54 protein-coding genes and 2 riboswitches are annotated in these 56,652 nt (G+C 72.5%); of the genes, 36 read left to right on the top strand and 18 right to left on the bottom strand.

What is annotated here, in order from left to right:
- Positions 1–33 precede the first annotated feature (33 nt).
- Positions 34–438, bottom strand: a complete 405-nt coding sequence (locus AVW11_RS19680; protein WP_060178190.1) for a DNA-binding transcriptional response regulator — start codon at positions 436–438, stop codon at positions 34–36.
- 199 nt (positions 439–637) lie between these two features.
- Between AVW11_RS19680 and ctaE the strand changes: the two genes are divergently transcribed.
- The 6 genes from ctaE to AVW11_RS19650 all read left to right on the top strand — a co-directional run bounded on the left by ctaE (position 638) and on the right by AVW11_RS19650 (position 7,894).
- On the top strand, positions 638–1,258 hold the full coding sequence (gene ctaE / locus AVW11_RS19675) for an aa3-type cytochrome oxidase subunit III (RefSeq protein ID WP_030849365.1): 621 nt from the start codon (positions 638–640) through the stop codon (positions 1,256–1,258).
- A gap of 76 nt (positions 1,259–1,334) precedes the next feature.
- Positions 1,335–2,144, top strand: a complete 810-nt coding sequence (gene qcrC, locus AVW11_RS19670; protein WP_030036316.1) for a cytochrome bc1 complex diheme cytochrome c subunit — start codon at positions 1,335–1,337, stop codon at positions 2,142–2,144.
- Complete coding sequence (gene qcrA, locus AVW11_RS19665; RefSeq protein ID WP_030849368.1) at positions 2,141–3,199, top strand: cytochrome bc1 complex Rieske iron-sulfur subunit; 1,059 nt, start codon at positions 2,141–2,143, stop codon at positions 3,197–3,199. The genes qcrC and qcrA overlap by 4 nt, the downstream gene beginning before the upstream one ends.
- The gene (qcrB, locus tag AVW11_RS19660) at positions 3,196–4,824 is read left to right on the top strand and encodes a cytochrome bc1 complex cytochrome b subunit (protein WP_060178189.1); all 1,629 of its coding nucleotides are present in this window, start codon (positions 3,196–3,198) and stop codon (positions 4,822–4,824) included. The genes qcrA and qcrB overlap by 4 nt, the downstream gene beginning before the upstream one ends.
- Before the next feature lie 163 nt (positions 4,825–4,987).
- Entirely contained in the window at positions 4,988–6,052 is a 1,065-nt protein-coding gene (gene trpD / locus AVW11_RS19655) for an anthranilate phosphoribosyltransferase (RefSeq protein ID WP_030849374.1), read from the top strand.
- 87 nt (positions 6,053–6,139) lie between these two features.
- Positions 6,140–6,256: riboswitch (SAM riboswitch) on the top strand.
- Positions 6,257–6,478: 222 nt separating this feature from the next.
- The gene (locus AVW11_RS19650; RefSeq protein WP_076044996.1) at positions 6,479–7,894 is read left to right on the top strand and encodes an aminotransferase class V-fold PLP-dependent enzyme; all 1,416 of its coding nucleotides are present in this window, start codon (positions 6,479–6,481) and stop codon (positions 7,892–7,894) included.
- Positions 7,895–8,744: 850 nt separating this feature from the next.
- Here AVW11_RS19650 and AVW11_RS19645 read toward each other — a convergent pair.
- Together AVW11_RS19645 and AVW11_RS19640 are read right to left on the bottom strand one after the other, a co-directional pair.
- Positions 8,745–9,026, bottom strand: a complete 282-nt coding sequence (locus AVW11_RS19645) for an Lrp/AsnC family transcriptional regulator (RefSeq protein WP_030850086.1) — start codon at positions 9,024–9,026, stop codon at positions 8,745–8,747.
- Positions 9,023–9,757, bottom strand: coding sequence for a rhomboid family intramembrane serine protease (locus AVW11_RS19640; protein ID WP_060178187.1), 735 nt, complete (start codon positions 9,755–9,757; stop codon positions 9,023–9,025). Before AVW11_RS19640 ends, AVW11_RS19645 begins: the two co-directional genes overlap by 4 nt.
- A 124-nt stretch (positions 9,758–9,881) precedes the next feature.
- On the opposite strand from AVW11_RS19640, the gene AVW11_RS19635 reads away from it, so the two are divergent.
- The 7 genes from AVW11_RS19635 (at position 9,882) to AVW11_RS19605 (ending at position 18,200) form a co-directional block, all read left to right on the top strand.
- Complete coding sequence (locus AVW11_RS19635; protein WP_008738811.1) at positions 9,882–10,121, top strand: hypothetical protein; 240 nt, start codon at positions 9,882–9,884, stop codon at positions 10,119–10,121.
- Between the two features lie 43 nt (positions 10,122–10,164).
- A complete protein-coding gene (locus AVW11_RS19630) occupies positions 10,165–11,529 on the top strand; it encodes an NYN domain-containing protein (RefSeq protein WP_030850092.1) in 1,365 nt (454 codons plus the stop codon).
- Positions 11,530–11,781: 252 nt separating this feature from the next.
- Positions 11,782–12,810 (top strand): C40 family peptidase, encoded by a 1,029-nt coding sequence (locus tag AVW11_RS19625; protein WP_030850095.1) that lies wholly within the window; start codon positions 11,782–11,784, stop codon positions 12,808–12,810.
- Between the two features lie 221 nt (positions 12,811–13,031).
- Complete coding sequence (locus AVW11_RS19620; protein ID WP_076044994.1) at positions 13,032–14,096, top strand: C40 family peptidase; 1,065 nt, start codon at positions 13,032–13,034, stop codon at positions 14,094–14,096.
- Between the two features lie 67 nt (positions 14,097–14,163).
- Positions 14,164–15,294 (top strand): hypothetical protein, encoded by a 1,131-nt coding sequence (locus AVW11_RS19615; RefSeq protein WP_076044992.1) that lies wholly within the window; start codon positions 14,164–14,166, stop codon positions 15,292–15,294.
- 20 nt (positions 15,295–15,314) lie between these two features.
- Positions 15,315–16,457, top strand: coding sequence for a glycosyltransferase family 4 protein (locus AVW11_RS19610; RefSeq protein WP_060178184.1), 1,143 nt, complete (start codon positions 15,315–15,317; stop codon positions 16,455–16,457).
- A 129-nt stretch (positions 16,458–16,586) separates the two neighbouring features.
- The gene (locus AVW11_RS19605; RefSeq protein WP_076044990.1) at positions 16,587–18,200 is read left to right on the top strand and encodes a GMC oxidoreductase; all 1,614 of its coding nucleotides are present in this window, start codon (positions 16,587–16,589) and stop codon (positions 18,198–18,200) included.
- Between the two features lie 47 nt (positions 18,201–18,247).
- Here AVW11_RS19605 and AVW11_RS19600 read toward each other — a convergent pair whose 3' ends face one another.
- Complete coding sequence (locus AVW11_RS19600) at positions 18,248–20,044, bottom strand: AMP-dependent synthetase/ligase (protein WP_030850108.1); 1,797 nt, start codon at positions 20,042–20,044, stop codon at positions 18,248–18,250.
- Positions 20,045–20,287: 243 nt separating this feature from the next.
- Between AVW11_RS19600 and AVW11_RS19595 the strand changes: the two genes are divergently transcribed.
- The 6 genes from AVW11_RS19595 (at position 20,288) to AVW11_RS19570 (ending at position 25,369) form a co-directional block, all read left to right on the top strand.
- Positions 20,288–21,106, top strand: a complete 819-nt coding sequence (locus AVW11_RS19595; RefSeq protein ID WP_076044988.1) for a metallophosphoesterase family protein — start codon at positions 20,288–20,290, stop codon at positions 21,104–21,106.
- Positions 21,107–21,241: 135 nt separating this feature from the next.
- Complete coding sequence (locus AVW11_RS19590) at positions 21,242–21,682, top strand: SRPBCC family protein (RefSeq protein ID WP_030850114.1); 441 nt, start codon at positions 21,242–21,244, stop codon at positions 21,680–21,682.
- A 157-nt stretch (positions 21,683–21,839) separates the two neighbouring features.
- The gene (locus AVW11_RS19585) at positions 21,840–22,997 is read left to right on the top strand and encodes an ArsA family ATPase (protein WP_076044986.1); all 1,158 of its coding nucleotides are present in this window, start codon (positions 21,840–21,842) and stop codon (positions 22,995–22,997) included.
- A 73-nt stretch (positions 22,998–23,070) separates the two neighbouring features.
- On the top strand, positions 23,071–23,535 hold the full coding sequence (locus AVW11_RS19580) for a DUF5304 domain-containing protein (protein ID WP_060178180.1): 465 nt from the start codon (positions 23,071–23,073) through the stop codon (positions 23,533–23,535).
- A 61-nt stretch (positions 23,536–23,596) separates the two neighbouring features.
- Entirely contained in the window at positions 23,597–24,538 is a 942-nt protein-coding gene (locus AVW11_RS19575; protein WP_030385620.1) for an ROK family glucokinase, read from the top strand.
- A gap of 69 nt (positions 24,539–24,607) precedes the next feature.
- The gene (locus AVW11_RS19570) at positions 24,608–25,369 is read left to right on the top strand and encodes an endonuclease/exonuclease/phosphatase family protein (RefSeq protein ID WP_030850123.1); all 762 of its coding nucleotides are present in this window, start codon (positions 24,608–24,610) and stop codon (positions 25,367–25,369) included.
- A 388-nt stretch (positions 25,370–25,757) separates the two neighbouring features.
- Here AVW11_RS19570 and AVW11_RS19565 read toward each other — a convergent pair whose 3' ends face one another.
- On the bottom strand, positions 25,758–26,336 hold the full coding sequence (locus tag AVW11_RS19565; protein ID WP_060178178.1) for a hypothetical protein: 579 nt from the start codon (positions 26,334–26,336) through the stop codon (positions 25,758–25,760).
- The gene (locus AVW11_RS19560; protein WP_060178305.1) at positions 26,329–27,108 is read right to left on the bottom strand and encodes an alpha/beta hydrolase; all 780 of its coding nucleotides are present in this window, start codon (positions 27,106–27,108) and stop codon (positions 26,329–26,331) included. Before AVW11_RS19560 ends, AVW11_RS19565 begins: the two co-directional genes overlap by 8 nt.
- Before the next feature lie 170 nt (positions 27,109–27,278).
- Here AVW11_RS19560 and AVW11_RS19555 point away from each other — a divergent pair, with 170 nt between their 5' ends.
- The 6 genes from AVW11_RS19555 to AVW11_RS19530 all read left to right on the top strand — a co-directional run bounded on the left by AVW11_RS19555 (position 27,279) and on the right by AVW11_RS19530 (position 32,627).
- A complete protein-coding gene (locus tag AVW11_RS19555; RefSeq protein ID WP_076044984.1) occupies positions 27,279–28,019 on the top strand; it encodes a lysophospholipid acyltransferase family protein in 741 nt (246 codons plus the stop codon).
- 33 nt (positions 28,020–28,052) lie between these two features.
- The gene (macS, locus tag AVW11_RS19550; RefSeq protein WP_060178176.1) at positions 28,053–29,267 is read left to right on the top strand and encodes a MacS family sensor histidine kinase; all 1,215 of its coding nucleotides are present in this window, start codon (positions 28,053–28,055) and stop codon (positions 29,265–29,267) included.
- Between the two features lie 59 nt (positions 29,268–29,326).
- The gene (locus tag AVW11_RS19545) at positions 29,327–29,971 is read left to right on the top strand and encodes a response regulator (RefSeq protein WP_051700497.1); all 645 of its coding nucleotides are present in this window, start codon (positions 29,327–29,329) and stop codon (positions 29,969–29,971) included.
- A 151-nt stretch (positions 29,972–30,122) separates the two neighbouring features.
- A complete protein-coding gene (locus tag AVW11_RS19540; protein ID WP_030850140.1) occupies positions 30,123–31,151 on the top strand; it encodes a 6-phosphofructokinase in 1,029 nt (342 codons plus the stop codon).
- A 71-nt stretch (positions 31,152–31,222) separates the two neighbouring features.
- Complete coding sequence (locus tag AVW11_RS19535) at positions 31,223–32,230, top strand: 2-hydroxyacid dehydrogenase (RefSeq protein WP_076044982.1); 1,008 nt, start codon at positions 31,223–31,225, stop codon at positions 32,228–32,230.
- Between the two features lie 70 nt (positions 32,231–32,300).
- The gene (locus AVW11_RS19530) at positions 32,301–32,627 is read left to right on the top strand and encodes a hypothetical protein (protein WP_076044980.1); all 327 of its coding nucleotides are present in this window, start codon (positions 32,301–32,303) and stop codon (positions 32,625–32,627) included.
- Between the two features lie 36 nt (positions 32,628–32,663).
- On the opposite strand, the gene AVW11_RS19525 is transcribed toward AVW11_RS19530, so the two are convergent.
- The gene (locus AVW11_RS19525; protein WP_060178173.1) at positions 32,664–34,589 is read right to left on the bottom strand and encodes an anthranilate synthase family protein; all 1,926 of its coding nucleotides are present in this window, start codon (positions 34,587–34,589) and stop codon (positions 32,664–32,666) included.
- 334 nt (positions 34,590–34,923) lie between these two features.
- Between AVW11_RS19525 and AVW11_RS19520 the strand changes: the two genes are divergently transcribed.
- Both AVW11_RS19520 and AVW11_RS19515 read left to right on the top strand, forming a co-directional pair.
- Positions 34,924–36,285 carry a class II 3-deoxy-7-phosphoheptulonate synthase gene (locus AVW11_RS19520; protein ID WP_381788290.1) on the top strand — a complete coding sequence of 454 codons (1,362 nt, stop codon included), beginning with the start codon at positions 34,924–34,926 and terminating at the stop codon, positions 36,283–36,285.
- A gap of 163 nt (positions 36,286–36,448) precedes the next feature.
- A complete protein-coding gene (locus AVW11_RS19515) occupies positions 36,449–36,715 on the top strand; it encodes a (2Fe-2S)-binding protein (protein WP_030850153.1) in 267 nt (88 codons plus the stop codon).
- Positions 36,716–36,788: 73 nt separating this feature from the next.
- Here AVW11_RS19515 and bfr read toward each other — a convergent pair whose 3' ends face one another.
- Entirely contained in the window at positions 36,789–37,265 is a 477-nt protein-coding gene (gene bfr / locus AVW11_RS19510) for a bacterioferritin (RefSeq protein WP_030850155.1), read from the bottom strand.
- 173 nt (positions 37,266–37,438) lie between these two features.
- On the opposite strand from bfr, the gene AVW11_RS19505 reads away from it, so the two are divergent.
- A complete protein-coding gene (locus tag AVW11_RS19505; protein WP_030850157.1) occupies positions 37,439–38,071 on the top strand; it encodes a sulfite oxidase-like oxidoreductase in 633 nt (210 codons plus the stop codon).
- Positions 38,072–38,132: 61 nt separating this feature from the next.
- On the opposite strand, the gene AVW11_RS19500 is transcribed toward AVW11_RS19505, so the two are convergent.
- From AVW11_RS19500 to thiO, 5 genes are all read right to left on the bottom strand, one after another.
- Entirely contained in the window at positions 38,133–38,993 is an 861-nt protein-coding gene (locus AVW11_RS19500; protein ID WP_076044978.1) for a deoxyribonuclease IV, read from the bottom strand.
- A 6-nt stretch (positions 38,994–38,999) separates the two neighbouring features.
- Positions 39,000–40,913 carry a Stk1 family PASTA domain-containing Ser/Thr kinase gene (pknB, locus tag AVW11_RS19495; protein ID WP_030850161.1) on the bottom strand — a complete coding sequence of 638 codons (1,914 nt, stop codon included), beginning with the start codon at positions 40,911–40,913 and terminating at the stop codon, positions 39,000–39,002.
- Between the two features lie 208 nt (positions 40,914–41,121).
- Positions 41,122–41,916, bottom strand: coding sequence for a thiazole synthase (locus tag AVW11_RS19490; RefSeq protein ID WP_076044976.1), 795 nt, complete (start codon positions 41,914–41,916; stop codon positions 41,122–41,124).
- Positions 41,917–41,921: 5 nt separating this feature from the next.
- Complete coding sequence (gene thiS / locus AVW11_RS19485) at positions 41,922–42,122, bottom strand: sulfur carrier protein ThiS (RefSeq protein ID WP_030850167.1); 201 nt, start codon at positions 42,120–42,122, stop codon at positions 41,922–41,924.
- Complete coding sequence (gene thiO, locus AVW11_RS19480; protein WP_076044974.1) at positions 42,119–43,300, bottom strand: glycine oxidase ThiO; 1,182 nt, start codon at positions 43,298–43,300, stop codon at positions 42,119–42,121. The genes thiS and thiO overlap by 4 nt, the downstream gene beginning before the upstream one ends.
- A riboswitch (TPP riboswitch) is annotated at positions 43,298–43,409 on the bottom strand. It overlaps the preceding gene by 3 nt.
- A gap of 81 nt (positions 43,410–43,490) precedes the next feature.
- On the opposite strand from thiO, the gene AVW11_RS19475 reads away from it, so the two are divergent.
- The 5 genes from AVW11_RS19475 to AVW11_RS19455 all read left to right on the top strand — a co-directional run bounded on the left by AVW11_RS19475 (position 43,491) and on the right by AVW11_RS19455 (position 47,927).
- Positions 43,491–44,711, top strand: coding sequence for an NAD(P)/FAD-dependent oxidoreductase (locus AVW11_RS19475; RefSeq protein ID WP_076044972.1), 1,221 nt, complete (start codon positions 43,491–43,493; stop codon positions 44,709–44,711).
- Between the two features lie 87 nt (positions 44,712–44,798).
- The gene (locus AVW11_RS19470; RefSeq protein ID WP_030850176.1) at positions 44,799–45,164 is read left to right on the top strand and encodes an Rv2175c family DNA-binding protein; all 366 of its coding nucleotides are present in this window, start codon (positions 44,799–44,801) and stop codon (positions 45,162–45,164) included.
- Between the two features lie 76 nt (positions 45,165–45,240).
- Positions 45,241–45,876 carry a thiamine phosphate synthase gene (thiE, locus tag AVW11_RS19465; RefSeq protein WP_030850178.1) on the top strand — a complete coding sequence of 212 codons (636 nt, stop codon included), beginning with the start codon at positions 45,241–45,243 and terminating at the stop codon, positions 45,874–45,876.
- A 230-nt stretch (positions 45,877–46,106) separates the two neighbouring features.
- Positions 46,107–47,021: a methylenetetrahydrofolate reductase [NAD(P)H] gene (gene metF, locus AVW11_RS19460; protein ID WP_030850181.1), complete on the top strand. Its 915-nt coding sequence runs from the start codon at positions 46,107–46,109 to the stop codon at positions 47,019–47,021.
- A 42-nt stretch (positions 47,022–47,063) separates the two neighbouring features.
- The gene (locus AVW11_RS19455) at positions 47,064–47,927 is read left to right on the top strand and encodes a hypothetical protein (RefSeq protein ID WP_076044970.1); all 864 of its coding nucleotides are present in this window, start codon (positions 47,064–47,066) and stop codon (positions 47,925–47,927) included.
- 22 nt (positions 47,928–47,949) lie between these two features.
- On the opposite strand, the gene AVW11_RS19450 is transcribed toward AVW11_RS19455, so the two are convergent.
- The 5 genes from AVW11_RS19450 to AVW11_RS19430 form a co-directional block, all read right to left on the bottom strand.
- Positions 47,950–49,368 carry a phytoene desaturase family protein gene (locus AVW11_RS19450; RefSeq protein ID WP_076044968.1) on the bottom strand — a complete coding sequence of 473 codons (1,419 nt, stop codon included), beginning with the start codon at positions 49,366–49,368 and terminating at the stop codon, positions 47,950–47,952.
- A gap of 36 nt (positions 49,369–49,404) precedes the next feature.
- Entirely contained in the window at positions 49,405–50,031 is a 627-nt protein-coding gene (locus AVW11_RS19445) for a DUF4126 domain-containing protein (RefSeq protein WP_030850189.1), read from the bottom strand.
- A 107-nt stretch (positions 50,032–50,138) separates the two neighbouring features.
- On the bottom strand, positions 50,139–50,540 hold the full coding sequence (locus AVW11_RS19440) for a DUF3040 domain-containing protein (RefSeq protein ID WP_030663992.1): 402 nt from the start codon (positions 50,538–50,540) through the stop codon (positions 50,139–50,141).
- Positions 50,541–50,833: 293 nt separating this feature from the next.
- Entirely contained in the window at positions 50,834–51,592 is a 759-nt protein-coding gene (locus AVW11_RS19435) for a class I SAM-dependent methyltransferase (RefSeq protein WP_076044966.1), read from the bottom strand.
- 73 nt (positions 51,593–51,665) lie between these two features.
- Positions 51,666–52,196 (bottom strand): SAV_6107 family HEPN domain-containing protein, encoded by a 531-nt coding sequence (locus AVW11_RS19430; protein WP_076044965.1) that lies wholly within the window; start codon positions 52,194–52,196, stop codon positions 51,666–51,668.
- Positions 52,197–52,345: 149 nt separating this feature from the next.
- Between AVW11_RS19430 and AVW11_RS19425 the strand changes: the two genes are divergently transcribed.
- Genes AVW11_RS19425 through AVW11_RS19415 form a run of 3 tightly spaced genes read left to right on the top strand, consistent with a single transcriptional unit; the run spans position 52,346 to position 56,068 of the window.
- Positions 52,346–53,341 carry an ATP-binding cassette domain-containing protein gene (locus AVW11_RS19425; protein ID WP_076044963.1) on the top strand — a complete coding sequence of 332 codons (996 nt, stop codon included), beginning with the start codon at positions 52,346–52,348 and terminating at the stop codon, positions 53,339–53,341.
- Positions 53,313–55,406: a YhgE/Pip domain-containing protein gene (locus AVW11_RS19420; protein WP_060178161.1), complete on the top strand. Its 2,094-nt coding sequence runs from the start codon at positions 53,313–53,315 to the stop codon at positions 55,404–55,406. The genes AVW11_RS19425 and AVW11_RS19420 overlap by 29 nt, the downstream gene beginning before the upstream one ends.
- A 29-nt stretch (positions 55,407–55,435) precedes the next feature.
- Positions 55,436–56,068: a TetR/AcrR family transcriptional regulator gene (locus AVW11_RS19415; protein WP_076044961.1), complete on the top strand. Its 633-nt coding sequence runs from the start codon at positions 55,436–55,438 to the stop codon at positions 56,066–56,068.
- The last annotated feature ends 584 nt before the right edge of the window (positions 56,069–56,652 follow it).

Here is a 56,652-nt window from a genome sequence, read left to right as displayed (position 1 = left end):
GCCCCCGGACCCTGTCCGGGGGCCCCGCCGGTGTCAGGCCGCCGAGGAGGACAGCCGGGAGCGCAGCAGGCCCGCCAGGGTGTCCGCGAACTCCACCGGATCCACCGGAAGGGTCACGGCGGCGTCGGCGCGGCTCCAGGTGGCCAGCCAGGCGTCCTGGGGGCGCCCCATCAGCAGCAGCACCGGGGGGCACCGGAAGATCTCGTCCTTGATCTGCCGGCACACACCCATGCCCCCGGCCGGAACCGCCTCGCCGTCCAGCACGCACACGTCGATGCCGCCCGCGTCCAGCTCCGACAGGACCGCCGGCAGGGTCGCGCACTCCAGGAACTCCACCGGTGGCAGATCCGCGGCGGGACGGCGGCCCGCCGCCAGTCTCACCTGCTCCCGGGTGCCCGCGTCGTCGCTGTAGACCAGAACCCGCGCAGTCGCCCGCATTTCGATCCTCCACGTGTCCCATGAATCACGTTGATGTTGCGCGGGATGCTACTCCTCCCGCCGCCCCCTCGGCATCGGTTCGGACGTGTGCACGAGGCCGTTCGGAGAGGTGATCTGATGGGCCGTTCGGGCCTTGCACACGCCCCTGACACTCCGAACGGCACCCCCCGGGGTGAGGGCGGGATAAGCGACCGACATAATGTCGGTCGTGGCGACAGCAACGACAGTAGATACCGGGCACGCGCACCCGACGGTCAATCGGCCGAACCTCGTCAGCGTCGGAACCATCATCTGGTTGAGTTCCGAGCTGATGTTCTTCGCGGCCCTCTTCGCGATGTACTTCACCCTGCGATCCGTGACGGGTCCCGAGTACTGGACGGAACAGGCGAACACCCTGAACCTTCCCTTCTCGGCGACGAACACGACGATCCTGGTGCTTTCCTCGCTCACCTGCCAGCTCGGCGTATTCGCCGCGGAGCGCGGTGACGTGAAGAAGCTCCGGACGTGGTTCATCATCACGTTCGTCATGGGTGCGATCTTCATTGGCGGCCAGGTGTTCGAGTACACCGAGCTGGTCAAGCACGAGGGCATGAGCCTCTCGTCCGGTCCGTACGGCTCGGTCTTCTACCTGACCACCGGCTTCCACGGTCTGCACGTGACGGGCGGTCTCATCGCCTTCCTGCTGGTCCTCGGCCGGACGTACGCGGCCAAGAGGTTCACCCACGAACAGGCCACGTCGGCCATCGTCGTGTCCTACTACTGGCACTTCGTCGATGTCGTCTGGATCGGCCTCTTCGCCACGATCTACCTGATCAAGTAGCGAACACGTCACCGGGCCCGACCCGGCACTCCATCCAGACACACCGACGCAGAAGATCCTGACACCGGGGTAATCCGTGAAAAAGCTCTCCGCACGACGACGCCATCCGCTGGCGGCGGTCGTCGTTCTACTCCTCGCGCTGGCGGCCACTGGGGGGCTGTACGCCGCCTTTGCTCCCGCGGGCAAGGCGCAGGCCGATGAAACCGCCCAGTCCCTCGCCATCGAGGAGGGCAAGAAGCTCTACGCCGTGGGTTGCGCAAGCTGCCACGGAACCGGCGGTCAGGGTTCCTCTGACGGCCCGAGCCTGGTCGGCGTCGGCTCCGCGGCCGTCGACTTCCAGGTGAGCACGGGCCGCATGCCCGCCCAGCAGCCCGGCGCCCAGGTGCCGAAGAAGCCGGTCATCTACACCCAGGCGCAGATCGACCAGCTGGCCGCGTACATCGCCTCCCTCGGTGCCGGCCCGATCACGCCGACCGAGAAGCAGTACGACCCGGCGGACGCCGACATCGCCAACGGCGGTGAGCTGTTCCGCAACAACTGCGCGCAGTGCCACAACTTCACCGGTGAAGGCGGCGCGCTGACGAACGGCAAGTACGCCCCCAACCTTGAGGACGTCTCGCCCAAGCACATCTACGAGGCCATGCAGACCGGCCCGCAGAACATGCCCTCCTTCCCCGACAGCACCATGCCGGAGAAGCAGAAGAAGGACATCATCGCGTACCTCCAGAACGTGAACGGTGAGAAGTCGACCAACCCCGGTGGTCTCAAGCTCGGCGGCCTCGGCCCCGTCTCCGAGGGTCTGTTCGGCTGGATCTTCGCTCTGGGTGCGCTGATCGCTGTCGCCGTCTGGGTCGCGGCCCACACCGCTAAGGCCAAGAAGTCATGAGTAGCCAAGAGATTCCCGAAGAGAAGCACCTGCCGAGCGAGCAGGGCGACGTCCACCACGGTGGCGTAGCAGTGGCGGACGACCCGTTCGCCGACCCGGGCCTGCCGGTCCACAAGCCGCGCATCCAGGACATCGACGAGCGTGCGGCGAAGCGTTCCGAGCGCACCGTCGCCATGCTGTTCACGCTGTCGATGCTGGCCACGATCGGCTTCATCGCCTCGTACGTGATCTTCCCGGTCGACAAGATCGTCTTCATCTTCCCGCTCGGGAAGGTCAGCGCGCTCAACTTCGCCCTGGGTATGACGCTGGGCACGGCCCTCTTCTGCATCGGCGCGGGCGCGGTCCACTGGGCCCGCACCCTGATGTCCGACGTCGAGGTCGCCGACGACCGCCACGAGATCGCCGCTTCGCCGGAGGTCAAGGCGAAGGTCCTCCAGGACTTCGCCGACGGCGCCAACGAGTCCGGCATCGGCCGCCGCCCGCTGATCCGCAACACGATGCTGGGCGCGCTGGCCATGCTGCCGCTCTCCGCCGTCGTGATCATGCGCGACCTGGGCCCGCTGCCCGAGGACAAGCTGCGCAAGACCCTGTGGGCCAAGGGCAAGCTGCTCATCAACCAGAACACGATGGAGCCGCTGCGTCCCGAGGACGTGCTCGTCGGTTCGCTGACGTTCGCCATGCCCGAGGGCCTGGACGAGCACCAGCACGACTTCCAGGTCCAGATCGCCAAGGCCGCCCTGATGATCGTCCGTATCCAGCCGGAGGACATCAAGGACAAGAAGGAACTCGAGTGGTCCCACGACGGGATCGTGGCCTACTCGAAGATCTGCACCCACGTCGGCTGCCCCATCAGCCTGTACGAGCAGCAGACGCACCACGTGCTCTGCCCGTGCCACCAGTCCACCTTCGACCTCTCCGACGGCGCCCGTGTCATCTTCGGCCCGGCCGGTCACGCCCTTCCGCAGCTGCGGATCGGCGTGAATGACGAAGGCTTCCTCGAAGCGCTCGGCGACTTCGAAGAGCCCGTCGGCCCTGCATTCTGGGAGCGCGGATGAGCACCGCCACTGACAACAAGGCGCGCAAAGCGCCGGCCGGCGAGCGGGTAGCGGACTGGGCGGACGGCCGCCTGGGCATCTACAGCCTGGCCAAGGCCAACATGCGCAAGATCTTCCCGGACCACTGGTCCTTCATGCTGGGTGAGATCTGCCTCTACAGCTTCATCATCATCATCCTCACGGGTGTGTACCTGACGCTGTTCTTCCACCCGAGCATGAACGAGGTGGAATACCACGGCTCCTACGTCCCGATGCAGGGCGTGCTGATGTCCGAGGCCTTCGCCTCGACGCTCGACATCAGCTTCGACGTCCGCGGTGGCCTGCTGATCCGCCAGATCCACCACTGGGCGGCGCTGATCTTCGTCGCGGCGATGATCGTGCACATGATGCGCGTCTTCTTCACCGGCGCGTTCCGCAAGCCGCGCGAGGTCAACTGGATCTTCGGCTTCCTGCTGCTGGTCCTCGGCATGTTCACCGGCTTCACCGGTTACTCGCTGCCCGACGACCTGCTCTCGGGTACCGGTGTCCGCTTCATGCAGGGCGCCATCCTGTCCGTCCCGGTCGTCGGCACCTACCTGTCGATGTTCCTGTTCGGCGGGGAGTTCCCGGGCGGCGACTTCGTCGCGCGCTTCTACTCGGTGCACATCCTGCTGCTGCCCGGCATCATGATGGGCCTCCTCGTGGCCCACCTGATCCTGGTCTTCTACCACAAGCACACCCAGTACGCGGGCCCCGGCAAGACGAACAACAACGTCGTCGGCATGCCGCTGCTGCCGGTCTACATGGCCAAGGCCGGAGGCTTCTTCTTCCTGGTCTTCGGTGTCATCTCGGTCGTCGCCGCGGTCGCCTCGATCAACCCGATCTGGGCCCTCGGCCCGTACCGCCCGGACCACGTGTCCACCGGTGCGCAGCCCGACTGGTACATGGGTATGCCGGAAGGCCTGATCCGTGCCATGCCCGGCTGGGAGATCAACCTGTGGGGCCACACGCTCGTCCTGGGCGTGTTCATCCCGCTGGTGCTCTTCCCGCTGGTGCTCGGCGCGATCGCCGTCTGGCCGTTCATCGAGTCCTGGGTCACCGGCGACAAGCGCGAGCACCACATCCTGGACCGCCCGCGCAACGTCCCGACCCGTACGGCCTTCGGTGTCGCCTGGATCGCGGAGTACATCGTGCTCCTCATCGGCGGCGGCAACGACATGTTCGCCCAGTACTTCCACCTGTCGATCAACTCGATCACCTGGTTCGTCCGGATCGGCTTCTTCGCCGTCCCGGTCATCGCCTTCATCGTCACCAAGCGGATCTGCCTCGGCCTGCAGCGCCGGGACCGCGACAAGGTGCTGCACGGTCGCGAGACCGGCATCATCAAGCGTCTGCCGCACGGTGAGTTCGTCGAGGTCCACGAGCCGCTCCCGCAGGGCAAGCTGCACACCCTCACCGCGCACGAGCAGTACAAGCCGATCGAGATCGGCCCGACGGTCGACGAGAACGGTGTCGAGCGCAAGGTGAAGGCCACCGAGAAGCTGCGCGCGAAGCTCAGCAAGGGCTTCTACGCCGAGGGCAACCAGATCCCGAAGCCCACGGTGGAGGAGTACAAGGAGATCCAGTCCGGCCACGGCCACCACTGATCCCCTGCACCACCGCATGAGGGACTGATTTCGGTCAGTCCTGGTGTCGCCACGGCGAGAGCCCCGTCCAGTGTCCGGACGGGGCTCTTTGCCGTAACCGGGGCTGGATAGGCTGATCTCCGACCCCTTCGACGGGGAACCCCTACAGCAGCAGGAGCTGACCATGAACGTTGCGACCCCGGCAGGCGGCGACAGCGTGGCGGCCCGTGGCTGGCCGGGCGTCCTCGACGCCCTGCTCACCGGCCAGGACCTGCGCGCCGACGACACCGCCTGGGCCATGGACCGGATCATGCGCGGGGAGGCCACCGACGCCCAGATCGCCGGCTTCGTGGTCGCCCTGCGCGCCAAGGGGGAGACGGTCGCCGAGATCAACGGCCTGGTACAGGCCATGTACGGGCACGCCAACCTCATCGAGGTGCCCGGCCGCACCGTCGACATCGTCGGCACCGGCGGCGACGGCGCCAAGACGGTGAACATCTCCACCATGTCGGCGATCGTCGTCGCCGGGACCGGCGCCAAGGTCGTCAAGCACGGCAACCGGGCGGCGTCCTCCGCGAGCGGCTCCTCGGACGTCCTGGAGAAGCTCGGCGTCAACCTCGACCTGAGCACCGCGCGGGTCGTCGAGGTCGCCGAGGAGGCCGGCATCACCTTCTGCTTCGCGGTGAAGTTCCACCCGGCCCTGCGGCACGTCGCCGGGGCCCGCCGGGAACTGGGCATCCGCACCACCTTCAACATCCTCGGCCCGCTCACCAACCCGGCCCGCGTCCGGTCCCAGGCCACCGGCGTGGCGGACCCCCGGATGGCCCCCATCGTGGCGGGCGTACTCGCCGAGCGAGGCTCCTCCGCGCTGGTCTTCCGCGGCGACGACGGCCTGGACGAACTGACCACCACGGCGACCTCCCGGGTCTGGTGGGTCCGCGACGGGAAGGTCGCCGAACAGTCCTTCGACCCGCGCGACGTCGGCATCCCCCTCGTCGACGTCTCCGCCCTGGCCGGCGGGGACCCCTCGTACAACGCGGACGTGGCCCGCCGCCTGCTGGCCGGCGAGACCGGACCGGTACGCGACGCCGTGCTGCTGAACTCGGCGGCCGCACTGGTGGCCCTCGACCCCGGCACGGGCACCCTGGAGGAGCAGATCGCGGCCGGCATCACCCGCGCGGCCGAGTCCATCGACTCCGGTGCCGCCAGGGCCGCACTGGAACGCTGGGTCACGGCCAGCAACGCCTGAACCGGCACACGTTCCGAGCCAAGACCCCGGTCCGCCATGCGGACCGGGGTCTTGTCCTCGGGGGATCTTGTGGCAGGATGCTCAACAGGTCACGAGTGACAGCGTTTAGGCCCCGGCTTGCTGTCCGGCAACCCTCCTTCCGTGGCGGGGTGCCCCGGGTGATGACCAGGTCGTAGGCAGCAAGGCCTACGGCAAGCGCGGATCCCTCGACACCAGGGGTCCTGGTCTCTCGAGGAGCGTTTTCCGTGAGCAAGCGAATGCGATAGGGCGACTGACGCCCCGACTTCACCCCTCGGACCAGGGCCACTTCCGCGTACCGCGACCGTCCCGTCCGAGGAACCTCCCGTACCCCCGGACGGCCGCACGGCCGTACCCGCGTACGGGCACACCGAAGCCATTCAGCCCTGCCTGCCGGGAGATACCGCCATGTCCGCATCCCTGAACACCGCCACCGCCACCGCCCAGGACCCCGCCTGCGCCGAGCCGCTCGCCGTCCTCGGCCGCGACGTCACCGTCCCGCTCGTCACCGGCGGCGAGGTCACCTACGCGGCCCTCGACTACGCCGCCAGCGCCCCCGCCCTCCAGCGGGTCTGGGACGACGTGGCCGCCTACGCCCCGTACTACGGCAGCGTCCACCGCGGCGCCGGCTACCTCTCGCAGCTGTCCACCGACCTCTTCGAGCAGAGCCGCGCCACGGTCGCCGAGTTCCTCGACTGCCGCCCCGGCGACCAGGTCGTCTTCACCCGCTCCACCACCGACTCCCTGAACCTGCTCGCCGCGGTGCTCCCCGCCGACTGCGAGGTCTTCGTCTTCGAGACCGAGCACCACGCCTCGCTCCTGCCGTGGACGAACGCGCAGGTCAGCTACCTCAACGCGCCCCGCACCCCGGGCGAGGCCGTCGCCACCCTGGAGCGGGCGCTCGCCGACCGCACTGCATCAATCGAAGAGGGCCACGGCCCCGCGCTCGTGTGCGTCACCGGCGCGTCCAACGTCACCGGGGAGCTGTGGCCGGTGAAGGAACTCGCCGCCGCCGCGCACGCCCACGGCGCGCGGATCGTCCTGGACGCCGCCCAACTGGCCCCGCACCACCCCGTCTCCGTACGCGACCTCGACGTCGACTGGGTCGCCTTCTCCGGCCACAAGCTCTACGCGCCCTTCGGCTCGGGCGTCCTCGCCGGACGCGCCGACTGGCTCCAGGAGGCCGAGCCGTACCTGGCCGGCGGCGGCGCCTCCCGCAAGGTCTCCCGCCGCGAGGACGGCGGCGTGGACGTCGAGTGGCACACCACCGCCGCCCGCCACGAGGCCGGCTCCCCGAACGTCATCGGCGTCTACTCCATCGCCTCCGCCTGCCGGGCCCTGACCGAGGCCGGCTTCGACAGCCTCGTGGCCCGCGAGCAGCACCTCGTCGCGAAGGTCCGCGAAGGCCTGGCGGAGGTCCCGGCGGTCCGGGTCCTGTCCCTCTTCGGGGACGACGCCCCGCGGGTCGGCGTCATCTCCTTCGTCGTGGACGGCTGGAACAGCTCCCACTTCGCCGCCGCGCTCTCCGCCGAGTACGGGATCGGCGTACGGGACGGCCTGTTCTGCGCCCACCCGCTGGTGCGGACCCTGCTCGGCAGCGAGCCGCAGGCCCAGGGCGAGTGCGGGGCCCCCGAGGCCGCCCCGGGGGAGCGCTCCCTGAACGCGATCCGCGTCAGCTTCGGCGCGGGCACCCCGGACGAGCACGTCGAGCGCTTCGTCCGGGCGGTGAAGGAGCTCGTCGCGGACGGCGCGAAGTGGCAGTACCGCACGGAGGAGGGCCGCTGCGTCCCCACCGCTCCCCTGCGGGGTTGCTCGGCGGTATAGGGGGCGCGCCCCCGGGCGGCGGCCGGGACCTTTGGCGGAGTCGTGCCGGTGCCGGTGCCGGGGGCTGGGCGGTGTGGGGGTCGGGCCCCCGGGCGGTGGTCGGCGGTGGCCGGGACCCCTGGCGGAGTCGGGCCGGTGCCGGTGCCGGTGGCTGGGCGGTGTGGGGTCGGGCCCCCGGGCGGTGGTCGGCGGCGGCCGGGACCTTTGGCGGAGTCGTGCCGGTGCCGGTGCCGGGGGCTGGGCGGTGTGGGGGTCGGGCNNGCGCGCTCGTCCTGCGGGGACCCTCCTGCGTGTCCCCACCCCACACCAACGCTCCGGAAGCACCCCGGAATCCCCTCGCGCATCCCGCCGTCGCGGCCGGCTCCGGAAGCACCCCGGAATCCCCTTGCCTGTGCCGGGCCGGGGTCGAGGGGGGACGTGGCGGGGNNCCCCCGACCCAGACCGAACCCGGCCCCGCCACACCCCGCCAAGGGCACCCCCGGGCCGCCCGCACCACACCCCGCACCGGGATCCAGCCGCACACCACCGAGCACCACGCAGGGCCCGGCGCCGAGCCGAGGGGTACCGCCGAGCCGCCCGCACGACACCCCTGCCGGGGATCCGGCCGCACACCGCCGAGCCGCCCGCCGGGCACCCCGCAGTAACCCCGCCCGGGGTCCCGCCGAGCCCGCCGGACGGCACCCCCCCGCCGGGATCCAGCCGAGCACCACCTACTGGCCCGGCGCCGAGCCGAGGGGCACCCCCCGCCGGGATCCAGCCGCGCACCGCCGAGTACCACCCACTGGCCCGGCGCCGAGCCGAGGGGTACCGCCGAGCCCGCCGCACGACACGCCCCGCCGGGAGCGAGCCGCTACGCGTCCAGGCCGATGGCGAACGCCGCCTCCAGGTCGTGCTGCGAGTACGTGCGGAACGCCACGTGCGTGTCCGTCGCCTCGACGCCCGGGATCTTGCTGATGCGGCCGGGGATGATGTCGGCCAGGTTCTCGTGGCGGTTCACGCGGACCAGCGCGATCAGGTCGTACGTCCCCGTGACGGAGTAGACCTCGCTGACGTTGTCGAGGGCCGCGATGGACTCGGCGATCTCGGGGATGCGGTCCACGCTGGTCTTGATGAGCACGATCGCGGTGATCACGGCTGGCTGTCTCCCTCGGTGGCCGTCGCTGGTCGCCTCACTCTAGTCGTACCCCGATACCGGGCCCACGCGTAGAGGAAGCCGAGCGAGAACCCCACGAGGTGGGCCAGATAGGCGACTCCCGGCCCGCTCTCCGCGCGGTGCGCGGCCACCCACTGGAGGGCGAACCAGAACAGCAGCACCATCCACGCCGGGAACCGCAGCGGCAGGAAGAACAGGAACGGGAACAGGCTCGTCACCCTCGCCCGCGGGAGCAGGAAGAGGAAGGCGCCCAGGACGGCCGAGATCGCGCCGGACGCGCCGACCAGCGTCTGCGCGGACTCCGCGTTGGCCGCCGCGTACGCCGCCAGCGCCAGGTAGCCCGTACAGAGGTAGAAGACGAGGAACGCCGGGCGGCCCATCCGCTCCTCGGCCAGCGCGCCGAAGACGAAGAGGAAGAGCATGTTGCCGAGCAGGTGCAGCCAGCTGCCGTGGACGAACAGCGCGGTCAGCGGGGTCAGCCACGCGCGGGGTGTGTCCGTGAAGAGCTCGTCCGGGACCACGCCCCAGCGCCGGAAGTACGCGGTGCCCGCGGCCAGCAGCTCGTCCCCGGTCCCGTAGGCCGGGTTGAGCCCCGAGGCGGGGCTCAGGGCGAACACCACACCGCAGCCCGCGATCAGCGCGTGGGTGACCACCGGTCCCCGGGCAGCCTCGCGCAGGGCCCGCCACCTTACGATCATGTGACAGAGCATGACGCAACGCGACCCACCTGAAGCGGTGGCAGGCCGTAGGGTTACGAGCTGCGGTGCGCAGGCCGACGCGGACGGCCGAACGGACCGCTTTAATTGAATCAGCTACGAAGGAGTGAGCAGCCCGATGACGGTTCCCCTGCCGACCGACACCACGCGGTGGCGCTGCACCCTGTGCGGCAACCTCACGCGCTTCGACGTCACCCGTTCGTCGAAGGTCGTCGAGTACGTCCACCTGGACCTCGCCGGGGAGCCCAAGGTCGAGGAGCGCGAAGTGGTCAATGAGACCATCGAGTCGGTCCGCTGCCGCTGGTGCAACGCGGTGGACCAGATCGAGCTCGTGGACAGGCCGGGCGCGGACTCCTGACGGAGCCCCGTCCGCAGGTAGACCATCACGGTAGGGGTGACGGATTGTGGAGCCAGCAAGCGGCGCCGGGCCGGCCGACGCGGCCGGCGACGCCGCGGAGGCGCTCGACCGCCCGCTGCCGGAAGGCGTGCGGCGCCGGGTCGTCGCGCTCGTCTCGGACGCCTTCGGCGCGCTGACGGTCGCGGACCTGCCGGCGCAGCTGCGCCAGTACGCCCGCTTCACTCCGACCCGGCGCGCCAAGTTCGCCGGCAACGCCATGGCCGCGGCGGTCGAGACCGACCCGGTGTTCCGCAGCCGGGTCGCCGAGAAGGTGCGCGAGGCCCAGGCGGACCTGGCCGGCGCGCTGGAGTCCGGCGCGCCGCCGGCCGCCGCGGACCCGCTGGACGTGGCGGCCGCCGCCTTCGTCCTGCGGCCCGCGGGATGGGTCAAGCTCGTGGCCGCCGCGGGCGAGGAGGCGCAGCGCGCGGACGCCGAGCGGGTCGGCGAGGAGACCCGGCGCGAGCTGGAGCGCCTGCGCGAGGAGCTGGAGCACGTACGGGAACTGCAGCGCACGGGCGGTGAGCAGGTACGGGTCGAGCTGGAGGCCGCGCGGAAGGAAGCGGAATCGCTTCAGCGCCGGCTGCGCAGCGCCCTGAGTGACGTCAAGCGCGGCGAGGCGGCCCTGCGCAAGGTGACCGCGGAGATCGACGGGATCCGCGGCGAGGCCGCGACCCGCGTGGCGGCCGCCGAGAGCGAGAGCCGGCGGCTCAAGTCCCGTCTCGCAGAGGTGGAGACGGCGCTGGAGACCTCGCGCCGGGCCACCCGCGAGGGGCGCAGCATCGAGGACATGCGGTTGCGGCTGCTGCTGGACACCGTCCTGGACGCGGCCCAGGGGCTGCGCCGTGAGCTGGCGCTGCCTCCGGTCAACACCCGCCCGGCCGACACGGTGGACGCGGTGGAGCCGGGCCGGATGACACCGAAGGACATCGCGGCGCGCGCCCTGTCGGAGACCGATCCGGCTCTGCTGGACCAGTTGTTGGCGCTGCCGCAGGCCCATCTGGTGGTCGACGGCTACAACGTGACCAAGACCGGCTACCCGACGATGCCGCTGGAGAAGCAGCGGCTGCGGCTGCTGGGCGGGCTGTCGATGCTGGCCGCGCAGACCGGTGCGGAGATGACCTGTGTCTTCGACGGGGCGGAGCTGGCGGCCCCGGTGCTGCTGGCGCCGCCGCGCGGTGTGCGGGTGCTGTTCTCCAAGGCCGGGGTGACGGCGGACGAACTGATCCGGCAGCTGGTGCGGGCGGAGCCGCCCGGCCGGCCGGTGGTCGTGGTCTCCACGGACCGCGAGGTCGCCGACGGCGTGGCCAAGGCCGGGGCCCGGCCCGTAACGTCCGCTTTGTTGCTGAAGCGGCTTTCGCGCGTTTCCTAACTCCCGTGCCGAATGCCGGAATTGGTGGGTCATGTGGAGGACGCACCGTCAAGTACCCGGCACGGAGCGTGCGGTGAAGGTAAAGAACCTGGTGGGGGGCCGAGTTTTTTCCCGACAGGATTTGAACTGATCACAGCTGGGTCACTAGGGTCTGCTCAAACCTTCGTGCGGTAGATCACTCATTCGGGGTGGCGGCGAAGGTGCTGCCGAGTTGCGTTCTTCGGCGGCTCTAGGAAGAAGGAGCTCGCCTTCGTGGCGTCCCACCGTCGACCCAAGCAGCCGACCCGCGCTCGTGTGACCGTGCTCACCTCGGTCGCCGCCGCGGCCGTCGCCCTCACCGCGCAGAGCGCCTCCGCCGCGCCGGCGAAGCCGAGCAAGGACGAGGTCAAGAGCCAGGTCGACGCCCTCTACGAAGAGGCGGAACAGGCCACCGAGAAGTTCAACGGGGCCAAGGAGCGCCAGGCGACGCTCGAGAAGGAGATCGGGCAGATCCAGGACCAGGTCGCGCGCGGCCAGAGCGAGCTCAACGACCTGCGCAGCGCACTCGGTTCGATGGCGAGCGCCCAGTACCGCAGCGGCGGCATCGACCCCTCCCTCGCCCTCCTCCTCTCCGCGGACCCCGACGGCTACCTCGACAAGGCCTCCACCCTGGAGCACCTGAGCGGCAAGCAGGTCGAAGCGGTCCAGAAGATCCAGGCGAAGCAGCGCACCCTCGCTCAGCAGCGCCAGGAGGCCTCCGGCAAGCTCGCCGACCTCGACGCCACCCGCAAGGAACTCGCCGAGAAGAAGAAGGTCTCGTCCGAGAAGCTCGCCGCGGCCCAGGCCATCCTCAACACCCTCACGGCACAGGAGCGCGCCGCCCTCAAGGACGAGGAGACGCGCGCCAGCCGCGCCGCCGGCCAGCGCGTCGACCTCGGCGACGTCAAGGCCTCCGGCCGTGCCGGAGCCGCGCTCGCCGCCGCCAAGACCAAGGTCGGCAGCGCGTACATATCGGGCCACGAGGGCCCCAACTCCTTCGACTGCTCCGGGCTGACGCAGTGGGCGTACAAGCAGGCCGGCGTCAACATCAGCCGCGTCACCTACACCCAGGCCAACGACGGCACGCGCATCAGCCGCAGCCAGCTCCAGCCCGGTGACCTGGTCTTCTTCTACGGGGACCTGCACCACGTCGGCCTGTACGCCGGCAACAACATGACGCTGCACGCCTCGAACCCGCGCGGCGGCGTCAAGTACGAGTCGATGGACAACATGCCGTTCCAGTTCGGCGTCCGCATCGGCTGACGCGCCGCACACCGCCCATCCGGGCGAATTCCGCGGCCCCGCTCTGACCACACGCCCCGCCGGTGACCTGCGTCTCCGGCGGGGCGTCGGTGCGTGTGCCCTCCGCCGGTCGTTGGTCGGTGCGTGGTGGCACGGCTACTGTCTGCCAGCGCGGAACCCGGCACACGGCCGTCCACGGGGGGCGGACCCGGGCCCCGCCCAGCGGAAGGGAGCGGGTTCACGTGGCGTCCCATCGCCGGACCGGGCTCGGCGGCCTCGACCGGAACACGAAGGTCACCGTCCTCACCGCCGCCGCGGCCACCGCCGCGGTCGCCATGGCGGCCGCACCCGCGGGCGCGGCCCCCGGCCACCCGCACGAGCCCGGCGGCAGCGCGAGGTCCGGCGTCAGCGCCCAGGTCGACCGGCTCTTCGAGGAGGCCGAGCAGGCCACCGAGCACTTCAACGAGGCGGGAGAGAAGGCCGACAGGCTGCGCGTCGAGGTCAACCGGGCCCAGGACGCCGTCGCCCGCGGCCAGGAGCGCATCAACACCATGCGCGGCGTCCTCGGGACCTTCGCCGGGGCCCAGTACCGCAGCGGCGGCATCGACCCCGCCGTCGGGCTGATGCTGGCCGAGGACCCCGACGCCTACCTGGAACAGGCCGCCGCCCTGGACCGGTTGACCGAGCGCCAGGCCCGCCAACTCCACGAGCTGCGCCAGGAGCAGCGCCGGCTCGGCCAGGTGCGCTCGGAGGCCTCCCGCAAACTCGCCGAACTCGACGCCCTGCGCTCCGACGTCGCCCGCCACAAGCGCTCCGTCACCGCGAAGCTCGCCGCCGCCCAGCGGCTGCTCAACTCCATGCCGTCCGAGGAGCGGGCCGACTTCGAGCGCTCCTCCCGCTCCGGCGGGCGCCACGAAGCCCTGCCCGACCTCGGCCCCATGGGCGCAGGAGGCCCGTCCTCCGGCCGCGCCGCCGCCGCGGTGATGGCCGCCCGGGCCGCCGTCGGACGCCCCTACGTGTGGGGTTCCACCGGCCCCTCCGGCTTCGACTGCTCCGGGCTGATGGTCTGGTCCTACCGGCAGGCGGGCGTCTCGCTGCCGCGTACCTCGCAGGCCCAGCGGCACGCCGGGCGGCAGGTGCCGCTGTCGCAGGCCCGCCCGGGCGACCTGGTGACGTACCGCTCCGACGCCAGCCACGTCGGCATGTACGTCGGCAACGGCCAGGTGGTCCACGCCCCCTACCCCGGGGCCCGGGTGCGCTACGACCCGGTCGGGATGATGCCGGTTTCGGCGGTGACCCGCCCCTGACCCCGCCGGCGGCGGACCGCCCCCCCGCCGTCCCCGCCGCCTGCGGGGCCCTGCGTACGATCGGCGGATGCTCCCCGCCCGCCGACCGCCGCGCATCCTGCCGCTCGTGGCGCTCCTCCTGGGCGTGCTGCTCGCCGGCTGCGGCCCGCAGCCGGCCGGTAGCGCCGACACCGCCGAGCGGGAGGTCCGCCGGGCCGTCGCCGACTGGTCGCGGACCGTGCCCGAGGCGCTCGCGGGGATCCCGCTGACGGACTGGGCGTACGAGGTCTCCTCGGTACGGCGCGACGGTGCGCGGGCCCTCGCGGCGGCCAGGCTGCGCTACCGGCTGACCGGCTACGACACCGCCCCCGAGGAGTCGGCCCGCGAGGTGGAGCTGATCCGCGAGGACGGGGCCTGGCGGGTGGGCGCCGACCGGCCCGCGCCGGGCGCCCTGCCGCAGCTGTGGGACCAGGGCCCGGTCTCGGTGGCCGCCGGTACGCACTCCCTGGTCCTCGGCGGGGCCGGGCAGAGCGCCGGAACGCTGCGGGAGATCGCCGCCGAGGCCGACCGCGCGGTGCCCGCCGCGAGCGCCGCCTGGCCCGGTCCCTGGGCGGGCCGGGTCGTCGTACTGGTACCCGGCTCCCTCGACGCGATGGCCCGGCTGCTGGGCCGCCCCGCCGACACCTACCGGGGGCTCGGCGCCGTCACCACCGGCCGGGTGGGGGCCGGCCCGGCCCCCGCGGACCGGGTCGTGGTCAATCCGGAGGGGTACGCGGGGCTGGGCGCGGAGGGCCGGCGGATCATCCTGACCCACGAGGTCGCGCACGTGGCCACGCGCGCGGCGACCTCCGCGACCACGCCGCTGTGGCTCTCCGAGGGCTTCGCGGACTGGGCGGCGTACCGGGGCGCCGCCGCGGCCCCCGCGCAGGCCGCCCCGGCGCTCGCCCGGGCGGTGCGGCGCGGCGAGCTGCCGGGGGAGCTGCCGCGGACGGAGGACTTCGCCTTCGGCGGGGACCCGGACGCGGCGGCGCGGGCGTACGAGGGCGCCTGGCTGGCCTGTCGGCTGATCGCGGCGGAGTGGGGCGGGAAAGCCCTGGTGGAGCTGTACGGAAAGGCCGGGCGGGAGTCGCTGGAGACCGCCCTGCGGTCGACCCTCGGGGTGGACCGGGCCGGGCTGACGCAAGCATGGCAGGAGTCCCTTCGCGGGGAGCTGCGCTGAGCGGGTACTGTCGGCAGGCGATGCACAAGACCCTGATCGTGACCAACGACTTCCCGCCGCGACCGGGCGGCATCCAGGCCTTCCTCCACAACATGGCGCTCCGCCTGGATCCCGACCGGGTCGTCGTCTACGCCTCCACGTGGAAGCACGGCGCGGAGGGCCGCGAGGCCACCGCGGCCTTCGACGCGGAGCAACCCTTCCAGGTGGTCCGCGACCGTACGACGATGCTGCTGCCGACCCCGCGCGTGACGCGCCGGGCCGTCGGCCTGCTGCGCGAACACGGCTGCGAGTCGGTGTGGTTCGGGGCCGCCGCCCCGCTCGGCCTGATGGGCCCGGCGCTGCGGCGGGCCGGCGCCCGGCGGATCGTGGCGACCACCCACGGGCACGAGGCGGGCTGGGCCCAGCTGCCGGCCGCGCGGCAGCTGCTGCGGCGCATCGGCGAGGGCACGGACACCCTCACCTACCTGGGGGAGTACACCCGCTCCCGGATCGCCTCGGCCGTCACCGGCCGGGCGGCGGCGCGGATGGTCCAACTCCCGCCGGGGGTCGACGAGAAGACCTTCCACCCGGCGTCCGGCGGCGACGAGGTCCGGGCCCGCCTGGGCCTGACGGACCGGCCCGTGGTGGTGTGCGTGTCCCGGCTGGTGCCGCGCAAGGGCCAGGACACGCTGATCGAGTCCATGCCGCGGATCCTCGCCGCGGTCCCCGACGCCGTGCTGCTGATCGTCGGCGGCGGCCCGTACGAGGCGGACCTGCGGGCGCTGGCCCGGTCCACGGGTGTGGCCCGGTCGGTGGTGTTCACGGGAGCCGTCCCGTGGTCCGAACTCCCCGCGCACTACGGTGCGGGCGACGTCTTCGCCATGCCCTGCAGGACCCGGCGCGGCGGCCTCGACGTGGAGGGGCTCGGCATCGTCTACCTGGAGGCATCGGCGACGGGCCTGCCGGTGGTCGCGGGCGACTCGGGCGGCGCGCCGGACGCGGTGCTGGACGGCGAGACGGGCTGGGTCGTGCGGGGCGGTGCCCCCGAGGAGGCCGCGGACCGGATCACGGCCCTGCTCCAGGACCCGGACCTGCGCGCCCGCATGGGCGAGCGCGGTCGCGCCTGGGTGGAGGAGAAGTGGCGCTGGGACCTTCTGGCGGAGCGTCTGCGCGAGCTGCTGTAGCCGGGCGCTCCCGCGGGTGCGGCGCGGTTGCGGGGTCTGCCCGCCCGGCGCCGCCATGCCTGACTGTTCCTCAGATGTCTGTCAACACCGCGTCTGGGCGGACGGCCGGAATCCGCTCATGATGCGGCCATGACACCCAACCTGACGCGCCGTCACATGCTGGGGCTCGGCGCACTCTCGACCGCCGCCGCGCTCGGCTTCACCCGGATCGGGGCCGCCTCCGCCGCCGCCGTCGAGCCCGCCGCCGTCCCCTACGCCCCGGCCGTCGTCGTCGGCTCCGGCTACGGATCGGCCGTCGCCGCCCTGCGGCTCGGGCAGGCGGGCGTGCGGACCGTCGTCCTCGAAATGGGCCGGCTGTGGGACACCCCCGGGCCCGACGGCAAGGTCTTCCCCTCCACCTCCGCCCCCGACCACCGCTCCATGTGGTTCCGCACCCGCACCGAGGCCCCGCTCGCGCAGTTCCTCTGGCTCGACGTGGTCAACCGCGACATCAGCCCGTACCCCGGGGTCCTGGACCGCGTGAACTTCGGCGGCATGTCCGTCTACGTGGGGCGCGGCGTCGGCGGCGGGTCCCTCGTCAACGGAGGCATGGCGCCCACCCCCAGGCGCTCGTACTTCACCGAGGTCTTCCCCGGGGTCGACGCCGACGAGATGTACGGCACCTACTACCCGCGCGCCCGCGCCATGCTCGGCGTGAACGACATCGATCCGGCCTGGTTCGAGTCCACCGAGTGGTACCGCTTCGCCCGGATCTCCCGCAGGCACGCCCACAACACCGGCCTGAAGACCGTGTTCGTGCCCAACGTCTACGACTTCGGCCACATGAAGCGCGAGGCCGCCGGCACCGCGCCCCGCTCGGCACTGGCCGGGGAGGTCATCTACGGCAACAACCACGGCAAGAAGAGTGTCGACAAGACCTACCTCGCCGCCGCCGTCGGCACCGGCAACGTCACCATCGAGACCATGCAGCGGGTGGTCGGCGTACGCCCCGACCCGGCCGGCGGGTACGTCCTGACGGTGCTGACCAGCGACGTCACCGGCAAGGTCACCCAGGTCCGCGAACTCGGCTGCCGGCAGCTCTTCCTCGGAGCCGGCAGCCTGGGCACCACGGAGATCCTGCTGCGGGCCCGCGAGACCGGCACGCTGCCCGCGCTCAGCGACAGGGTCGGGCTCGGCTGGGGCCCCAACGGCAACGTCATGACCGCGCGCGCCAACCACCTCTGGGACACCGTCGGCGCCCACCAGGCCACCATGCCGGCGCTGGGCATCGACGACTGGGACAACGCCGCCAACCCCGTCTTCGCCGAGATCGCCCCGCTCCCCATGGGCCTGGAACACTGGATCTCGATGTACCTGGCCATCACCAGGAACCCGGAGCGCGGGCACTTCACCTACGACGCGGCCACCGACTCCGCCCGCCTGAACTGGCGCCGCGAGCAGAACACGCCCGCGGTCAACGCGGCGAAGAACCTCTTCGACCGCATCAACCGGCGCAACTTCACGATCTACCGCTACGACCTCTTCGGCGGGAACCGGGCCTTCGCCGACGACTTCACCTACCACCCGCTCGGCGGCTGCGTCCTGGGGGAGGCGACCGACGCCTACGGGCGGGCCAAGGGCTACCAGGGGCTCTACGTGGTGGACGGCTCCCTGGTCCCGGGGTCGCTCGGCGTGAACCCATTCCTCACCATCACCGCCCTCGCCGAGCGGAACATGGCACGGATCCTCGCCGACCCCCGCTGACAGCGGCCTCCGACCTCCGGTCGCGGGCCGATGGGCCGGGGCCGCGGTCAGCCGCGGTAGAGCGCCTCGATCTCGTCCGCGTAGTCCTTCGCCACCACGTTGCGCTTGAGCTTCAGCGACGGCGTGATGTGACCCGACTCCTCCGTGAACTGGGAGGGCAGAATGCGGAATTTCCGCACCGATTCCGCCTTGGAGACCGCCGCGTTGCCGTCGTCGATCGCCTTCTGGACGGCGGCGATGAGGTCCTCGTCCTCGCGCAGCTCCGCCGCCGTGACGCCGGCCGGCTTGCCGTTCTCCGCCGCCCAGCGGCCGAGGAACTCCTCGTCGATCGTGACCAGCGCGGCCACGAACGGCCTCGCGTCGCCGACCACCATGCACTCCGCGACCAGCGCGTGCGCCCGGATCCGGTCCTCGATCACGGCCGGCGCGACGTTCTTGCCGCCCGCCGTGACGATGAGCTCCTTCTTGCGGCCGGTGATCGTCAGATAGCCGTCCTCGTCGAGGGTGCCGACGTCGCCGGTGTGGAACCAGCCGTCGGTCAGCGCCTCGGCGGTCGCCGCCTCGTTGTTCCAGTAGCCCGTGAAGATCTGCTCGCCGTGCAGCAGCACCTCGCCGTCGTCCGCGATGCGCACCACCGAGCCCGGCATCGGCTGGCCGACCGTACCGATCTTCTGCTTGTCCCACGGGTTGAAGGTGGTCGCCGCGCAGGACTCGGTCAGGCCGTAGCCCTCCAGGACCGTGAAGCCGATGCCGCGGAAGAAGTGGCCGAGCCGCTCGCCCAGCGGCGCGCCGCCGGAGATCGCGTACTCGCCGCGCCCGCCGAGGACCGCGTGCAGCTTGCTGTAGACCAGCTTCGAGAAGACCTTGTGCTTGAGCTTCAGCCCGAACGACGGGCCGCGCGGGGTGTCCAGCGCACGGCTGTAGGCGATGGCCGTGTCGGCCGCCGCGTCGAAGATCTTCCCCTTGCCCTCGGCCTGCGCCTTGGCGCGCGCCGAGTTGTAGACCTTCTCGAAGACCCGGGGGACGCCGAGGATCAGCGTGGGGCGGAAGGACTGCAGCTCGTCGGTGAGGTTCTTGATGTCCGGTACGCAGCCCAGGCGGATCGGCGCCAGTACGGCCGCCACCTCCACCAGGCGCCCGAAGACGTGCGCGGCCGGCAGGAACAGCAGCACCGAGCACTCGCCGGTCCTGAACAGCGGGCTCAGGCGCTCCACCGCGTTGCCGCACTCCGCGAAGAAGTTGCGGTGGGTCAGCACACAGCCCTTGGGGCGGCCGGTGGTGCCCGAGGTGTAGACGATGGTGGCCGGGTCGTCGGCGTTCGCGAGGCTGCTGCGCTCCTCGACCTCGGCGTCGGTGACGGCCGCGCCCGCGGCCTTCAGCGCCTGCACCGCCCCCTGCTCGATCTCCCAGACCTCGCGCAGCTCCGGCAGCCGGTCGCGCAGCGAGGCCACGGCCTCGCCGTGCGCCGCGCTCTCCACGACGACCGCGACGGCGCCGGAGTCGCCGAGGATCCACTGGATCTGCTCGGGGGAGCTCGTCTCGTACACGGGGACGGTGACGCCGCCCGCGCTCCAGATCGCGAAGTCGATCAGCACCCACTCGTAGCGGGTGCGGGAGATCAGGGCGACGCGGTCGCCCGGGCGGACGCCGGCCGCGATCAGGCCCTTGGCGGTGGCACGGACCTCGGCCAGGAACTCGGTCGCCGTCACGTCCTGCCACCGGCCGTCGGCCTTGCGGCTCATCACGGCGGTGTCTGGGTGCTGAGCGGCGTTGCGGCGGATGAGATCCGTCAGGTTCCCGTCCGACGGGACCTCGTACAGGGCCGGAAGGCTGAACTCGCGCAAGACTGCTGCTCCTCTGGGCGCCATCGCCACCATGTGGACCGACCGGACGTTACCCACCGGTAGTGGGTTCCCGATAGAGGGAACCGGCCAGATGTTCCGTGCGTCACATTCTGCACTCACACGGCCCGGCCCCAACGTGCCGACAGTAGTCGACCCCTCTGGCGACTCGGAAGTAACCGCAGGTAGGCCGACCTTTCACAGCGCCACTACCCCGCCCCCACGAGTCCCCCTAGGGTTGTCCGCATGGCTGGCACCAAGCGGGACGGGAACGGCGGCGGCACGAGCGGATCGAGCCGCACGCGGGTCCACGTCGTGAGCGACGTCCACGGCAACACCGAAGCCCTCGCCCGCGCCGGCGACGGCGCCGACGCCCTGATCTGCCTCGGTGACCTCGTCCTCTTCCTCGACTACGCCGACCACTCGCGCGGCATCTTCCCCGACCTGTTCGGCGTCGAGAACGCCGACCTCATCGTCGAGCTGCGCACCCAGCGCCGCTTCGAAGAGGCCCACGCCCTCGGCCGCCGGCTGTGGGCGGGCCTCGACCGCGAACAGGTGATCGAGGAAGCCGTGCGCCGCCAGTACGCCGAGATGTTCGCCGCCTTCCCCCGCCCCACCTACGCCACCTACGGCAACGTCGACATCCCGACGCTGTGGCCCGAGTACGCCGACCGCCACGGCCTCACCGTGCTCGACGGCCAGCGCGTCGAGATCGCCGGCCGCGTCTTCGGCTTCGTCGGCGGCGGACTGCCCTCGCCCATGCGCACCCCCTACGAAGTGGACGTCGAGGAGTACGCCGCCAAGGTCGAGGCCCTCGGCGAGGTCGACGTCCTGTGCTCGCACATCCCGCCGGAAGTGCCCGAGCTCTGCTACGACACCGTCGCACGCCGCTTCGAACGCGGCAGCGAGGCCCTGTTGGCCGCCATCCGCCGCACCCGGCCCCGCTACGCCCTCTTCGGCCACGTCCACCAGCCGCTGGCCCGGCGGATGCGGATCGGCGCCACCGAGTGCGTGAACGTCGGGCACTTCGCCTCGACCGGCCGCCCATGGGCCATGGAGTGGTGAGAACCGGCCTGTTCCGCACCGCCCGCACCGGGCCCGGGGAGCCACTGGAGTGGCGGCGTCCGCACGCGCGGTAGCCTTCACGCGGCGGCCGGAGGCCGTACACATCCTCGAACACACTCCGGAGGAGCGACCGCGATGGCGGAACACACCAGCTCAAGCATCACGATCGACGCCGCGCCCGGCGACGTGATGGCCGTGATCGCCGACTTCGCCCGCTACCCCGAGTGGACCGGCGAGGTGAAGGAGGCCGAGGTCCTCGCCACCGACGCCGCGGGCCGGGCCGAGAAGGTCCGGCTGCTGCTCGACGCGGGCGCGATCAAGGACGACCACACCCTCGCCTACACCTGGAAGGGCACGGACGAGGTCAGCTGGACCCTGGACAAGTCCCAGATGCTGCGCCAGCTCGACGGCTCCTACCGGCTGGCCCCGGTGGACGGCGGCAAGCGCACCGAGGTCACCTACCAGCTGACCGTCGACGTCAAGATCCCCATGCTCGGCATGATCAAGCGCAAGGCCGAGAAGGTCATCATCGACCGCGCCCTGGCGGGCCTGAAGAAGCGCGTCGAATCCGTCTGAGCCCCACCCGGCACCCGGCACCCGGGGCGGTGCCGCGCCCGACCGCGGCGCGGCACCGCCCCGCGGCGTCCCGCCGCGGACCCCGCGCGTTCGCGGACCCCGCGCGGCTGCGGACCCCGCGCGGCCGCGGACCCCACCCGATCCGGAGCACCCGCACATGCACACCCTGCTCATCACCGGCCCCGGCGGGTCCGGGCGGACCACCGTGGCGGCGGCCACCGCCCTCGCAGCGGCCCGCGGGGGGCAGCGGGTCCTGCTGCTCTCCGGCGACCCGGGCGACCCCCTCGCCCAGCTGCTCGGCGACCCGCTCCCGCCCGGCCTGAGCGTCGCCGCGGTGGACTGCGGCCAGGAGTTCCGCGACGAGCTCGTCGCCCTCCAGGAACGCGGATCCGCCCTGCTCTCCATGGTCGGCGCCCGCCCCCTGAGCGCCGAGGAACTCACCGAGCTGCCCGGCTCCGAACAGTTCGCCCTGCTCCGCGCCCTGCGACGGGCCGCCGCCGCACCCGCCACCGACCTCGTCGTCGTCGACCTGCCCCCGCTCCACCAGGCGGTCGCCACCCTCGCCCTCCCCGCCCAGCTGCGCCGCTACCTCGCCCGCCTGCTCCCCGCCGAGAAGCAGGCCGCCCGCGCCCTGCGGCCCGTACTGGCCCAGCTGGCCGGCGTGCCCATGCCGGCCCAGTGGCTCTACGAGGCCGCAGCGCGCTGGGACGAGGAGCTGGCCGCCGTCCAGGCCGTCATCGAGGCCGACACCACCGACGTGCGCCTGGTCGCCGAACCCGGACCGGCCGCCGCCGACGCGCTCCGGCCGGGCCGCCTCGGCCTCGCCCTCCAGCAGCTGCCCGTCCGCGACGTCGTCGCCAACCGGATGGTCCCCCACGCCTCCGCCGACCCCTGGCTCGCCGGGCTCGCCGCCCAGCAGGAGAAGTACGCCGCCCAGTGGGCCGGCGACGGCCCCGTCGTCGCCCTCGCCCACCTCGGCCCCGACCCCCGGGGACAGGACGACCTCGACCGGCTCGCCGCACCCGCCGGCCTCGTCCCGGACGCCCCCGCACCCCGCCGCGCCTGGACCGTCGAGGACCGGCTCGCCGACGACGGCGTCCTCGTCTGGGTGGTTCCGCTGCCCGGCGCGCACAAACGCGACCTCGACCTCGTCCGCCGCGGCGACGAGCTGCTGCTGACCGCGGGCCCGTACCGCAGGATCGTTCCCCTGCCCTCGGCGCTGCGCCGCTGCACCGTGTCCGGCGCCGCCCTCACCGAAGGCGAGCTCCGCATCCGCTTCACCCCGGACCCCGGTCTGTGGCCCCGTACGCGCTGAACCTGATACCCCCGTTCGGGTACCGTCGAAGGTAGACAGCACGCACGCCCAGCAGCCGCCGCAGGAGTCCGCCATGAGCGAGGCCACCGACCGCCCCACCGACGACGACGCCTGGGCCAAGGCCTGTGCCGAGGACCTCGCCGCCGAGAAGGAGCGCCTGCGCGGGCAGGACCGGTCCGGCTCCGGGGGCACCGGCACCGCCGCCGAGGAACTGTTCAAGCTCTTCGAGGCCGTCGCCGACAAGGTCTCCGGCCTGAACAACCCCCTGTTCGGCGCCGCCGCGCAGGGCGCCGTCCGCCAGATCGTCGACCAGGCGAAAACCGCCGCGAAGCCCGTCGTCGAACGCAATCCCGAGGTCTTCGACCACCTCGCGGCCGCCGGCTCCGAGCTGCTCGCCGCCTACCGCTCCGCCGTCGAGGGCCACGAGGCCCGCTGGACCCGGGGCGAGCCCCGGGCACCCCGGCAGACCTCCGAAGACCGCGACCCCCGCCGGGAAGGCCCCGACGACGGTCCCGCCGAGCGCATCGATCTCGACTGAACCCCCGACGCCCTCGGGTACCGTTGGCCGTGGCGGGGTTTGACCGGAAACCGAGGGACTAATGGGACTCACCATCGGCGTCGACATCGGCGGCACGAAGATCGCGGCCGGCGTGGTCGACGAAGAGGGCACGATCCTTGAGACGTACAAGGTGCCCACCCCGCCGACCGCGGACGGGGTGACGGAGGCCATCTGCGCCGCCGTATCCGAGGTCAGCAGCAACCACACCATCGAGGCCGTCGGCATCGGCGCCGCCGGATACGTGGACGACAAGCGCGCGACCGTGCTCTTCGCGCCGAACATCAACTGGCGCCACGAGCCGCTCAAGGACAAGGTCGAGCAGCGCATCGGCCTGCCCGTCGTCGTCGAGAACGACGCGAACTGCGCGGCCTGGGGCGAATACCGCTTCGGCGCCGGCCAGGGCCACGACGACGTCATCTGCATCACGCTCGGCACCGGCCTCGGCGGCGGCATCATCATCGGCAACAAGCTGCGGCGCGGACGCTTCGGAGTCGCCGCCGAGTTCGGGCACATCCGGGTCGTCCCGGACGGCCTGCTGTGCGGCTGCGGCAGCCAGGGCTGCTGGGAGCAGTACGCCTCCGGGCGCGCCCTCGTCCGCTACGCCAAGCAGCGCGCCAACGCCACCCCCGAGAACGCGACGATCCTGCTCGCGCTCGGCGACGGCACCCCCGAGGGCATCGAGGGCAAGCACATCAGCGAGGCCGCCCGGCAGGGCGACCTGGTGGCCGTCGACGCCTTCCGCGAGCTGGCCCGCTGGGCCGGCGCGGGACTGGCCGACCTGGCCTCCCTGTTCGACCCGTCCGCCTTCATCGTCGGCGGCGGCGTCTCCGACGAGGGCGACCTCGTCCTCGACCCCATCCGCAAGTCCTTCAAGCGCTGGCTGGTCGGCGGCGCCTGGCGCCCGCACGCCCAGGTGCTCGCCGCACAGCTCGGCGGCAAGGCCGGACTCGTCGGCGCGGCCGACCTGGCCCGCCAGGGCTGAGCCCCTTCCACCCGGACCGCCCGCCGCGCCCCTTGGGGGAGCGGCGGGCGGCTGCGTATCTTGCGGTACATGGACCAGTCGCCGCCCCCGCTGCCGAAGTCCCGTACGGAACCCGACGGTTCCGCCGTGATCCGGGTGCTCAGCTACAACATCCGCTCCCTGCGCGACGACGAGGAGGCGCTCGTCCGGGTCATCCGGGCCTGCGAGCCGGACCTGGTCCTCGTACAGGAGGCGCCGCGGTTCTTCCGGTGGCGCAAACACGCGGCAAGGCTCGCCGCCAAGTGCGACCTGGTGGTGCTGGGCGGAGGCGCGACCGCGACCGGCCCGCTGCTGCTGTGCTCGCTGCGGGTCTTCGTGGAGCGGACGCAGGACGTACTGCTGCCGCACACACCCGGACTGCACCGACGGGGCCTCGCCACCGCGGTCGTCCGCATCGGCGGCGTGCGCCTGGGCGTGGTCTCGGCGCACCTCTCCCTGGACCGGGGCCAGCGGCGCGAGCAGGCGGACCTCCTCCTCGACCGGGTCGCCGCGCTGGACACCCCGTACGGAATCGCCGCGGGCGACGTGAACGAGGGACCGGACGGCCCCGCCTTCGGGCGGCTCGCCGGGGCGCTGCAGGACTGCTGGTCGGTGGCGCCCTGGGGCGGGGAGCGGACCTTCCCGGCGGCCGCGCCGGACCGGCGGATCGACGCGGTCTTCGCCACGGCGGGGGTGGAGGTGCTGGCCTGCGGGGTCCCCGCAGGACTGGCGGGGGTCTCGGCGACGGACCTGCGGTCCGCCACGGACCACCTGCCGGTGCTGGCGGCGCTGCGGCTGCCGGCGGCGACGTAGCCCCGCCGGCCGGTACGGGCACGGCACCGCTGCGGGGGCCGCTACCCCCGGGCCCCCGGCGCCTCGAAGGCCGGCGGGGTCAAAGGATCGGGCGCTGCCCCGGGCCCCTGGCGCCGCCAAGGCCGGCGGGGTCAAAGGATCGGGCGCTGCCCCGGGCCCCTGGCGCCGCCAAGGCCGGTGGGGTCGAAGGATCGAGCACTGCCCCCGGGCTCCTGGCGCCGCCAAGACCGGCGGGGTCGAAGGATCGGCGCTGTCCCCGAGCCCCGGCGCCTCGTGGCGCCGGTGGGGGTGAAACCGCGGGGCCCGCGCCGCCGTCTCGGCGGTCGGTGGGAGGTGCCCCTGCGGGGGTGCGGCGGGGCTGCATGGGCAGCCCCGCCTGTCCGGCCGGTCAGACGACGGCGCCGCGGCCCGGGTCGTCGTCCTCGTCGTCGCCGTGCTGCATGCGGGCGACCAGCGTCGCGAAGCCGCCCAGGAAGCCGCCGATGCCCAGCGTCGTCAGCCACCAGGTCATGTCCCACTGCAGCAGCACCGCCAGCAGCAGGAGCACCGGGCCGCCGACCACCGCGAGCCACGCGAACTTCGCCGTCGTGTCCGCGGGCGGGAGCTCCGGCTCCGGCTGGACGAAATGGCCCTCGTCCGCCGCAGTCAGGTCCTCGTCGTCCGGCTCCGCCAGCGAATGGTCACGGGGACCCGCCATGCCCACGCCCGGGGCGAAGACCACCGAGCTGCCCAGCGCGGGCGCCGCCGCGGGCGGCTCCGGCTCGGGCTCGGCCTTGGCGTCCGCCCCCGGCTCCGGGGGCAGCGGCTTGACGTCCTCCTCGGGCAGCAGGAGGTTCTCGATCGGCCGGAACGGCCGGGACCCCGGCGGGTCCGGCGGCTCCTGCCCGTACCCGGCCACGATCGCGGCCCACGCCGCTTCCTCGTCCAGCGGCGGGATACCGCCCGACTGCTCCTCGTGCTCAGCCACCGGCCTCCGCCCCCTCCCTGCCCACGCTCTCCGCCAGTCGGCCGACGAACGCAAAACTGTCCGCGAAGATCCGCTCCGCATCATGGTCCAACGTCGCGACGTGGTAGCTCTGTTCCAGCAGGGTCTCCGTCACGTCCGTCGACGAGACCCGGGCCAGCACCCGCGCCGAGTCGACGGGCGGCACGACGTGGTCCTGCGGGCTGTGCAGGAGCAGCAGCGGCTGGGTCACCTGCGGCAGCTCGGCGTCCACCAGCTGCAGGAACTTCCGCAGCGAGTGCGCGGCCCGCGTCGGGACCCGGTCGTAGCCGACCTCCACCGAGCCCGGCTTGGCGATGTCACTGGCGATGCCCGGCGTCGACCGGATGAAGTGCTGGGCCACCGGAAGGAGGGGGGCCAGCGGGTCGTGCACCTTGTTGGCCGGGTTGACCAGCACGATGCCGCTGATGGCGTCCCCGTGCTTGGCCGCCAGCCGCAGGGTCAGCGCGCCACCCATCGACAGTCCGAAGACGAACACCTGCGTGCACCGCTCCAGCAGCTCGCGCAGCGCGCGGTCCACCTCGGCGTACCAGTCCTGCCAGCCCGTGAGCTGCATGTCCTGCCAGCGCGTCCCGTGCCCGGGCAGCAGCGGAAGCGACACCGTCAGGCCCCGCCCGGCGAGATAATCGGCCCAGGGGCGCAGCGACTGCGGGGAACCGGTGAAGCCGTGGCAGAGGAGGACGCCGACCTCTCCGCCCTCGTGGCGGAACGGCTCGGCTCCAGGGAGGACGGGCACCAGGGTCTCCTTGATCATGACGTACGTCGGGCGGGTGCGTTGCTCTGTGTGACTTCAAGGTACGCGACCGGGGTGGCACCGGCCAGGGTCGTCGGGCTCCTGCCGGTGGGGGCACGGGATAAGGTCTGTTCGACAGACACAGGAAGGCTTTCGAGTTGATCTACGGCGCAATGAAGTTCTCCATCGGCGGTTCGCTGAAACTCGCGTTCAGGCCGTGGGTGGAGGGCCTCGAGAACATTCCCGCGGAGGGGCCGGCGATCCTCGCGAGCAACCACCTGTCCTTCTCCGACTCCTTCTTCCTGCCGGCCGTGCTGGACCGGAAGGTGACCTTCATCGCGAAGGCGGAGTACTTCACCTCCCCCGGAGTCAAGGGCAAGCTGACCGCCGCGTTCTTCAAGGGCGTCGGCCAGCTCCCGGTGGACCGCTCCGGCGCCCGGGGCGCAGGCGAGGCCGCCATCAAGAGCGGCATCGACGTCATCGAACGCGGTGAGCTGTTCGGCATCTACCCCGAGGGCACGCGCTCACCGGACGGACGCCTCTACCGCGGCAAGCCCGGCGGCCTGGCCCGCGTGGCCCTGGCGACCGGCGCGCCCGTGATCCCCGTCGCGATGATCAACACGGAGAAGATCCAGCCGCCCGGCAAGGTCATCCCCAAGCTCATGCGCCCCGGCATCCGGATCGGCAAGCCGCTGGACTTCAGCCGCTACCACGGCATGGACGGCGACCGCTTCATCCTGCGCTCGGTGACCGACGAGGTCATGTACGAGATCATGAAGCTCTCCGGCCAGGAGTACGTCGACATCTACGCGACGGCGGCCAAGCGGCAGATCGCCGACGCCGAGAAGGCGGCCAAGGACGCCGAGAAGGCGGAGAAGGCGGCCAAGGCGGAGAAGGCCGACAAGGGCGAATAGCGGCGGGCGGTACCGCCCAGGGGGGTGGGGGAGATGGCGAAACGCGAACGCGTCGTACGCATGTCGGTCGAGCAGCCGCTCTGGCGTGCCCTGACCGCGTACCGGCTGCTGACCATGGTCTACGCGGTGCTGCTGTTCGCCTCGGCGTACAAGCAGTTCCCGCACCCCTGGCCCGCGGCCGGCTACCTCGCGGTCCTCGCCGTGTGGACGCTTGTGACCTTCCGCAAGGTCGCGAACGCCGCGAGCTGCACGAAGGGGTTCCTCGTCGCGGACCTCACCGTCGCGGTCGTCGGGATCCTGCTGACGCCGATCGTCGACACCCACGAGCGGATCATCGGCGGCGGCCCCACCCTCCCCACCATCTGGACCGCGGGCGCGGTCCTCGGCTTCGCGATCAAGGGCGGCTGGCGCTGGGCCTGCTTCGCCTCCACCTTCGTGGCCATGGCCAACATCCTCGTCCACAGAGGCCAGCCCACCGGGGACACCCTGCACAACGTCCTGCTGGTCTGGGTCGCCTCCGTGGCCATCGGCTACGTCGTCGAGGTCGCCCGGGCCAGCGAGAACACCCTCGCCCGCGCCTTGGAGATCGAGGCCGCCACCCGCGAGCGCGAGCGTCTCGCCCGCGACATCCACGACGGCGTCCTCCAGGTCCTGGCCATGGTCCAGCGCCGCGGCTCGGAACTGGGCGGCGAGGCCGAGGAGCTCGGCAGGCTGGCGGGGGAGCAGGAGGTGGCGCTGCGCACGCTCGTCTCCAGCGGCCTGGTGCAGCCCTCCCGGGTCTCCCGCGACGAGTCGCGGGGCGCGCTGGTGGACACCTACGACGACGAGCCCGGCGCGGACGCCGGCGAGCTGGACCTGCGCACGCTCCTCGCCCCGCACGCCGGCTCCCGGGTGAGCTTCGCCGAGCCGGGCACTGCGGTACCGCTGCCCGTGCCCGCCGCGAAGGAGCTGGCGGCGGCCGTCGGCGCGGCCCTCGACAACGTACGCAAGCACGCCGGGGAAGGGGCCAGGGCCTGGATCCTCGTCGAGGACTGGGGCGACGAGGTGATAGTCACCGTCCGCGACGACGGCCCCGGCATCCCGGCGGGCCGCCTCGACCAGGCCGAGGGCGAGGGCCGGATGGGTGTGGCCCTGTCCATCCGCGGCCGGCTGCGCGACCTCGGCGGCAGCGCCGATCTGGTGTCCGTCCCCGGGCAGGGCACCGAAGTGGAACTGAAGGTACCCAGGGGCAGGACGGACAAGAAGTGAGCGAGCGAACCGACGTGGACAACCCGCAGCAGCCGCAGGAGCAGCGCGAGATCAGGGTGATGGTCGTCGACGACCACCCGATGTGGCGCGACGCCGTGGCCCGCGACCTGGCCGCCGCCGGCCTCGACGTGGTGGCTACCGCCGGCGACGGCCCCGAGGCGGTACGCCGGGCCCGCGCGGTCACCCCCGACGTCCTGGTACTCGACCTCAACCTGCCCGGCATGCCGGGGGTGCAGGTCTGCAAGGAACTGGTCGGCGCCAACCCGGCGCTGCGGGTCCTGGTCCTGTCGGCGAGCGGTGAACACGCCGACGTGCTGGAGGCGGTGAAGTCCGGCGCGACCGGCTACCTGCTGAAGTCCGCGGGCGCCCAGGAGCTGATCGACGCCGTCCGCCGCACCGCCGCCGGAGACCCGGTCTTCACGCCGGGCCTGGCCGGCCTGGTGCTCGGCGAGTACCGCCGCCTGGCCACCGACCCGGTGCCGACCGCCTCGAACGAGCCGAAGGCGCCGCAGCTGACCGACCGCGAGACCGAGGTGCTGCGACTGGTGGCCAAGGGGCTCTCGTACAAGCAGATCGCCGAGCGGCTGGTCATCTCGCACCGCACCGTGCAGAACCACGTCCAGAACACCCTGGGCAAGCTGCAGTTGCACAACCGGGTGGAGCTCGTCCGGTACGCGATAGAGGCCGGCCTCGACGACGCGTGAGCACCGCTCGCGGCCGTCGATCGTACTTACGTCCTCGTACGAGTGAACGGGCGTACACAACGCCCCGCGATTCCACCTGAATTGCCCCTGCAGATTCCGTGTTGTGACCTGCGTCACCACTAGCGTGACCGTCATGGCGAAGGGAGATGCAATGAAGGTCGGAGTGCTGACCGGCGGCGGCGACTGCCCCGGGCTCAACGCGGTGATCAGGGCCGTCGTCCGCAAGGGCGAGCAGGAGTACGGCTGCGGGTTCGTCGGGTTCAAGGACGGCTGGCGGGGCGCGGTCGAGGGGCGCACCGTCCCCCTCGACATCCCCGCCGTCCGCGGCATCCTGCCCCGCGGCGGCACCATCCTGGGCTCCTCGCGCACCAACCCGTTCACGACGGAGCACGGGGTGCGCGACATCAAGGAGAACCTCGCCAAGTACGAGGTGGACGCGCTCGTCGCGATCGGCGGCGAGGACACCCTCGGCGTCGCCGCCCGCCTCCACGGCGAATACGGCATCCCCTGCGTCGGCGTGCCGAAGACCATCGACAACGACCTGTCCGCCACCGACTACACCTTCGGCTTCGACACCGCCGTCGGCATCGCGACCGAGGCCATCGACCGCCTGCACACCACGGCCGAATCGCACATGCGGGTCCTCGTCGTCGAGGTCATGGGCCGGCACGCCGGCTGGATCGCCCTGCACTCGGGGCTCGCCGGCGGGGCCAACGTCATCCTCGTCCCGGAGCAGCGCTTCGACGTCGACCAGGTGTGCGCCTGGGTGACCTCCCGGTTCAAGGCGAGCTACGCGCCGATCGTCGTGGTCGCGGAGGGCGCGATGCCCAAGGACGGAGACATGGTGCTGAAGGACGGCACCAAGGACTCCTTCGGGCACGTCCGGCTGTCGGGCGTGGGCGAGTGGCTGGCCAAGGAGATCGAGGCGCGCACCGGCAAGGAGGCCCGCACGACGGTGCTCGGGCACATCCAGCGCGGCGGCACCCCCAGCGCCTTCGACCGCTGGCTGGCGACCCGGTTCGGACTGCACGCGATCGACGCCGTGCACGACGGGGACTTCGGGAAGATGGTCGCGCTCAAGGGCACGGACATCGTCCGCGTGCCGATCGCGGACGCGACGGCGAAGCTGAAGACGGTCGACCCCGCCCTCTACCAGGAGGTCGGCGTCTTCTTCGGCTGAGCCGCCGGGCGCCGGCACACCATGGGCCGTATCGTGACGGACGGCCCATGGTCCTACGTACGGGAGTGCACGTGGAAATCCTGGCGTTCGGCGTGCAGTCGGACGAGAAGCCGATGCTCGAAGCCGCGTTCGCGGGCGTGCACGAGGTGCGCTGCCTGGACGTCTTCCTCACCGAGGACACCGCCCCCATCGCCGCCGGGTACGAGGTCGTCTCCTCCAGCGTCAACGCCGACCTGAACGGGCGGGTGCTGCGGATCCTGGCCGCCGGCGGAACCCGGATGATCGCCCAGCGCTCCACCGGCTTCAACAACATCGACCTGGACGTGGCGCGGCAGCTCGGCCTGACGGTGAGCCGGGTCTCGTACTACTCGCCGTACTCCGTGGCCGAGTTCGCCTGGACCCTCGCGATGGCCGTGAACCGGCGCATCGTCCGGGCCGCGACCCGGACCAGGGACTTCGACTTCCGCCTGGACGGCCTGATGGGCCGTGACATGCACGGCCGCACGGTCGGGGTGCTCGGCACCGGCAAGATCGGCGAGGCGTTCACCCGCATCGCGCACGGCCACGGGATGCACCTGCTGGGCTGGGACCTGGTGCGCAACCCGGCCTGCGTGGAGCTCGGCATGGAGTACGTGGACAAGGAGGAGCTGTTCGCCTCCGCGGACCTGATCAGCCTGCACGTGCCGCTGCTGGAGTCCACGCACCGCCTCGTCGACGCGGCGGCACTGCGGCTGATGAAGGACGACGCGATCCTGGTGAACTCCAGCCGCGGTGGCCTCGTCGACACCGAGGCCCTGGTCGCGGAGCTCCGCGCCGGACGCTTCACGGGGGTCGGCCTGGACGTGTACGAGGCGGAGGCCGGGCTCTTCTTCATGGACCGGTCGCTGGAGACCGTCGAGGACGACACCCTGGCCCGGCTGGTCACCTTTCCCCACGTCGTGGTGACCTCCCACCAGGCGTACTACACGATCGACGCGGTGAGCCAGATCGTCGACACCACAGCCGCCAACGTGGCCGACTACCTCGCGGGCCGCCGCTCCGAGAACACCCTCGTCCCGGACCCGCCGCAGGCCCCGTAGCCCCCGGGATTTCGGATCACGTTCACCTCCCCGACGCCTGGCGCGGGCGCGCGGGGCCTACATTCCTCGCGTGGACTTCCCCGAGATCATCCGCTGGATCTTCGCCGGCCTGATTCTGCTGGCCATGGCCGGCCTGGTACGGGAGTTCCGGCGGCTGCGCCGGACGGAGCCCGCAGGCCGACCCGCCCGCCGTTGGGACATCGCGGACCAGTGCGCCGGGTTGGTGACCGCCGTCGGCGGCGCACTCGGCAGCTTGCCCCTCTTCGGGGTCGGCCTGGCCCTGACCGGCGTGGTGCTCGCTGCCAAGGCCGCCCGCGCGGCCCTGGCCCTCCTCGCCCGCCGCGCGGCGAGGCCGACCCCGGCCGCCGGCGAAGGATCCGCCCCCGCAGGGCAGTAGGTGCGGCCCCCGGACCGGGGCGGGCCGTACCGGGCGCTAGGCGGTGGCCGGCGCGCGGACCGAGGCCACCAGCTCGCGCAGCAGGTCGGCGCCGCGCAGGGTGAGGACCGACTCCGGGTGGAACTGGACCCCCGCGAAGCCCCCGGCCGGGGAGCGCAGGGCGTGGACCTCCCCCGTGGACCGGTCCCGGGCCACCTCCACCCCGCGGGCGGCCAGCCCGGCGGCCAGCGGGTCGTCGCAGTGCGCGGTGTAGGTGTTGTAGAAGCCGACCACCTCCTCGGTCCCGAACAGCTCGATCCGGGTCTGCGCTCCCTGCGCCGGCTCCGCCTTGCGGACCAGCGGCAGGCCCAGCTCGGCGGCGAGCAGCTCGTGCCCGAGGCACACGCCCAGCAGGCCGTGGCGGTGCCCGGCCAGCAGCTCCGCGGCCAGCCCGCGCAGCAGCCGCATCTTCGGGTCGGCCGAGTCCGCCGGGTCGCCCGGGCCGGGCCCCAGCACGATCGGTCCCGCCCAGGCCAGGGCCGCCTCCCGCAGCCCCGGCTCGTCGAAGCGCCGTACGGTCACCTCCAGTCCGGCCACCCGCAGCACGTGCGCCAGCATCGCCGTGAAGGTGTCCTCCCCGTCCACCACCAGCGCACGGCCCGTCGGCGCGGCCGGCCGCTCCTGCATCCGCAGCCAGAAGGGGGCCAGGTCGGCCCGCCGGGCGGCGAGGGCCGCCTGCACCCGCGGGTCGTCCGCCGCCCTCGCGCCGGGCGCCGCCGGCCGGGGCGCGGCCGGCCGCACCCCGAGCGCCGCCAGCACACCCGCCGCCTTCGCGTGCGTCTCGGCGACCTCGCCCGCCGGATCGGAGTGCCGGACCAGCGTGGCGCCCACCGGCACCCGAAGCCGCCCGTCGCGGGCGATGTCGGCCGTGCGGATCAGGATGGGGGAGTCGAGCGTCTGCGACCCCGCGCAGTCCAGGCCCAGCAGGGCCAGGGCGCCCGCGTAGTAGCCGCGCCCGCCGCTCTCGTACCGCTCGATCACCCGGCAGGCGTTCTGCACCGGCGAGCCCGTCACCGTCGCCGCGAACATCGTCTCCCGCAGCACCTCCCGCACGTCGAGGGAGGAGCGGCCGCGCAGCTCGTACTCGGTGTGCGTGAGGTGGGACATCTCCTTCAGGCGCGGTCCGACGACCACCCCGCCCCGGTCCCCGACCGTGCACATCATCTTCAGTTCCTCGTCGACCACCATCGACAGCTCCTCGGTCTCCTTGCGGTCGCCGAGGAAGGCGAGGAGCGATTCCGGGGTCGGTCCCGTGGCCGGATGCCGGTACGTCCCGCTGATCGGGTTCATCACGACCGTGCCCCCGGCCATCCGCACGTGGACCTCGGGGCTCGCCCCGACCAGCGTCCGCCCGCCCGTGTGGACGACGTACGTCCAGTACGCGCCCCGCTCGCCCTCCAGCAGCCGGCGGAACAGTGCGAGCGCGTCCGCGCGGCCGAAGCCGTCGATCCGGCCCTCGAAGGTGCGCCGGATGACGAAGTTCGCGCCCTCGCCCCGGCCGATCTCCTCCCGGATCACCCGGTCCACCGTGTCCGCGTACGCCTCGTCACTGACGTCGAAGCCGCAGTCCTCGACCCGTACCGGATGCGCCGGCAGCGCGGCCAGCGCCTCGTCGAGCGGGATCTCGTACACCTCCTCGGCGACCAGCGCGGCCAGCGGCGTGCCGTCGTCGCGGACGTCGAAACCGCGTTCCCGGATCTGCCGGAAGGGCACGAGCGCGAGGGTGGGCAGCGGGCCGACGGGCAGGTCGGCGAGGCGCTCGGCCTCGTGGACCGCGCCGAGGAGGACCTCGACGGTGTCGTGGTCGCGGCCGGGGGTCCGCCGGCGCAGCAGGGCGAACGGCGGGCAGGAGTCGTCGAGCAGCCGGCCCAGCGGGCCGGGTACGTCGGGGCGGTTGGGTCGGCTGGTGTCCGTGGGGTCCATGGGCGGAGCGTCCTTCCGTCGGGGGAGGAGCGGCTCTCGCTGCCGGCGCCGAGGCCGGGAACGCGCGAAGGCCGCCCCTCGGGGGCGGCCTTCGCGTCGTGCGTGTGTCGTCAGGTACGCGCAGGAAGTGGGCCGCCGGGAGCGGGCCACCACCAGTTCTGCTGCGAGTGCGCGTACATGCGGTCAACCCTAGCCCAGAGCGCCGCCGACGCCCGCGATCCGTCCCGGACCCCCGGCTGAACCATGGATTCCGTTCCCTGGGGCGTCCACGGCCTTCGAGAAATCCGTCTCACGTTGTGGGCGGGGGGCCGGATGCCACCCGTAACGCCGTAATGTGTACGAGGTGACCGTGAACGCTGAAAACCAAGCCCCCGCCGCCAAGGCGGCCTGGCGAGACCTTCCCGCGGCGCAGCAGCCTTCGTACCCCGATGCCGAGGCTCTGCGCGCTGTCGTCGCGGACCTCGAGTCGTATCCTCCGCTCGTTTTCGCGGGCGAGTGCGACCAGCTGCGTGCCCGTCTGGGAGCCGTCGCCAAGGGCGAGGCGTTCCTGCTCCAGGGTGGCGACTGCGCCGAGGCCTTCGACGGTGTCTCCGCCGACCACATCCGGGCCAAGCTCAAGACCCTGCTCCAGATGAGCGCCGTCCTGACGTACGCGGCCTCCGTGCCGGTCGTCAAGGTCGGCCGCATCGCCGGCCAGTACTCCAAGCCGCGCTCCAAGGACACCGAGACCCGCGACGGCGTCACCCTGCCGACCTACCGCGGCGACTCCGTCAACGGCTTCGCCTTCACCGAAGAGGCCCGCGTCCCGGACCCCGAGCGGCTGAAGCGCATGTACAACGCCTCCGCCTCCACGCTCAACCTGGTGCGCGCCTTCACCACCGGCGGTTACGCCGACCTGCGCCAGGTGCACGCCTGGAACCAGGACTTCGTGAAGTCCTCCCCGTCCGGTCAGCGGTACGAGCAGCTGGCCCGGGAGATCGACAACGCGCTGAACTTCATGAAGGCCTGCGGCACCGACCCGGCCGAGTTCAAGGCGGTCGAGTTCTACGCCTCCCACGAGGCGCTGCTGCTCGACTACGAGGGCGCGCTGACCCGCACCGACTCGCGCACCGGCAAGCTGTACGACACCTCCGGGCACATGGTCTGGATCGGTGAGCGCACCCGCCAGCTGGACCACGCGCACATCGAGTTCTGCTCGCAGATCGCCAACCCGATCGGCATCAAGCTCGGCCCCACCACCACGGTGGACGAGGCGCTGACGTACATCGACCGCCTGGACCCCGAGCGCGAGCCGGGCCGGCTGACGTTCGTCGTCCGCATGGGCGCCGACAAGGTCCGCGACAAGCTTCCCGAGCTGGTCGAGAAGGTCACCGCCTCCGGTGCGATCGTCGGCTGGGTCACCGACCCCATGCACGGCAACACCTTCGAGGCGGCCTCGGGCCACAAGACGCGCCGCTTCGACGACGTGCTCGACGAGGTCAAGGGCTTCTTCGAGGTCCACAAGGGCCTCGGCACCCACCCGGGCGGCATCCACGTCGAGCTCACCGGCGACGACGTCACCGAGTGCGTGGGCGGCGGCGACGAGATCTTCGTCGACGACCTGCACCAGCGCTACGAGACGGCCTGCGACCCGCGGCTCAACCGCAGCCAGTCGCTGGACCTGGCGTTCCTGGTCGCGGAGCTCTACCGCGACTAGTCGTCGCGATCAGTAGGTGCGTTCCTACGACTGTGGGGCGCGGATCGATGTGATCCGCGCCCCACTGTCGTACCCGGGTCTTTTAGGTCACCCTAACTTTGGGTACGGTTAGGTAAGCCTCACCGAATCGGGGATGGCTCGCCGCACCACTCAGCGCCAGGAGGTGAACCGCGTGTACGTCTGCTCTTGCTTCGGGATCACCGACAAGCAGGTCAAGGAACACGCGGCTGCCGGGGCCTGCACGCCCCGCCAGATCGCCTCGGCCACCAAGGCCGGCACCGACTGCGGCTCCTGCGTGCGCACCATCCAGGGCATCCTCGGCCGCGGGGCGTGCCCGCGCAGGGAGCTGCTGGAGAAGGGCGACGCGGTGTCCGTGCTCGCCGCCGACGCGGATCCGGCACGCTCGCCCGAGCTGGCGGAAGCGGCCTAGCGAAGGCTCCGGCGCCCGGGCCCGGCCTCGGACCGGCACACGGAACCTGCCCGGAGCGGGTCCGCCGGAAGGGTCAGCTCGGCTGCTCGATGAGCTGCGCGATGTACAGCGCCTCGCCCAGGGACTCGACGAGCTCCAGCTGGGTGTCGAGGTAGTCGATGTGGTGCTCCTCGTCCTCCAGGATCTCCTCGAAGAGACGGGCCGAGGTGATGTCGCCCTTCCCGCGCATGACCTCGATACCCCGCTTGAGACGGTCGATGGCCTCGACCTCGACCTGGCGGTCCGCCTGGAACATCTCGGTGATCGTCTGCCCGACGCGCACGTGGAAGAGACGCTGGTAGTTCGGCAGACCGTCGAGCATCAGGATGCGCTCGGTGATCTTGTCCGCGTGCTTCATCTCGTCGATGGACTCTTCACGCGTGTACTTGGCGAGCTTGGTCCAGCCCTTGTTGTCCTGGATGCGGTAGTGCAGCCAGTACTGGTTGATGGCCGTCAGCTCGCCGGTCAGCTGCTCGTTCAGAAACTCAAGGACCTCGGGGTCGCCCTGCATCGCAGAGGCTCCTTCCAGGCAATGTCAGCTATGTGACGGGGCAGTTGCGCGCATCCTTGCACCGCCGCTGAGGGCCGTCCAGTAAGTGCCTCCTTAGTGGGAGTTACCGTGACTTGCCCGAATCGGCCCGGACCTGGTCATGACCACCCTGCCCAGTCTGTCACCATGGAGTCATGGGTCAGCCGGAAAGCCGGGAATCTCCGGGAGCAGAGCAGCTGGAGCTTCCACCGGGGCAGCGGCTGCAGAAGGGCTGGCCCGTCACCCATTACGGTCCCGTGCCCAAGTTCAAGCCGGACCGCTGGGAGTTCCGCGTCTTCGGCGCGACCGCCGACGGCGACAAGCACTGCTGGAACCACGAGGAGTTCACGGCCCTGCCGTTCACCTCTGTCGTGGCCGACCTGCACTGCGTCACTAAGTTCAGCATGCAGGGCGCCGAATGGGGCGGCGTGCTCGCCCGCGACGTGCTGGCCCTGGCACCGCCCGCGCCGCAGGTCACGCACGTGATGGTGTGGGCCGAGTACGGCTTCAGCTCCAACCTGCGACTGGCCGACTTCGCCTCCGACCGGACCGTCTTCGCCACCCACGAGGGCGGCGAACTGCTCACCGCCGAGCACGGTTTCCCCGTCCGGCTCGTGGTCCCGCACCTGTACGCCTGGAAGGGCCCCAAGTGGGTCCGCGGCATCGAGTACATGACCGCCGACCGCCGCGGCTTCTGGGAGGAGCGCGGCTACCACAACATCGGCGACCCCTGGCGCGAGCAGCGCTACTCGTACCAGGAGGAGCCCGGGGACGGCCCCGAACTCTAGGGGCGGCAGTCACCCGGACGGTGTACCCGCGACGACGGGGACAGCCCTCAGGGGCAGCGGATCACCGGGAGCCGCGCAGCTCCTTCAGCAGCGCCACGTCCGTCGCGTGCCCTTCCTTGCCGCCCGGCGTCTCGATGATCAGCGGTACGCCGTCCATCGCCGGGTGCGTGCACAGCTCGGCGAAGGCGTCCCGGCCGATGTGGCCCTGGCCGATGTTCGCGTGCCGGTCCTTGTGCGCGCCCACGCCCTCCTTGGAGTCGTTCGCGTGGACCAGCTTCAGCCGGCCCTCGCCCACGGTGTCCACCAGCAGGTCCAGCGTCACCTTCGTCCCGCCCGGCTCCGCCAGATCGTGACCGGCCGCGAAGATGTGGCAGGTGTCCAGGCAGATCCCCAGCTTCGGATGGTGGTCCAGCGCATCGAAGTACGGTCCGAAGTCCTCGGCGAGCGAGCACAGCGAGGAACCCTGCCCCGCCGTCGACTCCAGCAGCAACAACGGGTCGTCGTCGTGCGTCAGCTCGTCCAGCAGCGGCAGCATGTACTCCCTGACCTGCGCGTACGCCACCTCCCGCGGGCGGCCGCCGGTCGCCGAGCCGGTGTGGACGACCACCCCGAGCGCGCCGATCCGCCGGGCCCGGCGCAGCGAATGGCGCAGGGACTCCACCGACTTCTCCACGGTGGCGGCGGTGTGCGAGCCGAAGTTGATCAGATACGGCGCGTGCACGTAGGCCGGAATGCCCTCCCGCGCGCACTCCTCGCGGAACCGCTCGTCCTGCGCCGGATTGCCGACCGGGGTGGCCCAGCCGCGCGGATTGGCGACGAAGACCTGGACCGCCTCGGCGCCCATCTCCCGGGCGTACGTCAGCCCGACCGAGGCGAGACCGCCCGCGACGGGGACGTGCCCGCCCACTGGATTGCGTACCACGTGCGCTTACAGTCCCTTGGTCCGGATGGTGATCGTGAGGCCCTCGGCGGCGGTCTGCCCCGGCAGCACCGACTGGGCGTCCACGGTCCTGCTGAAGGAGATCAGCGGCCGGTCCACCTTCACCTTGAAGCCCGCCGCCTCCAGGGTCCTGCGAGCCGTGTCCACGTCCTGGCCGACCACGTTCGGGACCGGCAGCTGGCGCGGGCCCTTGGACACCGTCAGCGTGACCGTGTCCCCGGCCGCCGCCTGGGTGCCGGCACCGATCGACTGGTTGGCGACCGTACCCGGATCCGACGGTGCGTTGACCTGCTCGGGAGCTGTCGCCACCTTCAGGCCCAGACCCTCCAGGGTGGCCTTCGCCTGCTCGAAGGGCAGACCCGTCACCCCCGGCACCGGCACCGGCCGGCCCTTGCTGACGACGAACGAGACCGCCGTGTCGGGCGCCCGCTTCTCGCCGCCCGCCGGATTGGTGCTGATCACCGAACCCTGGGCGACGTCCTGGCTGAAGGCCTGCGTGACGATCCCGGGGGCCAGCCCGGTCCGGGTCAGCTCCTCCTTGGCCTCCTCCAGGGGCCTGCCCTTCAGGTTGGGCACGGACACGACCTCGGGGCCGCGGGAGATCGTGAGGGTCACCGCGCCGTTGCCGCGGATCCGCCGGCCGCCCGCAGGGTCGGTGTTCATCACCGTCCCGCGCTCGAAGGCGTCGCTGAACTTCCGCTCCACCCCCTTCACCCCGAGACCGGCCTCGGACAGCTGGGAGCGGGCCTGCGCCTCGGTCTTGCCGAGCAGGTTGGGGACCTTGGTGAACTGGCCGGAGTTGATGTACCAGACACCCGTGCCGATGCCCAGCGCCAACAGGACGCCGACGACCACCAGCAGCACCCCGCGGCGCGGCCGCGCCGCGGGCGCCGGCCGGCGTCCGGGCGGAGCGGGCTCGTCCAACGGGGGCGTCTCGAACCGGGAGGTGAGGTTCAGGGGCTGCGCGGCCACCGGGCGCGGGATCACGCCGGTGCGGTCCTCGGCGGACGACCGCTCCACGGCGTACGCCTGCGGCGGTACGGCGTCCAGCTCGGCGTCCGTGAGTTCCGCGCGGGCCTCGCGGGCGAGGCCGAAGAGAGCGGCCGCGTCGTACGGGCGCAGGTCGGGGTTGCGGGCGGTGGCCGACGCCACGAGCCCGTCGAGACCGACGGGCAGCCCGGGCACGGCGGCGGACGGCGGCGGGACGTCCTCGTGCAGGTGCTGGTAGAGCACCTGCGCGGGGGTGGCGCCGTTGTGGGGCTTGGAGCCGGTGAGCATCTCGTAGAGGACGACACCGCAGGCGTAGACGTCCACGCGGGTGTCGGCGACGCCGTTCTCGATCTGCTCGGGCGCCAGGTAGGAGACGGTGCCCAGGACCGAGCCGGTGGTGTTGGTCACCGAGTCCACGGACCGCACGAGCCCGAAGTCCGCGACCTTGACCCTGCCGTCGTCGCCGATCAGGACGTTCTCCGGCTTCATGTCGCGGTGCACGAAGCCGGCCCGGTGGGCGGCGCCGAGAGCGGCGAGGACCGGTTCGAGGATGTCGAGGGCCGCCCGCGGCTGGAGCGCCCCGCGCTCGCGCAGCACGTCGCGCAGGGTGCAGCCGGAGACGTACTCCATCGCCAGGTAGACGTACGGCCCGTCCGTGCCCTGGTCGAACACGGCGACCACGTTGGGGTGCGCGAGCCGCGCCACGGACTTCGCCTCGCGGATGAACCGGTCGACGAACGCGGCGTCGGAGGCGAGCGCCGGATGCATCACCTTCAGGGCGAGGATCCGGTCCAGGCGGGTGTCGACGGCCCGGTAGACCGTGGCCATGCCGCCGGCCGCGATGCGGGCATCGATGCGGTAGCGGTCGTCGAGCACGCGCCCGACGAGCGGGTCTTCCAGGGTCGTATCCACCCGCCGATTCTACGAGCCGGCGCCGGTACCCCGGCGGGGGTGCCCGCCCTTGCAGCGCAGCTGTGACGTGGAGAGGGCCGGGTCGGGGCGCTCCACCCCCTCGGCCCCCGCACCGCGGGCAGGTGGCTGCCCACCCGCCCCACCGGCCGTGACCAGCACGATCGGGGTCGGAGCACGCTGTGCCGGGGGCGCCGCCCCCGGCGGGTCCTCAGAACGCCGGGCGTTCCGGGTCCAGGGTCGCGCGGCCTTCCGTGGGTGAGGAGGGTTCGGCGAAGCGGCGCTGGGGGATGCGGCCCGCCCGGAAGGCGAGGCGGCCCGCCGAGACGGCGTCCCGCATGGCGGACGCCATCAGGACCGGCTCCTGCGCCCGGGTCACGGCCGAGGCCAGCATCACCGCCGCGCAGCCCAGTTCCATCGCCAGGGCGGCGTCGGAGGCCGTGCCCGCGCCGGCGTCGAGGATGACGGGGACCGAGGCGCGCTCGGTGATGAGCTCGAAGTTGTGCGGGTTGCGAATGCCCATGCCGGAGCCGATGGGGGAGCCGAGCGGCATGATCGCCGCGCAGCCCACGTCCTCCAGCTTGCGCGCGAGCACCGGGTCGTCGTTGGTGTACGGCAGGACGGTGAAGCCCTCGTCGACCAGGACCTCGGCGGCGTCCAGCAGCTCGACGCCGTCGGGCAGGAGCGTCCGCTCGTCCGCGACCACCTCCAGCTTGACCCAGTCGGTGCCGAGGGCCTCCCGCGCGAGCCGGGCCGTGAGGACGGCCTCGCCCGCGGTGAAGCAGCCGGCCGTGTTGGGCAGGACGGAGATGCCCAGCTTGGTGAGGACGGAGAGGACCGAGCCCTGCACCGTCGGGTCGAGGCGGCGCATGGCCACGGTGGTGAGTTCGGTGCCGGACGCGACCAGGGCGCGTTCGAGGACGTCCAGGCTCGGGGCGCCGCCCGTGCCCATGATCAGGCGGGAGGAGAAGGTCCGGTCGCCCAGTGTGAAGAGGTCGTCGGCCATGGCGGTCAGCCTCCCTGGACCGCGGTGAGGATCTCCACGCGGTCGCCGTCGCCCACGCGGGTGTCCGGCCACTGCCCGCGGGGGACGACGGTCTCGTTGAGTGCGGCGGCCACCCCGGAGGGGGCCGCGGTCAGGGTGGCGACGACGGCGTCGAGCGTGGTGCCGGCCGCGACCTCGCGCGGCTCGCCGTTGACGGAGATGGTCATGCGTACGACTCCTGAGGTGCGGCGGAGAAGCGGCGGGGGGTGAAGGGGCGCGCGATCTCGGGCAGTTCGCCGGTGACCAGCAGCTCGGCCAGTACCTCGCCGGTGAGCGGGGTCAGCAGCACCCCGTTGCGGTAGTGCCCGGTGGCCAGGTGCAGGCCGGGCAGGTCGGTGGGGCCCAGCAGCGGGGCGTTGTCGGGTGAACCGGGGCGCAGTCCCGCCCGGGTCTCGGTCAGCGGGAGCTCGGTGATGCCGGGGACCAGTTCGTGGGCGTCGCGAAGGAGTTCGTAGACCCCGCCCGCGGTGACGGTGGTGTCCCAGCCGAGTTCCTCGCTGGTGGCGCCGATGACGAGTTCGCCGTTCTCGCGGGGCACGAGGTAGACGTGGCTGCCGCGCACGACCGCCCGTACGGTGCGGGAGAGGAACGGCGCGTACGCGGGGGGTACGGCGAGCCGCAGCACCTGCCCCTTGACGGGCCGTACGGGGGGCAGCACCTCGGGGGGTACGCCCGCCAGCCTGCCGCTGAGCGAGCCCGCCGCCAGGACCACCTGGTCGGCGCGCAGTTCCGTGCCGTCGTCGAGGAGGGCGCCGGCCGCCCGGTCCGCGGTGGTGAGGAGCTGCTCGGCGGCGGCCCGGCGGATGGTCACTCCGGCGCCTTCGCAGGCGGCCAGCAGGGCGGCGGCGAGCCGGCGCGGGTCGACCTGGTGGTCGCCGTCGACGCGCAGGCCCCCGCGGACGCCGGGGGCCAGCATGGGTTCGAGGCGGCGGCACTCGCGGCCGGTGAGCCATTCGGACTCCAGGCCGCAGCGGCGCTGGAGGGTGTGGAGTTCGCGCAGGTGGAGGCGGTCGTCGGCGTCGAGGGCGACGGCGAGGGTGCCGCAGGCGCGGTAGCCGATGTCCATGCCGCCGCTGGCGGCGGCGAGCTCGGCGGCGAACTGCGGATAGCGTGCGCAGGAGGCGAGGCCGAGGCCGAGGAGGGCTTCCTCGCCGTAGTGGAGTTCGGTGACGGGGGCGAGCATGCCGGCCGCGACCTGGGCGGCGCCGCCGCCGGGTGCCGGGTCGGCGAGTACGGTGCGCAGTCCGCGCTCGGCGGCCCGCCAGGCGGTGACCAGGCCGATGATGCCGCCTCCGATGACGAGGACGTCGGATCCCCGGTCGGTTCCCTTCCGAGATGAGTGCATGGGCGTCCAGCCCCTCCCTTCGCCGGCATGACCCGGATCAGGTTCGTACGGTCGGAGGCCGGCCAGCCTCCCTCTCAGCCCGGTGCGCCGGACTCCCGCGATAGGTACGGTGGCCAGACTATCCCGGCGGTGGACGGCGGGTAAGGCGGCACCTGTTCCTGACGGAGCGTCAGATGACTAGGGTGGCCGCGTGAGCGAGCAGACGGAATCGAATCAGCGCGGCGTCGTGATCGCCGGCGCCGGAATGGCCGGGGTGCAGACCGCGGTCGCCCTGCGTGAACAGGGCTTCACCGGCCCCGTGACCCTGCTGGGAGCCGAACCCCACCAGCCCTACGACCGGCCCCCGCTGTCCAAGGCGGTGCTGCTCGGCAAGGCCGAGGACTCCGCCTTCGACGTGGACTTCGACGGCCTGGGCATCGAGCTCCGGCTCGGGACGGAGGTCACCGGGCTGCGGGCCGCCGACCGCGAACTGGACACCGAGGCGGGACCGGTCCCGTACGGGGTCCTCGTCCTGGCGACCGGCGCGCAGCCGCTGACCCTGCCCGGCGCCGAGGGCGTCCCGGGCGTCCACCTGCTGCGCACGCTGGACGACGCGGCGCGGCTGCGCCCGGTCCTGGCGGCCTCGTCCCGCATCGTGGTCGTCGGCGCGGGCTGGATCGGCGCGGAGTTCGCCACCGCGGCCCGGGAGGCCGGCTGCGCGGTGACCGTCGTCGAGGCGGCGGACCGGGTGCTGGCGGGCGCCCTGCCCGCCGAGGTCGCCGAGCCCATGGCGCGCTGGTACGGGCAGGCCGGCGCCGAGCTGATCACCGGCGCGAAGGTGGCCGCGGTCGAGGAGGGGCGGGTCCTCCTGGCGGACGGGCGCGCCCTGCCCGCCGACGCGGTGGTCGTGGGGATCGGCGCACGGCCCGCCACCGGATGGCTGGCCGGGTCCGGCGTGGAACGCGGCGCCGACGGCTCGGTCACCGCCGACGCGCACCTGCTGACCTCGCTGCCGGGGGTGTACGCGGTCGGCGACTGCGCCTCCTTCCCGTCCGGGCGGTACGGGGCGCGGCTGCTCGTGCACCACTGGGACAACGCCCTCCAGGGGCCGAGGACGGTCGCGGCGAACATCCTGGCCGGGAGGCCCACCGCGGTCTACGACCCGGTGCCGTACCTCTGGTCCGAGCAGTTCGGGCGCTTCGTGCAGTACGCCGGCCACCACGAGGGGGCCGGCACCCCGGTGTGGCGCGGCGACCCGGCCGAGGAGACCTGGTCGGTGTGCTGGCTGCGCGACGGCGCCCTGGCCGCGGTCCTCGCCGTCGGCCGCCCCCGCGACCTGGCGCAGGGCCGCAAGCTGATCGAGACGGGCGCCCCGGTGGACCCGGCCAAGGTCGCCGACCCGGGCACGCCGCTGAAATCGGCCACCGCGTAGCCGGCGGCCCGGGCGGTCGCGGCGGGCACGCGCCACGGACGGGCCGCCCGGGTACCGGCTGTCGGTGGGAGGTGGCAGGCTTGGCCTGTGACCGAGATTGACGCAAAGATCGATTCCCTCGTCCCCGACTGGCTGTACCTCCCCGACATCGCGGAGATGCTGGGTGTCGAGGTGACGCGGGTCCGCCAGATGGTCAAGGAAGGGCAGCTCATCGCCGTGCGCCGGGGCGAGAACCGGGCCCTGCAGGTTCCTGCCCCCTTCATCGACGGCGACAAGGTGGTCAAGGGCCTCGTAGGCCTGCTGACCGTCCTGCGCGACGACGGCTTCTCCGACGAGGAGATGCTGGAGTGGCTGTTCACCGCCGACCCGACCCTGCCGGGTACCCCCGCCCAGGCGCTGAGCGAGAATCGCGGCACGGAGGTGAAGCGCCGCGCTCAGGCGCTCGCCCTCTGACCTGATCCGCAGTAGCTCCGCCGCGGTGTACGGGCCCCGTGCCCGTACACCGCCTCCATCCACGGGGGGTACACCCATGCAGCTGTCCGACGCCCGGCTCTACCTGTGCACGGACGCCCGCAAGCGGCAGGGTGACCTCCCCCAGTTCCTCGACGCCGTCCTGGCCGGGGGCGTGGACATCGTCCAGCTCCGCGACAAGGGCATGGAGGCGGGCGAGGAGCTCGAACACCTCCAGGTGTTCGCGCAGGCCGCGCGCCGCCACGGCAAGCTCCTCGCCGTGAACGACCGCGCCGACGTCGCCCACGCCATCGGCTCCGACGTGCTGCACCTGGGTCAGGGCGACATCCCGGTGCCCGCGGCCCGCGCCATCCTCGGCGGGCAGGTGCTGATCGGCCGCTCCTGCCACGCGGAGGACGAGGTCGCCGCGGCCGCCGCCGAACCGGGCGTGGACTACTTCTGCACCGGCCCCTGCTGGCCGACCCCCACCAAGCCCGGCCGCCACGCCCCCGGCCTGGACCTGGTCCGCCACGCGGCCTCGCTGCGGCAGGACCGGCCCTGGTTCGCCATCGGCGGCATCGACGCCGCGAACCTGGACGAGGTCCTGGACGCCGGCGCCACCCGCGTCGTGGTGGTCCGCGCGCTCACCGAGGCCTCCGACCCCGGGGCCGCCGCCGCTGACCTCGCCAAGCGCGTCCGCGCCCGCCTCGGCTGAGCCCCGGCCCACCGCCGACCCGCCGCCGGCCGACCGCGGGCCGACTGCCGGGCCGCCCGCCCGGGCTGCGGCCGCACGGTCCCGTCCGCCCGGTCAGCCCGGTGGCATTCCGCGCCGCCATAGCCCGTAGAAGCCCCTTCCGGCCAGAGGTCCGGCCGCAGGTGTCCAAAAACGTGTCCAAAAGGCGGACGCCGCTTCGGGGAGCGCCGGGGCGCGTCTAACCTGCCCACATGGCCTCTGGTACCGCTTCCACCTGGTCGGACCGTGCACACACGGTCCGCGACCTCCTCGCGTCCGGGCGCTCGTACTCCTTCGAGTTCTGGGCCCCGAAGACCGAGAAGGGCGAACGCAACCTCTGGAACGCCCTGCGCAGGGTCGAGGCGGTATCCCCGAGCTTCGTCTCCGTGACCTACGGGGCCGGCGGCTCCACCCGCGGCGGCACCGTCAAGGCCACCCAGGAGATCGCGGCGGACACCACGCTGACCCCGGTCGCGCACCTGACCGCCGTGGACCACTCCATCGCCGAGCTGCGCCACGTCATCGGCCAGTTCGCCGACGCCGGGATCCGCAACATGCTGGCCCTGCGCGGCGATCCGCCGGGCGACCCGATGGCCGAGTGGGTGGCCCACCCCGAGGGCGTGCACTACGCGGCCGACCTGGTGCGGCTGCTCAAGGAGTCGGGAGACTTCTGCGTCGGCGTCGCGGCCTTCCCCGAGATGCACCCCCGCTCGACGGACTGGGATACGGACATCCGGCACTTCGTGGACAAGTGCCGCGCCGGAGCCGACTATGCGATCACCCAGATGTTCTTCGATCCGGAGAATTATCTGCGACTGCGCGACAGCGTCGAGAAGGCGGGCTGCGACACCCCGATCATCCCCGAGGTCATGCCTGTTACGGGTATCAAGCAGCTCGACCGACTGCCCCAGCTGAGCACCGCGGTCTTCCCCGCGGACGTGAAAGAGCGCATGCTCGCCGTCAAGGACGACCCGGCCGCTGTACGCTCCATTGGCATCGAGTTCGCCACGGAGTTCTGCGCGCGGCTGCTGTCCGAGGGTGTACCGGGACTGCACTTCATCACGCTGAACAATTCCACGGCGACTCTCGAGATCTACGAGAACCTGGGCCTGCACCAGCGGGCCTGACCGGCCGCACCCGTGTGACGGCCGTACCGAGAGGGGCCTTGCATGGGTATGACGGTCCTCTACATCGCGTTCGGAATCGTCGCGTTGTGGCTGCTTGCCGAGGTACTGATGCAGTACAAGGCCCGGCTTCGCTGGCGCCTGCTCGCCTTCGCCGGCTTCCTCGGCGTGGTCGCCGGCGTGATACTGCCCTCGGTGCCGGTCATCGGCGCCGGCGCGGCCGCGTTCGCCGTGGGCCAGACCCTGGTGACGCTCTCCTTCCGCAAGGGCTTCGTCGCCGGCTGGGCGCTGCGCCGCGGCGGGGAGCCCGTACGGCAGGCCAGACGCCGCAGAGGCGGGGCCGCCGCGCCGGAACCGGCGCTCCAGGTCACCGCCCTGGAGTACGGCGACGCGGACGCGGCCCCGGACGAGCGGCCGTTCCAGGCCGCGGCCGAAGAGGTCTACAGCCCGCAGCCGGTGCCCGAGGACACCGGGTCCTACGGCATACAGAGTTTCGCGACGCCGGCCCCCGAGGCCGACCAGACGGCGGCCTTCGCCTCGCCGTTCACCACCGCCGAGCAGGACGCCCACCAGTACGCGGCGTACTACGACCAGCACAACCAGGGCGGCTACGACTACTCCGGCGGCTACCCGGCGGGCGACCAGCAGCAGGTCTACGCCGCCTACTCGGACCCCTACATCGGCACCGGCGGCGCCGTCGTCCCGCCCCAGCCGTACGACTACGCCCCGTACGCCGACTACGGTCAGCAGCAGCAGTACTCCACGGACACCCCGCCCGGCGGCGTCTGGGTCCCGCAGCAGCGGTCCACCGACGGGGCCGGCCAGCCCTACCCGGCGGACGGGCAGGGCGAGCCGCCGCAGCAGTACCCGTACCCGCAGCAGGGCGAGTACGGGCAGTACCGCTACTGAGCCGGCCGGGGCCGCGGCCGGGTCACCGGGAGCCGCGGAAGCCCGCGCCCTCCACGATCAGCCCGGCCACCAGGGCCCCGGTCATCCCGGCGTGCGCGAGCCCGCCGCCGGGGTGCGCCCAGCCGCCCGCCAGGTACAGGCCGGGCACGGCCGTGGTGTTGGCCGGGTACAGCAGCCGGCCCCCCGCACCCGCGAGGGCGGGCGGGGGCACCGCGCCGCCCGGAGCGCCGGTCGCCGCCTCCACATCGGCCGGGGTGCGCACCTCCTGCCACAACAGCCGCTCCCGCAGGCCCTGTACGGCCTTCTCCGCGAGGTTCAGCAGCTCCTCGGGCTCCGAGGTCCCCGGGCCGTGCACGGCGCTCACGGTGACCGCCTCGTGCTCCGCGTCGGGCCGCGTGGCGGGATCGTCCGGCCGCATGACGGTGACCTGCGCCCCGGCGGCGTGCACGAGCGTGCGGTGCACGGTCCCCGCGGGCCGGGCGCCGCGCAGCGCGAGCAGCACAGTGATCCGGCCGGGCACGTCGTCGCCGCGGGCGGGCACCGCCCCGGCGGGCCACGGCAGCGAGCCGGCCGGCAGCGTCCGCGGGTCGATCCCGCAGACGACGCAGTCGGCCTCCGCCTCGGTGCCGTCGGCCAGCAGCAGGCCGGCCGCCCGGCCGCCCCGGACCAGGACCTCGCGCACGTCCGCCCCGAAGACGAAGGCGACCTTCCGTTCCAGGCAGCGCTCGTACACGGCGGTGGCCAGCGCCCGCATCCCCCCGCGCACGTACCAGCTGCCGAAGGTCTGCTCCATGTACGGCAGCACGGCCGCCGAGGCGGGAGCGGTGGCCGGGTCGAGGCCGTAGCCGCGGACCACGCCGGCCAGCACCTCGCCGAGGTGGCCGCCCAGCTCCCGGCCGGCCACCTCGGCGAGAGTGGGGCTGCGGCGGCGGAGCAGGCCGCTGCGCCGCAGGGCCGGGTACGGGTCGCCGCCCAGCGCCTGCCGGGCGTCGTCGGGCAGGGGTTCCTCCAACAGCGGGCGGCGGGTGGCGTCCCAGGCATCCCGGGCCCGGCCCAGCACCTCGTTCCAGCGCTCGCCGGCGCCCCGGCCGAAGGCGCCGTCGAGGGCGGCGGCGACACCGCCGTGCGAGGCGCCGGGGAGGGTGACGTCGATGCCGTGGCCGGGCAGGACGTGCCGGACGGCCGGATCCACCTGCGCCATGTCGACGCAGTCCTCCAGCGGCCGCTTGCCGGTCTTGACGAAGAGGTCGCGGTAGACGGCGGGCAGGTGCAGCAGCCCGGGACCGGTGTCGAAGGCGAAGCCCTCCCGCTCGTACCGGCCCACGGCCCCGCCGTAGGTCGCGCCCCGCTCGAACACCGTCACCTGGTGCCCCGCCACGGCCAGCCGGGCCGCCGTCGCCATCGCGCCCATGCCGGCGCCGATCACCGCAATTCGTGCCATGCGGCCGAGCCTATGACCCCGTGCGGACGCCCGCGCTCAGCGGGGTGGCGCCCCCGTCACCTCGCGGGCCTCGGCGGCCAGCCGCTTCTCCTCGCGGCGCTGGGCGCGGCGGCGCAGGAAGCGGCGGATCCGGCTCCAGAGGAAGACCACTATGGCCACTCCGACGACCAGCAGGGAGCCCGCGATGATCGCGGCGGGGACGGGGTAGAAGATCGCCAAGGTGACGAGGCCCGCCACACCGAGGTCCTCGGCGATGCTCATGGCCACGTTGGTGAACGGCTCGGGCGAGGTGTTGATCGCCATCCGGGTGCCGGCCTTCACGAAATGGCTGGCCAGCGCCGTGGTGCCGCCGACCGCCCCGGCGGTGATGTCGGAGAGCGAGCCGCTCTGCCCGGCCAGCAGGGCGCCGATCACCGCACCCGTCAGCGGGCGGACCACGGTGTGGACGCCGTCCCATATCGAGTCGACGTACGGGATCTTGTCGGCGACCGCCTCGCAGAGGAAGAGCACGGCGGCGGCGATCAGCACGTCCGTGCGCTGGAGGGCCGCGGGGACCTCGTCGGTCAGGCCGGTACGGCCGAAGATGCCGAGCAGGAGGACCACGGCGTAGGCGTTGATCCCACTGGCCCAGCCGCTGGTGAAGACCAGGGGGAGCACACTCATCGGATCATCATGCCGTACGGCGGCACCCGCGGGCCCGAGGTCCGCGCAGAACAGTGAGGGGACGGCCGCACGGCGGCGGCCATCCCCTCACTGACGTGTTCCGGGGGCTACTGCCCCTGCTCGTCACGGCGGCGCTGCCACCGGTCCTCGATGCGGTTCATCATCGACCGGCGCTGCCTGTTGTGGCCGCGGGCCGAACCGCCGGTACTTCCGGAGACGGGCTGCTCGCCGGGCTTGGGTGCCTTGCGCCAACCGGTGACCACGAGGACCGTACATCCCAGCATGACGAGGAAGCCCACCACGCTGATCCACAGCACGTTCGGAATGATCACACCGGTCATGAGGAGCGCGATACCCACCACAATGCCTGCGACTGCCTGGTAGACCCGTCGCCGGGTGTACGTACGCAGACCGCTTCCCTCAAGCGCTGTCGCGAACTTGGGGTCTTCGGCGTACAGCGCTCGCTCCATCTGCTCGAGCATTCGCTGCTCGTGCTCCGAGAGCGGCACGGGAGTCCTCCTCATCCGTCGGTCGCGGGGGTAGCGACCAGGGGTCCCCTTCAGGATAGGCGGGGAATCGCCCCCGTGACACCCGCCCTCAACGCACGTTCCAAAATGACACAGCACAGAAAGACAGAGCCGGTAAAGCCACTGCGTGAAAACCGTACCGCCGCGGGAGCGGTCACTGAGGCCGTTATTCCCCAATGGCCCGTTCACCATGCCGGTCACTGCTCCCGATCATACGGGGCGGACCGGCCGAACGGAGGGTGAGCGGCCGACCGGCTGCGGGCCGGAGCAGCAGTTCAGGCCTGCTTCTCGCCCAGGACGTGCAGCTGCGTGGCCACCGCGTGGAAGGCGGGCAGCTCCGCCGCGGCCTCCTCCAGGCGCAGCAGCGCCTCCACCGCGCCCGGCTCGGTGTCCACCAGGACGCCCGGAACGAGGTCGGCGAAGATCCGCACGCCGTGCACCGCGCCGACCGCCAGGCCGGCGCCGCCGACCAGCTCGGAGAGCTGCTCGCCGGTGAAGCGGCGCGGTACCGGGTCGCCGGAACCCCAGCGGCCGGCCGGGTCGGTGAGGGCGTTACGGGCCTCCGTGAAGTGCCCGGCCAGCGCGCGGGCGAGGACGGCCCCGCCGAGGCCCGCGGCCAGCAGGCTGAGCGTGCCGCCGGGGCGCAGGGCCGCCGCGACGTTGGCCACGCCCTCGGCCGGGTCGTCCACGTACTCCAGGACGCCGTGGCAGAGCACCACGTCGTACGCGCCCCGCTCGACCACTTCCAACAGGCCCTGGGCGTCGCCCTGGACGCCGCGGACCAGGTCGGCGAGGCCGGCCTCGGACACCCGGCGCTCCAGCCCGAACAGCGCGTTCGGGCTGGGGTCGACCACGGTGACCCGGTGGCCCAGGTGGGCCACCGGCACGGCGAACTTGCCGGTGCCGCCGCCGGTGTCGAGCACGTCCAGCACATCCCGTCCGGTCGCCTTCACCCGGCGGTCGAGCGCCTCCTTCAGGACCTCCCACACCACGGCGGTGCGGAGGGAGGCACGGGGGCGGGAAGTGTCCGACACGGCTGATGTCTCCTCGGCGAGGGAAGGGTGAGCGGTCCGTGCCCCACCCTATTGCCTTCCACAGCCGAGCAGGTCATCCCGCGTCCGGACGCTCCGGCCGCGGCTGGGGCAGGGTCTGCGCCGAACTCCGGGGCAAGGTCTGGGGCGGGCCGTGGGGCGGTATCGGGTCGGGCACCCGGACGGCGAGCATCCGCTCCACCAGGCGCAGGAACATCGAAGCGGCGCGCAGCAGGTCGTCCGCGTCTCGGGCGCTGGCCGCGTCCGCCACCCCCGCCTCGGCCCGGGCCCGGCGGGCGGCACCGGAGGCGAAGAGCGCGCTCCACTCGGCCAGCTCCGGCGCCAGCTCCGGCAGGACCTCCCACGCGCTGCGGATCCGCGGCCGCCGCCGCGGGTTCGCCGGCTCGGGGCGGGCGCGCGCCGCGAGCACGGCCGCGGCGGTGCGCAGTGCGCTGAGATGGGCCGTGGCGTAGCGCTCGTTGGGCCGGGTCAGCAGGGCGGCCTCGGCCAGGCCGCGGCGGGCCTTGGCGAGGAGGTCGAGGGCGGCCGGAGGGGCCGTCGACTTCCGCAGGACGGGGTGGACAGGGGACGGGGACGGTGTGGCCATGGCGAACCTCCTGTCGATGCGTTGCCACAATCGCCCTGACCTGCGTGTTTTCCGTCAAATGCACAGCAACTGCCCCCTCCTGCGCGCCTGGTGCGGAAGGAGTGGTAGTTTTTGAACTGACCGGTCAGTTCAAAAAGAAGGGGGATGGCGTGGACAGCCCGCACGGCGCGGCCGTCAAGGCCGAGGACTTCGGACTCAAGGGACCGCGCGGCTGGGCCTTCCGGGGGATCGGCCTCGACGCGGCGCCCGGCTCGCTCATCGCGGTCGAAGGCCCCTCCGGCACCGGCCGGACCTGTCTGCTCCTGGCCCTCACCGGGCGGATGAAACCCACCGAGGGCCACGCCGAGATCGGCCGCCACCGGCTGCCGAAGAAGATGGCGGCGGTCCGCCGGATCGCCGCCCTCGGCCCGGTCCCCGGGATCAACGACCTTGACCAGTCCCTCACCGTCGCCGAACAGCTGCGCGAGGGCGTCCTGCTCCAGCGCCACTACGGCGCCCCGATCCGCTCCCTGCTGCGCCCCCGGGCGGAGCGCCGCGCCACCGCGGCCGCCCGGATCGAGGCCGCCCTGGACGCCGCCGGGCTGGACCTCGCCACGCTGCCCAAGGGCGAGCGCACCACCGTCCGGGACCTGGAGCGCCTGGAGGCCGTACGGCTGTCCGTGGCGATCGCCCTGCTCGGCTCCCCGAGGCTGCTGGCCCTCGACGACCTCGACATCAAGCTCTCGGACACCGAACGCACCGAGGTCTGGGCCCTGCTCCGCTCGATCGCCGCCCGCGGGGTCACCGTCCTCGCGGTGTGCAGCGAGGCCCCCGCCGACGCCGTGGTCCTGCGGACCGGCCCCAAGGAGGACGGCGGCGCACCCGAGGCGAAGCAGCCGACCGGCGCCGCCGGCACCCCGAAGATCACGTGGGGCACCCGGGCGAAGGACGGCGCCGAGGCCGACCGGGACGCGGAGGCGGAGGCGGACGCGGACGGTCACGCGGCTGTGGAGAAGGACTCCGGCGAGCGCAAGGACGCCGCGGCCGACGCCGAGAAGCCCGCGAAGGCCGACGACGGCAACGACAGCAACGACGACAGCAACGACGACGACAACGACGACACGAAGGGGGCGGACGATGCGCTCGCCGAAGCTGGCCGCGCTTGAGCTGAAGCGGTTCGGGCGGGGCAAGCTGCCCCGGGCCGCGCTCGTCGCGCTGCTCCTGCTGCCGCTGCTCTACGGAGCCCTGTACCTGTGGTCCTTCTGGGACCCGTACAGCCGCCTCGACAAGGTGCCCGTGGCCCTCGTCAACTCCGACCGGGGCGCGACCGTCGACGGCAAGCACCTGGACGCGGGCGGTGAGATCACCAAGAAGCTCCGCGACAGCAAGACCTTCGACTGGCGGGAGGTGAGCGCCGAGAAGGCGGCCAAGGGCCTGGAGGACGGTACGTACTACCTGACCCTGACCATGCCGGCCGACTTCAGCGAGAAGATCGCCTCCAGCTCGGGCGACGACCCCGCCACCGGGGCCCTCCAGGTCCGCACCAACGACGCCAACAACTACGTCGTCGGCTCGATCTCGCGCTCCGTCTTCTCCGAGGTCCGCTCGGCGGCGTCCGCCAACGCCTCCCGCGGTTTCCTCGACAAGATCTTCGTCAGCTTCTCGGACCTGCACGACAAGACCGCCGAGGCGGCCGACGGCGCCGACAAGCTCAAGGACGGGGCGGGCAAGGCCCAGGAGGGCGCCAAGGAGCTCGCCGACGGCCTCGACACCGCCGGGGAGAAGAGCGGAGAGCTCAACAGCGGCCTGAAGAAGCTCAACGCGGCCGCCGCCAAGCTGGAGACGGGCACGCGGGACGTCGCGAACGGCACCCAGGTCGTCGCCGACAAGGTCAACGGCGCGGCCGACAAGGCCCGCCCGTTCGTCAAGGACCCCAAGAGCCTCGCGGCCACGGCCGAGCTGGTCGCCGACAGTGCGAAGGTGGTCAACCAACACCTCGACAAGTTCGTGGAGAAGGCCCCGGCCGCCGCGGCCGTCGCCAAGCGGGCCTCCACCGGCGCCGACGCCTACTACACCAAGCACTGCGTCACCCCCGGCGCCGAACCGCACCTCGCCTCCTGCCCCGACCTGAAGAAGGTCCGGGACGACACGGCCCAGGCCGCCGAACTCAGCGGCGACGTCAGCACCCTGGCCAAGAGCGCGGGCGGGGACATCGCCAAGCTCCGCACCCAGCTCACCGACCTGGAGAACAAGGCCCGCGAGCTCGCCGACAAGGCCCCCCACCTCGCGAGCGACCTCGACGCGGCCGTCGCCAAGGTCAACGCCCTCAACACCGGCGCCCACAAGGTCGCCACCGGCATGTCCCAGCTGCACACCGGCCTCGGCACCGCCACCACCGGCTCCGGCGCCCTCACCGACGGCGTCGGCAAGCTCGGCGACGGCGCCCACCGCCTCGACGGCGGCATGTACAAGCTCGTCGACGGCACCGGCGAGCTCGCCGGCGGCCTGCACGAGGGCGCGGGCAAGATCCCCGACTACGACCAGCAGCAGCGGGACGCCCGCACCGAGGTCATGGCCGACCCGATCAAGCTCGCCAACCAGTCCCTGCACAAGGCGCCCAACTACGGCACCGGCTTCGCGCCCTACTTCATCCCGCTGTCCCTCTGGGTCGGCGCGATGGTCGCCTACATGCTGATCGCCCCCATGAACAAGCGGGCGCTGTCTGCGGGCGCCTCGCCCTGGCGGATCGCCCTCGCCGGCTGGCTGCCCGTCATGGGCATCGGCGCCGCCCAGGTCGCCCTGCTGATGTCCGTGCTCCACTGGGCGCCGGGCCTCGGCCTGAAGATGGCCAACCCGGCCCTCACCATCGGCTTCCTGCTGCTGGTCACCGGCTGCTTCGGGGCTATCATCCAGTGGCTCAACGCCAAGTTCGGCGCGGCCGGGCGGATCCTCGTCCTCGCCGTCCTCATGCTCCAGCTGACCTCGGCCGGCGGCACCTACCCCGTCCAGACCAGCCCGGACTTCTTCAACGCCGTCCACCCGTACCTGCCGATGTCGTACGTCGTGGAGAGCCTGCGCCGCCTCATCACCGGCGGCGACCTCACCCCGGTCTGGCAGGGCAGCCTGGTCCTGGTGGCCTTCACGGTCGGAGCCCTCGCCCTGACCGCGCTCGCCGCCCGGGGCAAGCAGGTGTGGACCATGGACCGACTGCACCCGGAACTGAGCCTGTAGGGATGTGTTGACCTGTGACAATCAGCGCCATGGACAGCAGCAGCACCGGTACGGGTACCGGCGGGGGCCGTCGTGCGGCCACCCGGCAGAAGCTCTACGAAGCGGCCGTCACCCTGATCGCCGAGAAGGGCTTCTCCGCGACCACGGTCGATGAGATCGCCGAGCGGGCGGGCGTGGCGAAGGGCACGGTCTACTACAACTTCGCCAGCAAGAACGAGCTGTTCGAGGAGCTGCTGCGGCACGGCGTCGGACTGCTGACGGCATCGCTGCGGACGGCCGCGGAGGAGACCGAGGCGCACGGCGGCAGCCGGGTCGAGGCGCTCGACGCGATGATCCGGGCCGGCCTGGTCTTCATCTACCGCTACCCGGCCTTCACCCAGCTGTACGTCGCCGAGCTGTGGCGGACCAACCGCACCTGGCAGTCCACCCTGATGGTGGTCCGCCAGGAGGCGGTGGCCGTCGTGGAGAAGGTGCTGCGCGAGGGCGTCGAGCGCGGGGAGCTCAGCTCCGAGATCGACGTACAGCTCACCGCGGCCGCGCTGGTGGGCATGGTGCTCGTGGCCGCCCTGGACTGGCAGTCCTTCCAGCGGGAGCGGTCCCTGGACGACGTGCACTCGGCGCTGTCGCTGCTGCTGCGCGGCCGGGTCAGCGGAAACCGCTGACCTGCGCGGCACCCCCCAGTCGGCGGTGCCGGGCGTGCGCGGCAGCCCGTACAACTGGTGGGGCCCGCCGCGGCCGCTGAGTATCCGTACCTAGGCGCGGAAATGAGTAGGCACGCGGATGGGCTCCCACCTGCGCGGACGCCAGACTGGGAGCCACGGACGGGAGACCCGGTCCGCACCGCCGACACGGGGCTGCGGAGCGGACCGGGCACCTCTGTCCGGAACCGGGAGGAAGCACGGGGGCCCGGTGGGAAAGCGCGGACGCGGCGCGGCCCGGGGGGATCGGGCCTCGCCGCGTTCTCGCGTCCGCGGGTTCGGCGGGTTTCCGGGCCGGCCCGGCCCCCCTGCCGGGGCTCCGCCCCCGGCCCCGCGCCTCAAGCGCCGGCGGGGCTGAAAGGGCGGGCTCGGCCCCGGGCCCCGCGCCTCAAGCGCCGGCGGGGCTGAGTGGGCGGGGCTCGGCCCCGGGCCCCGCGCCTCAAACGTCGGCGGGGCTGAGTGGGCGGGGCTCCGCCCCGGACCCCGCGCCTCAAACGTCGGCGGGGCTGAGTGGGCGGGGCTCCGCCCCCGGCCCCGCGCCTCAAACG

Source organism: Streptomyces amritsarensis, from assembly GCF_001953875.1.
GTDB classification, from domain to species: Bacteria; Actinomycetota; Actinomycetes; order Streptomycetales; family Streptomycetaceae; genus Streptomyces; species Streptomyces amritsarensis.
This window is presented reverse-complemented; position numbering and strand designations above follow the sequence as displayed.

Bases quoted from the DNA above. Each gene is read 5' to 3' on its own strand.
- AVW11_RS19415 (WP_076044961.1), top strand. From the start codon at position 55,436: ATGGACAGCAGCAGCACCGGTACGGGTACCGGCGGGGGCCGTCGTGCG.
- AVW11_RS19580 (WP_060178180.1), top strand. From the start codon at position 23,071: ATGAGCGAGGCCACCGACCGCCCCACCGACGACGACGCCTGGGCCAAG.
- AVW11_RS19680 (WP_060178190.1), bottom strand. From the start codon at position 438: ATGCGGGCGACTGCGCGGGTTCTGGTCTACAGCGACGACGCGGGCACC.
- qcrA (WP_030849368.1), top strand. From the start codon at position 2,141: ATGAGTAGCCAAGAGATTCCCGAAGAGAAGCACCTGCCGAGCGAGCAG.
- AVW11_RS19605 (WP_076044990.1), top strand. From the start codon at position 16,587: ATGACACCCAACCTGACGCGCCGTCACATGCTGGGGCTCGGCGCACTC.
- AVW11_RS19650 (WP_076044996.1), top strand. From the start codon at position 6,479: ATGTCCGCATCCCTGAACACCGCCACCGCCACCGCCCAGGACCCCGCC.
- AVW11_RS19540 (WP_030850140.1), top strand. From the start codon at position 30,123: ATGAAGGTCGGAGTGCTGACCGGCGGCGGCGACTGCCCCGGGCTCAAC.
- macS (WP_060178176.1), top strand. From the start codon at position 28,053: ATGGCGAAACGCGAACGCGTCGTACGCATGTCGGTCGAGCAGCCGCTC.
- AVW11_RS19545 (WP_051700497.1), top strand. From the start codon at position 29,327: ATGGTCGTCGACGACCACCCGATGTGGCGCGACGCCGTGGCCCGCGAC.
- trpD (WP_030849374.1), top strand. From the start codon at position 4,988: ATGAACGTTGCGACCCCGGCAGGCGGCGACAGCGTGGCGGCCCGTGGC.
- AVW11_RS19450 (WP_076044968.1), bottom strand. From the start codon at position 49,368: ATGGCACGAATTGCGGTGATCGGCGCCGGCATGGGCGCGATGGCGACG.
- AVW11_RS19595 (WP_076044988.1), top strand. From the start codon at position 20,288: ATGGCTGGCACCAAGCGGGACGGGAACGGCGGCGGCACGAGCGGATCG.
- thiE (WP_030850178.1), top strand. From the start codon at position 45,241: ATGCAGCTGTCCGACGCCCGGCTCTACCTGTGCACGGACGCCCGCAAG.
- AVW11_RS19615 (WP_076044992.1), top strand. From the start codon at position 14,164: ATGCTCCCCGCCCGCCGACCGCCGCGCATCCTGCCGCTCGTGGCGCTC.
- AVW11_RS19455 (WP_076044970.1), top strand. From the start codon at position 47,064: ATGGGTATGACGGTCCTCTACATCGCGTTCGGAATCGTCGCGTTGTGG.
- AVW11_RS19585 (WP_076044986.1), top strand. From the start codon at position 21,840: ATGCACACCCTGCTCATCACCGGCCCCGGCGGGTCCGGGCGGACCACC.
- qcrB (WP_060178189.1), top strand. From the start codon at position 3,196: ATGAGCACCGCCACTGACAACAAGGCGCGCAAAGCGCCGGCCGGCGAG.
- AVW11_RS19590 (WP_030850114.1), top strand. From the start codon at position 21,242: ATGGCGGAACACACCAGCTCAAGCATCACGATCGACGCCGCGCCCGGC.
- bfr (WP_030850155.1), bottom strand. From the start codon at position 37,265: ATGCAGGGCGACCCCGAGGTCCTTGAGTTTCTGAACGAGCAGCTGACC.
- AVW11_RS19430 (WP_076044965.1), bottom strand. From the start codon at position 52,196: ATGGCCACACCGTCCCCGTCCCCTGTCCACCCCGTCCTGCGGAAGTCG.
- AVW11_RS19635 (WP_008738811.1), top strand. From the start codon at position 9,882: ATGACGGTTCCCCTGCCGACCGACACCACGCGGTGGCGCTGCACCCTG.
- thiS (WP_030850167.1), bottom strand. From the start codon at position 42,122: ATGACCATCTCCGTCAACGGCGAGCCGCGCGAGGTCGCGGCCGGCACC.
- AVW11_RS19610 (WP_060178184.1), top strand. From the start codon at position 15,315: ATGCACAAGACCCTGATCGTGACCAACGACTTCCCGCCGCGACCGGGC.
- AVW11_RS19555 (WP_076044984.1), top strand. From the start codon at position 27,279: ATGAAGTTCTCCATCGGCGGTTCGCTGAAACTCGCGTTCAGGCCGTGG.
- AVW11_RS19445 (WP_030850189.1), bottom strand. From the start codon at position 50,031: ATGAGTGTGCTCCCCCTGGTCTTCACCAGCGGCTGGGCCAGTGGGATC.
- AVW11_RS19525 (WP_060178173.1), bottom strand. From the start codon at position 34,589: ATGGACCCCACGGACACCAGCCGACCCAACCGCCCCGACGTACCCGGC.
- AVW11_RS19640 (WP_060178187.1), bottom strand. From the start codon at position 9,757: ATGCTCTGTCACATGATCGTAAGGTGGCGGGCCCTGCGCGAGGCTGCC.
- thiO (WP_076044974.1), bottom strand. From the start codon at position 43,300: ATGCACTCATCTCGGAAGGGAACCGACCGGGGATCCGACGTCCTCGTC.
- AVW11_RS19570 (WP_030850123.1), top strand. From the start codon at position 24,608: ATGGACCAGTCGCCGCCCCCGCTGCCGAAGTCCCGTACGGAACCCGAC.
- AVW11_RS19490 (WP_076044976.1), bottom strand. From the start codon at position 41,916: ATGGCCGACGACCTCTTCACACTGGGCGACCGGACCTTCTCCTCCCGC.
- AVW11_RS19575 (WP_030385620.1), top strand. From the start codon at position 23,597: ATGGGACTCACCATCGGCGTCGACATCGGCGGCACGAAGATCGCGGCC.
- AVW11_RS19420 (WP_060178161.1), top strand. From the start codon at position 53,313: ATGCGCTCGCCGAAGCTGGCCGCGCTTGAGCTGAAGCGGTTCGGGCGG.
- metF (WP_030850181.1), top strand. From the start codon at position 46,107: ATGGCCTCTGGTACCGCTTCCACCTGGTCGGACCGTGCACACACGGTC.
- ctaE (WP_030849365.1), top strand. From the start codon at position 638: ATGTCGGTCGTGGCGACAGCAACGACAGTAGATACCGGGCACGCGCAC.
- AVW11_RS19505 (WP_030850157.1), top strand. From the start codon at position 37,439: ATGGGTCAGCCGGAAAGCCGGGAATCTCCGGGAGCAGAGCAGCTGGAG.